Origin of the sequence: Zoogloea sp. (assembly GCF_028689785.1) — a bacterium.
GTDB lineage: Bacteria > Pseudomonadota > Gammaproteobacteria > Burkholderiales > Rhodocyclaceae > Zoogloea.
Window position 1 is genome coordinate 1 of record NZ_JAQVCN010000025.1, and the last position, 57,074, is coordinate 57,074.

The window sequence follows — 57,074 nt, forward strand, 5'->3', positions numbered from 1 at the left end:
GCTGGTCCAGCGTCACCATTTCCAGTTCGGTCTGAGCGGAGGCGGCGGCAGGCTTGAGCATGCCGCTATTATAAAAAAACGAAGCCCCCGACGGGCGGGGGCTTGGGGCTTTGTCAGCAGTCTGGGGGCGCTATTAGCGCCCTCACGATATCCCGGGCACGAAGGGTGTCGGCGAGCCAGAGGATGTTCTCGCCATCCAGCGCGGTGCTGCGGGGATCGTCCAGCAGGTGTTGGCGGAGGGCGTTCTTTAGTTGCCACGCAGGGCTGCTGGCCTGTTCCTTCAGGGCCGTCCGGATGCGGGCGAGTTGGGCCGGGGTTGTGGAAGGGCGGGGCCGGGTGAGTTGCAGGTGCAGGAGCTGGAAGGCGTCCTCAAGGTGCTTGTCGGGGCTGCTGATCACGATCTGGCTCCCCAGATCGGCGACGGTGGTGCGGATGCCGATGCCGCGTTGGGCCTTCCAGTGCGCGAAGGACTCGCTGTTCAGGTTGATGGTGCGCCGTTCAAGCCAGGAAAAGGCCTGGCCCGCCAGTGAGTAGTTGCTGTCGGACAGATGCAGCAGCCCGCGTGGGCTGTGCAGGCCGATGGTGGTGGTGTTGCCACGGGCGGCTCCGGGTACGATCAGGGCCGTCATGCCGTTGGAGAGCGTCCATGCTTCGGCTCCTGGAATGCCTTCCAGGTGGGCGCTGTTGATGATGGAGCCGGCCGTGGGTGGGTCCATCAGGCGGATGAAACGGACATCCTGCGAATGACGGACCGGAGTAACGGCCGCTGGCTGGACGGAATCCTCCAGGCGGGCAAAGTGGGCGGCATCCAGCGGAGGGGTGTCGAAATCCCGTCCCTCCCAGATCACCACTTTATCGCTGCTGGCTCGCATGTCCTTCCAGGCCTGATGAAGTTCGCCGGGGGTCAGTGTGTTCAGACGATCGGCCAGCAGGGCATGCTGTTGGGAGGGGGAGAGCAGGGGCTCGCCATTGTTCCGGGCTGCGTCGAGGCGCCCGATGAGGGTGCGGGAGTCGAGGGGCGCGGCCCCGCTGGCGAGCCTCTCCAGGCTGGTGACGAGGAGGCCACGCTGGTGCTGCAGTTCGGCAGGCGAGAAGCTGTTGTGGTCCAGGTCGCCGAGTTCGGCGAGGAGCTGGCGGGCGCCGTCCTCGGCGCGCATACCCTCGGGAAGGGGGAGGCGGGCCTGGAGCATGCGGCTGCCGTCGGGCAGGGGCATGAGCTGCAGGTTCAGGCCTGCCCGGCGCCCTTGCTGGCGATCAGTGCTGCGCTGGCTGGCCAGCCGCAGGGCCAGATTCTCGCGGGTATGTGCCCACACGGCCGCCTGGCTGTCCATCACTCGCCGGGGCTGGCGTTGAGCCAGGGCGAGCGCCCGGGCGCTGCGCTCCGGATCGGCCAGGGTGAGGTGACGGGTGCCGTCGATCTCCGGCCGGAGCCGCGGCCCACGTTCGGGAACGGGGCGTGCTGGGAGGTCGCCCAGGGCCCGCTCGATGAGGCTCTGCATGTGCTGTGAGGAAAGGTCGCCGACGGCGAGGAAATGCATGTTGCCGGGGGCATACCAGCGCTCGTAAAAGGCCTTGAGGTGTGGCGCCTCGGCGGACTGCACGTGTTCCATGACCCCGATCGGGTTGCGTTCGGGGTAGCCGCTGCCGGGCAGCACGGCACTGATCAGGCGGGGCGAGAGGCGTTGCCCGGGGCCCTGCCGGGCCCGCCATTCGGCTTCGATCACGCCCCGCTCCCGGATTACCTCGTCGGGGCTGAAAGTGGCGTGGGCGGCCCACTCCCGGAAGATCCCCAGCACTTCGGCGAGCCGTGCCGGCTCGCCGTCGGGCAGGGTGATCATGTAACGGGTCTGGTGATGGCCGGTTAGGGCATTGACGTCGCGGCCAAAGCGCAGGCCGAGAGTTTCCAGACGTTCGACGAGGCGGTTGCCGGGGTAACGCGCAGTGCCGTTGAAGAGCATGTGCTCGACAAAATGGGCGTAGCCACGTTCATCGTCGGCTTCGTCCATGGCACCCGCATCGACCGTCAGCCACAGGTGAAGCTGACCCTTGGGGTGGGGGTTGGGCAGCACGCTCCAGCCCATGCCGTTACCCAGCCGTCCGGTCCTGAGTTCGGGGTGGCTGGGCAGGGGGCTATCGGCCCGGACGGGGAGGGCCGCGGCCAGCAGGCAAGCCAGCAGCAGCGCAACCGGCTGCCGGACGGGGGGGCGGACAGAACGCGGAGGCATCAGAAGCGGTAGCCGAGTTCCAGCCAAAACTGGCGGCCGGCTTCATAGATCGTCGAGGGGGACGTGGTGTCCAGGGTGTTCGTGCGATTGAGCACATTGTTGATGGTGACGGTGACAAAGGCCTCCTGGCCAGCGCTGGTGGGAATGCTCCAGTTGATGCGGGTATCCCAGGTCAGGGCCGGGCCGAAGCTGAGTTTGTCGTAGCTGTTCACCTGGCTACCCTGGTAGTCGGCCTTGCCGTTGAGGGCCATCTTCTGGAAGCCGGTGCGGTAGCGCAGGAAGTTGCCGATCTGCAGTCGGGCCCGGGGGATGTAGGTGTTAAAGAGAATGCGCAGGGTCTGTGGGCGGGCGTAGTTGTCGGCGGGGCGGTCGGTCCAGCGGATGAACTTGCCGTCGTAGCGCACCATGCGTTCCAGATCACCGCTGCCCAGGTCGCTGAGGGTGTCGCTGTAGTTGGCATGGGAGGTCTCGACCCGGGTCCAGTCGAGGGCGCCCATCACTGTGGTGGTGGTGCCAAAGGCCTGGATGGGCTTGAGGCTTTCATAGGCCAGGGACCACACGCTGCTGTCGGACTTGCCCACGTTGTCCCACCAGTAGTTGCCGGCCGAGCGCAGGTGGAGGACGACTTCGTCGCGGCTCTTGCGGCCGACCCGTTTCAGGGTCCATTGGCCGTTGGCCCATTTCTGGCGCACGCCCAGTACGGTTTCGTCGCTGTAGGGCACGCTCAGGTCGCCGATGTTGTACATGGCGGCGGTATTGGCGACGGTGGGGGTGCCCCACATGCCGAGCACGCCGCCCACGAGGCTGCGGTCCTGGCTGGCCATCTGCAGGGACAGGCGTTCGCGGTAGGTATGGAACTGCATGAAGTTGCGGCCGTAGTAGCGGTTGTAGCCGGCTTCCAGCAGGGTCTGTCCGTTGCCCAGCGCGTCGAACAAGAGCGCACTGCGGGGGGCGAAGGTGCCTTTGGACGCAAGGTTGCTGTCATCGTAGCGCAGGCCCAGACGGGTGGTCAGGCGGCCGTAGCGGATCTCGTCCTGGATGAAGGCGCCCTGGCTGGATTCGTTCACTTCGAACTTGCCCGCCAGGTAGATGATGCGCCGCTTGAGGTATTGGCCTTTGCCGTTGGAGGTGGGGGAGAGGGAGCAGGTGGCGCTGTCGACTGTGCCGTTGGCCTGCAGGCAGGTGTCGGTGGCGGTGGAGAGTGTGTATTGCTCGTACTGGGTGTTGCGCTCGTAGAGAGATTCCTTGCGCTCCAGTTCGATACCGGCCTGCAGCCGGTGCTCCATACCCAGCAGGGTGAGGGGCTTGAGGTCGGCCCGGGCGGTGTAGTTGAGGGTGTCCTGCTGCTGCTTGATGTCGCCGTAGCCGCCTTCGCCGCTGTTGCCGCCCGGCACACCCCAGTTCTTGTCGGCGGCGGAGTAGCCCCACAGTTTCCAAGTGCTGGCGTCACTATCCCGGGAGCTCTTCATGCTGCTCCAGGTGAGGCGCTGGGTGAGCTTGACGTCGTCGAAACGCTGGACCAGGCCCGCGTTGAGGCCGACCCCGCCGGACTCCAGGCGGAAGAAGCTGTTCCTGGCGTTGCTGATGAAGTACTCGTTGTCGGAAGGGGCGTAGCTGACGGAGAGATCCAGGTCGGTGTCCCGATCGAGCCTGGCAAAGCCCTTCAGGAAGAGGTTGTCGATCTGCCGCTGCTGGACCTTGCGCCTGCTATCCCCGTCCATGCCCGCACTCCCGGTGTAGCCGGTGAGGGGGATCTCCGACGTACGCCGGACGAAGCTGCCGATGAAGCCGAAACTGTCATTCACTTTGGATTCGATGGCGGCCCGGTAGGTCATCTTGTCGAAGCGCGGCTGCTCTGTCATATCGGCGGAGCGTTCGTACTCCTGCCGGTTGGCCGGGGCGACCTTGGCCTGCATCCATTCGGAGCGGGTCATTTCCACCGACACACGCCCGCCGAGACTGCGCCTGGGCGCGCAGGTGTCGGCACTGACCACGCCGCCGCTGAAGCGGCCGTAGGCGGCGGGCACATTGGAATCACGCACGGTCACATCGCAGATCAGGCTGGAGTCGATGGCGAAGCCCTGACTGGCGGAGGGCGGGCTGTTGTTGCTGTTGACGCCGCTGAGGCTGGAGCCGGTGCTGGCCGGGTTGATGTCGTTGTTGATCGGCATGCCGTCCAGCTGGTAGAGGTTGGCGTAGAACTTGGCGCCGTTGATGCTGATGTCGGCGGGGGCGATCTCGCCTTGGGAGCCGGAGCGCTGCTGCTGTTCGCTGAACTGCACGCTGGGGTGCAGCTTGAGCAGGCTGGTCACGTCGCCGTTGCCGGAGGGCATGGCGCGCAGGGTGGCTTCATCCACGGTGAATACGCCGATGGATGGGTCCCGCGGGGCTTCCACCCGCACGGGGGCCAGGGTCGACTCGCTGCTGCCCTGGGGGAGACCGGGTGCCGGTTGGATGGCGGCCTGCGGTGCCGCTTCCACCAGCACGGCGTTGCTGCCCACCAGGCGGTAGCGCAGGCCGCTGCCGGCGAGGAGCTGATCAAGGGCTTCGTGTGGGGTAAGGCGGCCCTGCACAGCGGGGGCAGCCTTGCCGGCAACCGCCTCGGGGGCGTGGGAGATCTGCAGCCCGGTCTGCTGGCCAAGCACAAGCAGGGCCGCGCCGAGGGGCTGGGTGGGGATCAGGACGCTGATTTCCTGAGCGTGGGTGGCAGGGCAGGCAAGGCCGAGCAGCGCTGCAGTGAGCAGGGCGGGTGCTGTGGGGCGAAGTGCGTTGGCTTTCATTGGGGCATTCGAATGGTTGTTGTTCGATGCCTGTAAGACGTTGCTGACCGGGGGCTACCTCACCCCTCTGCGCAAAAATATTTCAGCGCACCACACGGATGCCGGGGAGTCGGATTACACGCCGATTGGCCGCGGCAGCGAGCAGGGTCAGCGCGGTCTCCGGATCCTTGCTGCTGACCGTCCCGGATATCCGCTGTCGGCGGGCATTGGCCGAGGGCACCAGGATGATCTGGTGGGTATGGCGGCCAAGCACGGCGAGGGCATCGGCCAGTGGTGTGTCCTGGAAGACCAGAGTGCCTTCGGTCCAGCCTTCTTCCTGGGGCAGGGCAGGGGGCTCGGGATGGAGACCGCTGGCGTCGATGCGCACCCGCTCGCCGACGCCCAGCGTGGCGGGAGGCGTATCGGCCGGACACCGGCTACAGGTGGCCCGCACCCGGCTTTCGAAAACACTCACGGTGGTGCCGTCGGCCTCCCGGCTGACGTCGAAACGGGTGCCCAGTGCTTCGGCGGCGCCGTCCCGGGTCTCGACGGTGAAGGCACGCGGCCGCTCCTGGCGGGCCACCTCGAAGTGGGCCCGGCCGGTTAGCAGCGCCACGTGCCGCCCCTCCGCATCCATGCGTACCCGGATTGCGCTGTCGGCATCGAGGGTGGCGATGGAGCCGTCGGCCAGGGTGATCCGGCGGATCTCGCCCTTGCCGGTGGCGTGGTCGGCCTGGAGCAGGGGAACGAGGATCTCCCGGGCGGGGTCGGCCGCTAGCAACACAATGCCGCCAGCCAGCAGGATCGCCATCGCTGCGGCCTGCGGCCGGCCCCGGCACAGGCGGCGCCGGAGCTTGTTGGAATCAATCTGACCCATCTGCGCCCAGATCCGCTGCAGTCGCTCGAAGGCGTTGCGGTGGCCAGGGTCGGCAGCCTGCCAGGCCTGGAAGGCCGCTTCCTCGTCGGCGGAGAGGGGGCCGCGTCCGTGGCGGATGACCCAGCGACCCGCTTCCTCCAGTACCGGGTCCGGGGGCGCGGCGGCGCTCATTCAGTTTGCCAGCACAGCCTGGCAGGTCAGCAGGATGCGCATCATGTGCTTTTCCACCGCGCTGACCGAGATGCCCAGCAGGTGTGCTGTTTCGGCATGGCTGAGGCCGTCGAGCTTGTGCGCCACGAAGACTTCGATGCTGCGGCTGGGCTGGGCGAGGAGGGCTTGTTCAAGGCGCCGGATGGTGTCGGCCGCTGCTACCGAGTCGAAGGTGTCGGGTGCGGCGACGTCCCCGTACAGTGTGTCGTACTGGCCGAGAGCTGTCTTTTCTCGGCGCTGCTGGCGGTGCCAGTCCATGGCGATGTTGGCTGCCACCCTGAACACATAGGCCTTGAGGTTGGCTGGCGGTGTGGCTGGCCGTGCTGTGCTTAGGCGCAGCCAGGTGTCCTGGGCGCAGTCCCGCGCAGTGTCCCGGGAGCCTGTGCGCAAGGACAGGAAATCCACGATTTCCGGGTAATGCGCGACCAGGATTTGTGACAGACATGCAGACATCGGGGGCAGTCGCGAAATTCATTATTGAGAATCGTTATCATTATATTTTCAGCCCGATACCTCCGCAAGAGGCGTTCTGCCGGGAAGACCGACGAACACGCCTATCCATGTGGCAGTGCGCCATGAAGGCGATTTTGAAATGCGGGGAAGCTCCCTTGGCAGGCGGCAGGGCTTGTTCCCCTATCCAGCAGCGGGTAGACTCCGGAGGTTTGGATCGTGTGGCGAAACAGCAGGGTTCGCATCATGATGCAGGACGCGTGAATTGGGCTGGTTGCAGCGCAACGCTCAACTGGCCATGGCACTCCAATAGGCGAACGCGAGTTCGCCTATTTTGCATTTCCCATCCAATAGATCATCCGCCGTTAGCAGCAATCGAGGATTCAGCATGTTTGACGCCGTACGCAACAACAAGAAGATTGTTCAGATATTTCTGGTACTGATCACTCTTCCCTTCGCTTTTTTTGGTGTCGATTCCTACGTCAAGAATGCAGGTAGTGGTGGCGAGCTGGCTTCGATCGGTGGTTCGCCGATCTCTCAGCTGGAGTTTCAGCAGGCCATGCGCGATCAGCAGGAGCGCCTGCGCAACGCCATGGGTGAGAACTTCAATCCCGCGATGTTGGAGACCGCTGAAGCACGCAAAGCTGTTCTGGATAATCTGATCAATCAGCGCCTGCTTGCCCTGGATGCCAGCAAGATGGGATTGACCGTGTCCGACCAGCAGATGCGCGAGACGATTGCGGCCATTCCTGCCTTTCAGGACAACGGTCAGTTTTCCTTGCCCCGCTATGAGGCTCTGCTCAAGGCGCAGGGCATGAATCAGCCGATGTTTGAATCCCGCCTGCGCAGCGATCTTGCGCTGAAACAGGTGGTCGGGGCTGTGGCAGAAGGCTCCCTGGTCTCCAGTGCATCTGCTGAGCGGGTCTTTGCCGTGCAGTTCGAGGAGCGGCAAGTCAGTGACGCGCGTATCGGTACGCAGGCCTTCGTCGGAGGAGTCAAGCTTGCGGAAGGCGCGGTGCAGAAGTTCTACGATGCCAATCGCAGTCGTTTCGAGATCCCTGCCCAGGTTCGGGCCGAGTACGTGGTGCTCAGCCAGGATGCCTTGGCCGCCCAGCTGAGTCCGAGCGATGCGGATCTGCGCAAGGAGTACGACGCGCACCCGGAACGTTTCCGTCAGGGCGAAGAACGTCGGGCCAGCCACATCCTGATCCAGGCGCGCAAGGATGCGGGTGAAGCTGCAGTGAAGGCTGCTCGCGAGAAGATTGAGGGTATTGCTGCCCAGATCAAGGCAAACCCTGCCGATTTTGCCAAGCTTGCCAAGGAGAATTCCCAGGATCCGGGTTCGGCTGAAAAAGGGGGCGATCTGGGTTTCTTCGGTCGTGGCGCCATGGTGAAGACCTTTGAGGATGCAGCTTTCGGGCTCGCCAAGGAAGGAGATGTGTCTGGCGTGGTGCAGTCTGATTTTGGCTTCCATATCATCAAACTGACGGGTATCAAGGCCGAGCAGGTCCGTCCGTTCGAAGAGGTGCGGAACGAGATCTCCGCCGAGTTGAAGAAGCTTGAAGCAAGCCGGAAGTTTGCGGAGTTGGCCGAGGGCTTCACCAACTTGGTTTACGAGCAGGCCGACAGCCTCAAGCCGGCTGCCGAGAAGTACAAGCTGACGGTCCAGACCACGGATTGGATCGCTCGCAATGGCAAGGCCCCTGCGCCGTTCAACAATGAGAAGCTCGTGACGGCTGTCTTTTCCGATGATGCAGTAAAGAACAAGCGAAATACCGATGCCGTGGATGTGGGCAAGGGCGTGCTTGTGTCCGCACGGGTTGTGGAATCCAGGCCTGCTTCCCTGCGCCCGTTTGACGAGGTGAAGGCTGAGATCGAGAAAGTCCTGATCCAGGAAGAAGCCGTTGTTCAGGCTGAAAAGGATGGCGAGAAGAAGTTGGCCCAACTCAACAAGGGTGAGGCCGTGGCCATCGACTGGAGCCCTTCGCGCCCGCTCCAGCGGATGGAGCAGGGGATTCCGCCGGAGGTACTGAGGGCGATCTTCCGGGCACCGTCCGACAAGTTGCCGAGTTATGCGGGCGTTAAGCTGCCGGGCGCGGGCTACGTGCTCTTCCGTATCGAGAAGGTGACGCGGCCGACTTCGACGGGCAAGGATGATCCGCGGCTTCAGGCCATCAAGCAGCAGTATTCCCGTCTGCTGGCCGAGCAGGATTTTGCTGCCTATGTGGCGGCACTGCGTAAGCGCTATGACGTCAAGGTGAATGCCGCCATGCTGGAAAGCAGCAAGGACAAGTAAGCACCGCAGATGTGGACCCCCGCTTCCGTTCAGGGAGCGGGGATGCAAAAAGGCCCCTGATGATCAGGGGCCTTTTTGCATGTGCGTGCCCAGTGGCGCTCAGCTGCCTTGGTCCGGGTTGCCGAGGGCCGTGGTGTTGAAGCCGGCATCGACGTACATGATTTCGCCGGTAATGCCACTGGCGAGGTCGGAACACAGGAAGGCCGCGGCATTGCCGACTTCGTCGATGGTCACATTACGCCGCAGGGGCGCATTGCGCTCGTTGAAGGCGAGGAGCTTGCCGAAGCTGCCGATGCCGGAGGCCGCCAGGGTTTTGATCGGGCCTGCGGAAATGGCATTGACCCGGGTGCCTTCCGGTCCGAGGCTGACGGCCATGTACCGAACGGCGGCTTCCAGGCTGGCTTTGGCCAGACCCATGATGTTGTAGTTGGGCATGGTGCGTACCGCACCCAGGTAGGACATGGTCAGCATGGCCCCGTTGCGACCTTTCATCATGGGGCGGGCAGCCTTGGCAAGGGCGGGAAAGCTGTAGGCGCTGATGTCCTGGGCGATGCGGAAGGCTTCCCGGGAGGCGCCGTCGAGGAAATCCCCTTCCAGGGCTTCGGTGGGTGCATAGGCGATGGAGTGCACGAGGCCATCAAGGCCGTCCCATTGCTGGCCGAGTTGTTCGAACAGGCTGGCGATCTCGGTGTCGCTCTGCACGTCACAGGGGTACACCAGCGTGCTGCCGAATTCGGCCGCCATTTTGATGACGCGATCGTGGAAACGCTCGTTCTGATAGGTGAAGGCCAGCTGGGCGCCTTCCCGGTGCATGGCTTTTGCGATCCCGTAGGAAATCGAGCGGTTGGACAGCAATCCGGTGATGAGAATGCGTTTGCCGGCGAGAAAGCCCATCAAGGTGTCTCCAGTGAATAACCACTCGATTATAACGGATGCTTTCCGGCTGCGCCCTGTCGCGGATTCCGGGACATCCGGTAGACTGGGGGGATGCGTGTGATGATCCGATATCTTGCAACTCTCGTCCTGGTTGCCGTGGCTTCAGGCTGTGGGCAGGTCTGGAACGATCCCTATCCTGCAGCCGAGCGGGGCCAGAACATCTTTTATTCGGCCTTCACCCAGCGCCCCAAACATCTTGATCCGGTTCAGTCCTACAGTGAGGACGAGGCGATTTTCCTCTACCAGATCTATGAGCCGCCGCTCCAGTATCACTACCTCAAACGCCCTTTCCAGCTTGTGCCGGCGACGTCACGGGCCATGCCTACCCTGAGGCAGTACGACGGAGCCGGGCAATTGCTGCCCGTCGGCGTTGATCCGGCCAAGGTTGCCCTCAGCGAGTACGAGATCCAGATCCAGCCGGGGATTCGCTATCAGCCCCATCCGGCCTTCGCCATCGACGGCGCGGGCAAGCCGATCTACCTGAACATGAACGCCGATATGCTGGCCAGCAAGCGCAGCCTTGGCGACTTTCCGCTCACCGGCACCCGGGAGCTGACCGCCGACGACTATGTTTACCAGATCAAGCGTCTGGCTCACCCGCGCCTGCACTCCCCGGTGCTGGAGCTGATGGGGGACTACATCATCGGGCTGAAGGACCTGCATGCGCTCCTGGTCGCCGACGAGAAGGTCAGCAAGGACAGGCAGGCGTGGATCGACCTGCGAAGCTACCCCATGAGCGGTGTCGAGGTGGTAGACCGCTACACCTACAGGGTGCGGATCAAGGGGGCTTACCCGCAGTTTCCGTACTGGCTGGCCATGCCCTTCTTTGCGCCGGTGCCCTTCGAGGCTGACCGTTTCTTCGCTCAGCCGGGGATGGCCGAGCGCAACCTGACTCTGGACTGGTGGCCCATCGGGACCGGGCCCTACATGCTCCAGGAGAACAACCCGAACGCCCGGATGGTGCTGGTGAAAAACCCCAATTACCACGGTGAGAGCTACCCCTGCGAGGGGGAGGATGAGGACAAGGCGGCGTCATTGCTGGCCGATTGCGGCAAGCCGCTGCCGTTCATCGACAAGGTGGTGTTTACCCGGGAGAAGGAGAGCATTCCTTACTGGAACAAGTTTCTGCAGGGTTACTACGATGCCTCGGGGGTGTCGTCGGACAACTTCGATCAGGCCGTGCAGATGGGTGGGCAGGGGGACGTGACTCTCAGCGATGAGATGGTCGTCAAAGGGATCAAGCTCAACACCTCGGTGGCGCCGAGCGTGATGTACATGGGCTTCAACATGCTCGATCCAGTGGTGGGAGGCAGCAGTGAGCGGGCGCGCAAGCTGCGTCTGGCCATTTCCATTGCCATCGATCAGGAGGAGTTCATTGCGGTTTTCCTGAATGGCCGGGGCGTTCCGGCGATGCACCCGATTCCGCCGGGTATTTTCGGCTATCGCGCTGACAAGGATGGGATCAACCCCCGGGTGTACGACTGGGTGGATGGTTTGGCCCGGCGCAAGTCGGTGGAAGAAGCACGGCGTCTGCTGGCCGATGCCGGCTACCCCGGTGGCCGGGACGCGAAAACCGGTGAGCCGCTGGTGGTCTATCTGGATACCACGGCGGGTGGGATGGGTGACAAGTCCACCATCGACTGGCTATCGAAGCAGTTTCGCAAGCTGGATGTGCAGCTCGTGGTGCGGGCGACGGATTACAACCGTTTCCAGGACAAGATCCGCAAGGGCAATGCGCAACTGTTCTACTGGGGCTGGAATGCCGATTATCCAGACCCGGAGAACTTCCTGTTCCTCCTTTACGGGGCCCAGGGCAAGGTCAAGAGCCAGGGCGAGAATGCGGCCAATTACGAAAATGCTGAATACGATCGTCTCTTCGAGCGCATGAAGGCCATGCCCGACAGCCCGGAGCGTCAGGCCATCATCGAGCGCATGCTGGCCATCCTGCAGCATGACGCGCCATGGGTGTGGGGCTTCTATGAGAAGGCTTATTCCCTGCAACACGGCTGGCTGCACAATCGCAAGCCGGGCAAGATCGTCCGCAACGGCCTCAAGTACCAGCGTATCGACGTGGATGCGCGGCAGCGTCTGCGTGCCGAATGGAACAGCCCGATGGTGTGGCCCCTGGTGCTGGTTGTGCTGGTGGGGGCCCTGGCGGTGGCTCCGGCCATCATTCACTACCGGCGTCGGGAGCGGGCAGGTGCGAGGGCCTGATCCGTCCGGCTGCATGTGCGATGGGGTGTCGTGAGAGCGGCGCTCCGACCCTTAGGGGGCGGGCAGCAGACCTTCCGACTGGAGCTTGCCCCCCAGCAGCTTGATGAGCTCTTCGACGACCTGGGCGGATGACCTGGGATTGAGGGTTTCGCTGACGGCGGTCCACACGGGTTTGCCTTCCGGCAGGCGATACAGCAGGGTTTCCACAACAACGGTGGTGTTTTCCACCGTGTATCCCGGCGTGGTGTAAACATAGGGATAGAAAGTGTAGAAGGAGCCGTAGCGGGGGCCAAAGCGGCGGAAAAGAGGGTCGTTGGCGAACTGGGTCTGGGGCGGCACCACGACTTGGGATTTATCCACCGACACCAGCCGTGACAGCAGTGCCGCATCGAAGCCCTCCCGGGCCAGCCGGGCGCGAACCTCGGCGGCTTCGAGGCTGGGGTCGAGTTCTAGGGTGTGGCCGGCGGCGGCGTTGGTGCCGGGGGGGATCGACTGGAGAACCCGATTCTCGGCCATCCGGCGCAGGTTCTCATCCTTCACTGCAACAAACACCACCAGTTTGCGGGGTACCGCACCCGAATCAGAATCGTCGCGCCAAGTGGATTTGAGGGTGGAGCTTGCGCAGCCCGTGAGCAGGAGAGCTGCGCTAATCAGGGCGGTGACGTGCTTGAGTGACATGGATGCTCCGCTTCGGAATTGTCGGTTGAATGCGTGAGACCGCAAGATTAACGCCAGATTCAATGAAAATCCCGGCTTCGTGGGGCCAGGCGGCCCAATTGGGCAGAGCGGTCTACGACGCGCTTGGCATGCAGGTGCACCACGCGGCCCTGGCGGGTGATCTGCCCATATACTCCGAGCAGGCGCGCACCCAGCAGAATGCGCCGCTCGGCCTCAAGGAGTTCGGGCCGGATGATCACGTTTACCCAGCCCGTTTCGTCTTCCAGGGTGATGAACAGGGTGCCCTTGGCGGTGCCCGGGCGCTGACGGCAGGTGACGATGCCGGCAGCCCGGGCCAGCTTGCGGTCGGGGCAGTCGGCGATTTCGGCAGCGCTTAGGAAGCGCTCCTCACGCAGCAGGCCGCGCAGGAAGCTCAGGGGGTGACTGCCCAGGCTGAAACCCAAACGGGCGTAATCGGCGATGACCTCCTGGGTTTCACCGGGAGGGCGCAGGAATGGCATGGCATCGGGGATAGGGGCATCCCGCAGCAAGCCAGGGGCGGCTTCGCTGCCGGCTGCTGCCCAGCAGGCCTGACGACGGTGGCCGGCGAGACTGCCCAGGGCGCCTGCCGTGGCGAGCACCTGCAATTCGGTCGTGCTCAGGGCCGCACGGCGGGCCAGGTCTGCCACCGACTCGAAGGGGCAGGCCCGCCGTGCTGTGACGATGCGTGCTGCAGCGTCCGGGTTGAAGCCCTGGATCAGGCGCAGTCCCAGCCGGGCAGCCGGGGGGCCATGGGTGGAGGAGGGGGCCAGGGTGGATTCCCAGTCGCTCTCTGCTGCATCAGCCGGCAGGACTTCAACCTGATGGCGACGGGCATCCTGGATGAGCTGGGCGGGGCCGTAAAAACCCATCGGTTGGCTGTTGAGCAGGCCGCACAGGAAGGCTGCGGGTTCGAAGCGTTTGATCCAGGCGGATACGTACACCAGCAGGGCGAAGCTGGCGGCATGGGATTCCGGAAAGCCGTAGCTCCCGAAGCCCTGGATCTGACGGCTCAGGGCCTCGGCAAAGCTGGCTTCGTAGCCCCGGGCCAGCATGCCCGCGGCGAGCTTGTCCTGGTAGCGGGTGAGCTCGCCCTTGCGCCCCCAGGCGCCCATGGCCCGGCGCAGCTGGTCGGCCTCGCCGGCGGTAAACCCTGCCGCCACCATGGCCAGCTGCATCACCTGCTCCTGGAAGATCGGCACGCCGTGAGTCCGGCACAGGACGGGTTCGATCTCTGGCCGGGGATAGGTGATCTTCTCATTTCGGGCGAGTTTCTCCCGGGCGGAAAGGTAGGGGTGCACCATGCCGCCCTGGATAGGCCCGGGCCGCACGATGGCGACTTCCACCACCAGGTCGTAATAACGGCGGGGGCGCAGGCGCGGCAGCATGCTCATCTGGGCCCGGGATTCGACCTGGAAAACGCCCATCGCATCGGCCTCACAGAGCATGTCGTAGACCTCCGGCTGCTCCCGGGGGATGTCGGCCATCGTGAACGGCGCCCCCCGCCACTGGCCGATCAGCGCCAGGCTGCGGCGGATGGCTGACAGCATGCCCAGGGCCAGCACATCCACCTTGAGCAGGCCCAGGGCTTCCAGGTCGTCTTTGTCCCACTGGATGACGGTGCGATCTGCCATGGCGGCGTTTTCCATGGGCACCAGTTCGGCCAGGGGACCGCGGGAAATAACGAAACCACCTACATGCTGGGACAGGTGGCGGGGAAAGCCGACGAGTTCGTTGGCCAGTTGGAGCAGTAACTGGATGCGTGGGTTTGCCAGGTCCAGGCCTGCTTCGCGGATCCGCTCCGGTGACACTTTCAGACCATCCCACCAGGCCAGGCGGCGGGTGAGCTGATCCAACTGGCCGCTATCGAAGCCGAGGGCGCGGCCCACGTCGCGCAGGGCGCTCCGGGGGCGGTAGCGGATCACTGTGGCGGCCAGGGCTGCCCGGTCACGGCCGTACTTGCGGTAAATGTACTGGATGACCTCCTCGCGGCGGTCGTGCTCGAAATCCACGTCGATGTCGGGGGGCTCGTTGCGTTCCCGGGAGATGAAGCGCTCGAACAGCAGGCTGGCTTCAGCCGGGGCCACTTCGGTTACACCCAAGGCATAACAGACCACCGAATTGGCGGCCGAGCCACGGCCCTGGCACAGGATCTTCTGACTGCGGGCAAAGCGCACGATGTCTTCGACCGTCAGGAAGAAGGCTTCGTAGCGCAGCTCGGCAATCAGAGTGAGTTCCTTGTTGACCTGGGCACGGATGCCTTCCGGCAGAGGGGTCTTGCCGGCGGCCCAATCGGGGTAGCGGCGACGCAGGCCCTGTTCCACCAGTGCCCTCAGATGGCTCGTGGCTGTGGCCCCGGCGGGCACGATCTCTTCCGGGTACTCGTAGCGCAGGGTGTCCAGGGTGAATGTGCAGCGGGCGGCTACCTTCAGGGTTTCGGCCAGCCATTCGGCCGGGTGGTGGTCGCCCAGCCGGGCCCGTGGCTGCAGGTGGGCCTCGTGATTGGGAGCCAGCAGATAGCCGGCCTCGTCCAGGCTGCAGCGGTGGCGCAGGGCGTCCAGTACGTCGGCCACGGCCTTGCGCTCCGGGGTGTGCATCAAGGGTGCGCAGGTGCTGACTACTGTCATGCCGGCACGCCGGGCTGCGTCGGTAATCCATCGGCACCGCCAGGCATCGTCGGGCCCCAGGTGAAGGGGGGCGGCCAGCCAGCTTGCACCTGGAAAGAGGCGGGCCAGCCAGCAGGCATCGGCAGCGAGCCCGTCGGGCCGCTGATCGATCGCGTCGGGGGGAAGCAACAGAGCCAGGCAGCCGGGGAGGCCGTTTTCGAGATCACTGCGCTGAAGGTGGTAAGCCCCCTTGTCCGCGGCCCGCCGGCCTTTGCTGATGAGGCTGGAGAGGCGGCCATAGGCGGAGCGGTCTGTAGCGATCAGCACCAGCCGGGGGCCGTCGGCAAGCTGCAGCGAGGTGCCGATCAGCAATTGCAACGCGTCCGGTTGCTGGCGCCACTGGGTATGAGCCCGGACCACACCGGCCAGGGAGCATTCGTCGGTGATGGCCAGCGCTGCATAGCCCAGGGCCACGGCCTGGGCGACCAGCTCTTCGGGGTGGGATGCGCCGGTGAGGAAGCTGAAGTTGCTGCGGCAGTAGAGTTCGGCGAAGGCTGGTGAGGGGATGCTTGTCATGGGTTGACTGTATAAATAAACAGTCTTCCCGGCAAGCCTCCCCGAGAGTCAGTGTCTGAAGAAGCGTCGCTTTGCCGTCAGGATGGCCAGGCATAGCAGGACGCCCAGGCTGCCGGGGTCCATCGCCCCTCCACCGCCGGAGGATTTGGTCGCTGCCACCTGGACTTCGACAGTCACTTGATTTGTGCCCTGACGTCCCGAGTCATCGGTGACGGTCAGGCTCAGCACATAGGTGCCGGCCACAGGGGCCGTGAAGGAGGGGCTGGCGACGTTGTCGGCGCTGAAGCTGCCGGTGCCTGGACCGCTGAGCTGGGTCCACTTCCAGCCCACCAGGGTGGCGCCGCTGGACACCGTGCTGCCGGTAGAGTCCAGGGTGATGGGCGTACCTGCCATGGGTGAAGCCGATACGCTGATCTTTGCGACAGGATCGGTGATCGCAGCCGCCGCGGCAGCGGAAACGGCGCCGACGGTATTCAGCATGCCCGCGCCGCAGGTGGTGGTGGTGCAGTTGCACTGCCCGTCTGCGGAGGTGATGGGGCAGGTGGGCAGCGTGTTGTCGAGGGGAAAGGGGGTGGCACTGCTCTTGATGAAGCGGCTCACATCCGTTTCCGTCAGGGCCGGGTTGGCGGCCAGCATGAGGGCGGCGGTGCCCGCCACCAGCGGTGCGGCAAAGCTGGTGCCCACGGTGCTGTCGCCCGTACCGGTGTAGGTATTGCCCGCTGGGCTGGTGCTGCCCTGGTTGGTCAGGGTGACCAGGGGAAACAGGCAGGGCTGGCCCGCCTGGATGTTTACGCAGTTGCCGGCCGGGGCGCTGATGCCCACCTCGATCCCATGGCTCGAATAGCCCACCTTGGTGCCCACGTGGCGGATGCCGGCCACGGCCAGCACGCCCGGGCAGTTGGCCGGCTCGTCGACCGCACCGGATTCGTTGCCGGCTGCGGCGACGATCAGGGTGCCGGCGGCGCGGATTTCGGCAATCGCCGAGCGGTAAGCTGCGCTGCAGCTGCCTGCTCCGGCCAGGCTCAGGTTGATTACTCGCGCGGGTGTCGGATTGGTGGGCACACCAGGGACGGCCAGCCCGGCAGCCCAGCGCATGCCGGCAATGATGTCCGAATCGAAGCCACCACATTTGCCGAGTACGCGGACGGGCTGGATGCGGGTGGCACCACCCATCCCGGCGATGCCCCGGGAGTTGTTGGTTTCTGCAGACAGGATGCCCGCCACCTGGGTGCCATGCCAGCTGCTGGCCTGGGTGCTCAGGGTGCCGCACAGGGCAATCAGGGCCGGATTGCTGCGATCGGCCAGGGAGACGTAATCGCCCGGGTCCGAGGGGTCGGCGTCGCGGCCGCTCTGACCGTCGTTGGCATTCAGGTTGTCGGTGATGAAGTCGTAGCCGGCCACCAGACGCGGTGCCAGATCTTCGTGATCCAGGCGTACGCCGGAGTCCACCACGGCCACGACCACCGCGCTGCTGCCGCGGGTCAGGTCCCAGGCGGCCTGGGCGTTGGTGGCGGCAAGGCGGGTGGTGTCGGGGGCCTGCAGATACCACTGAAACCCGAACAGGGGGTCGTTGGGCAGGGCGCTGATCTTCTTGATGCGGTCGGGGACCGCGTACTCCACGTCGGCATCCCGGGCCAGCCTGGCTGCCAGCGCTTCGGAGCTCAGGCCGCTGGCGCGCATCACATGGAGATCGCGGCCGGGCTGGCTGAGCATGTGGGCGGTCAGCCCGAGGCGGGTGCCCAGGGTTTCGACACGCCCGGCCGCCTGGATCTGCTTGAGGGGGGAGCTGGCCTTGAGCTTGACGATCACCCGGGCTTCACTGGGCTCGGCAGCGTGGGCGCACAGGGGGAGGAGGGCTGCCAGGGCGCTCAGGACCAGGCTGGTTCGGGTTGGCGCTTTCATGGGGCGTCCTGGATGGTGTCGGATGAGCATGGGGGCTCCAGCGGGAAAGAGCCTGCCACTTTATGTGAATAGGATTTCATCCGCATGCAAAACAAAGTCGCGCCTCTACTGGCAGCGTCGTCTTTAGCGGCGCTGACGCCCTTTGATTGGGCCGCCGGACGGTGCGGCAGGGGCTGGTTTGCCGTATTCCTTGAATACCCGCTTTGCGTCCTGCTCGGCTCGCAATTGGGTGCACAGGCTTGGGTCGTCGTCGTGTTCGCTGAAATAGCCGGCTGCCTGGGCCTTCATCACGAGCTGGATGGCGGCGTGTTCGCTGAGGCCAAAGCGCTCAAAAATGAGGGTGGTCACTTCGTCCAGATGTTCTTCGTAGGTCATGGTGTGATTGATCGCAGGGCGGGAGACAAGCCTTGCATTGTACCGGCAGGCGGGCGGGCTCATTGCCCACCTGTCTGGGCTGCGCGGATAATCGGGCCCATCATCTGCCTTCGCCGCCACCATGTCCGACTCCTCGCCCGTTCTCTCCGCCCTTTACCGCTACCCCGTCAAGTCCATGCGTGGGCAGCGCCTGGATGCCAGCCCGGTCAGCCCCCTGGGCCTGCCCTTCGATCGTATGTGGATGGTGGCTGATCCGTCCGGCCGCTTCGTGACCGGGCGTGACTACCCGGAGTTGGTCCTGATCGATGCCCATCCCTCGGCGCTCGGGCTGACGCTCTCGGCGCCAGGTAGGGAGGCCCTCTTCGTGCCCAATAGCGCCTTCACCGAAGTCTGCGAGGCCACTGTGTGGGGTGACCGCTTTGCTGCCTGGGAGGGGAGCGCCGAGGCGGCAGACTGGATCTCTGCCTACATCGGGGCGCGCCTCAAGCTTCTGTGGACCGGCGCCAAGACGGTACGCCGCGTCAAGGTCGATGACAGCGTGCCTTTGTCCTTCGCCGATGGCTATCCGCTGCTCATCATCGGCCAGGCTTCCCTTGATGACCTCTCCGCGCGCCTGGGGCACCCGCTGGCCATGGCGCGCTTTCGCCCCAACCTCGTGGTCTCCGGGGCGGAGCCCTTCGCTGAAGACGGCTGGAAGCGCATCCGCATCGGTTCCGCCACCTTTCGCATCGCCAAGCCCTGCGAGCGCTGCGTATTCACGACAGTCGACCCGGAGACAGGTTACAAGGCCCTGAACCAGGAGCCTCTCCGAACCCTGGCCAAGTACCGCAAGACGCCCGAGGGGGTGATTTTCGGGCAGAACGTGATTGCCGAGGGCAGCACCGAATTGCAATGTGGAATGCCTGTGGAAGTGCTTGAGTGACGAATTTCCCTCCCTTGGCTGGGGGAGGGCGAATCAGCGTTTAATTAATTAGCAATTTCTGATGTATTGGATTTTCCAATCCGGGTTCCCTGAAATTGGCTGGAAATGGGTCTCCAGCCTTGATCTCAGTCAAAACCAGGGCAATTAACTGCATCGATTTATCCTATGCAAAAAAACAGGAGCCGATAATTCCCCGGTCAGCCAACAGGGGAATTCAAGTGTTCGGGAATCTTGGAAAAAAGATGCGTGGTGCCATGGCACTGCTGGCTTTGCTGGCTGCACCAATGGCCTTTGGCGATGATCCACCTCCTACCCCCGAAGAGCTCGTGAAGATCCGGGCCGCCAATGCCGAGTGCCTCAGCTGCCATTCGGAAGCGGGGCTCAAGAAACCCCCCAAGGAAGGGATGGATCTCAAGAAGCTGCGCAGTCATCTGGTCCACCTGGATACCTTCACGGCATCAGATCACGGGCAGATGGCCTGTACCAAGTGCCATGGAGACGGCTATGCAGAACACCCCCACGCCGCCGACGCCAAGGACGAAATAGCGGAATGCCAGGACTGCCATGCCCGCAAGGCCATGCGCATCGAGCGCCAGTTCGACAAGTCGGTGCATGCCGAAAACCTGAGCGATACCTTCACCTGCAAGACCTGCCATGACGCCCACACCATGGCCCTGGCAAGCAAGCTGCGCGACCCCCACAAGATCGTGGCCCAGGACAACAAGATCTGTCTTGACTGCCATGACTCCGATCTGGCCTTTGCCAAGATGGCTCCGGACAACAAGAAGCGTCCGCCCATCGACGACATTCACGCCTGGCTGCCCAACACCCGCCTGCACTGGAAGGCAGTGCGCTGCGTTGAATGCCACACCCCCACCGAAGACAAGCTCTCCCTGTCCCACGAGATCCAGAACAAGGACAAGGCGGAGAAGAAGTGTGCCAGTTGCCACAGTGCCAACTCATCGCTCAACGCACGTCTCTATCGCCATCTGCAGGCCGAGGAGCAGAACAAGTACGGCTTCCTCAACAGCGTGATGCTGAGCAGTTCTTATGTAGTCGGTGCAACCCGCAATCCGACCCTCGACAAGGCCTTGATCGCCCTGTTCATTGCCACTGTGCTGGGCGTCATCGGCCATGGCATCGTCCGCATCATCACGACCCGTCTGCGTCGGAGAAAGAACCATGACTAATCGCGTCTTCATGCTGCCCCTGTGGATACGCCTGTGGCACTGGAGCAATGCCCTGGCGATCATCGTGCTGTCGATCACAGGCATCAGCCTGCATTTTTCCGATCCCAGCCTGCCCTTGGTGGAGTTTTCCCTGGCGGCCCGCATCCACAACATAGCCGGCGTCTGCCTGGCGGTGCTCTATGCCGGGTTCGTGATCGGCAATATCGTCACCGGCAACTGGTGGCAGTACGTGCCCAAGCCACCTGGCATCATCAAGCGCTGCCTGCGCCAGATGCAGTTCTATGGTTCGGGCATCTTCAAAGGTGAGGCCGAGCCTTTCCCGCCGACTCCGGAAGTCAATTTCAACGCCCTGCAGGCCGTCACCTACTGGTCCATCATGTATCTGGTGATGCCGGTGGTGATCCTCAGCGGGCTGGTCTTCCTCTATCCCCAGTTCGCTCCGGCCACCCTGTTCGGCCTCGACGGCCTGCTGCCGGTGGCGCTGGTGCATTACCTGGGGGCGGCGGTGATCCTGCTGTTCATGGTCAGCCATATCTACCTCGGCACCATGGGGCCCAAGGTCAGCAGCCTGTTCAAGATGATGTTCACCGGCTGGTATGAGCATTGAGCCACCGGCTCCGATTTACCCAACCTAAACACCATCCTCAAGGAGAGTTCAGATGAGATTCACCCTGCAAGCCCTTGTCCTTGGCGGTCTGTGCAGTACCAGCCTGTTCCTGTCGGCCCAGGTCCACGCCCAGGCCGTTGATGCGGACGCCGCCCAGGCTCTGGCCAAAAAGGAGGGCTGCCTCAAGTGTCATGCCCTCGACAAGAAGAAGGAGGCCAAGTCCCTCACGGACATCTCCAAGTCGCTGAAAGGCAAGGCTGACGCCGAAGCCAAGCTTGTGCATCACCTGACCTCCGCCGAGATGGTCAAGTTCGATGACGGCAAGGAAGAAGAGCACAAAGTGCTGAAGACCAAGGACAAGGCCGCCATCAAGAATCTGACGGACTGGATTTTGTCCCTCGCCAAGTAGTACCCGCAGGACAGGCCCCGACTTGCCGGGGCCTGGTGGAAACCGATAGCAGGATCAGGGAGAAAAAAATGAAAGTCTTGCGACAGTTGTTTGCCTCGTGCCTCGTGCTCGGGGCCCTTGCCGGTTCGCCCGCCGCCCTCGCGGCCGATGCGCCGGCCGCCAGCGCAGCCAAGCCCCCCGCAAAGGATCTGGTCCTGAAGGGAGATGCCAAGTGCACCAGTTGCCATGACGAGTCTGATGAACCCAAGCTCCTGCACATCGGCAAGACCAAGCACGGCACCCTGGCGGATGGCCGTACACCCAGCTGCACCAATTGCCACGGTGAGAGTGACCTGCACACCAACAACCCGCAGAAGCTCAAGGATCGCCCGGCCACTGACCGTAACTTCAGCAAGACTTCCCGGCTGACCGCCGAGGAAAAGAGCGCCGCCTGCACCACCTGCCACCAGGGTGGCAAGCACATGAACTGGAACACCAGCGCCCACGCCAACCGCGATGTGGGCTGCACCTCCTGTCACCAGGTGCATGTGGCGAAAGACAAGGTGCGCGACAAGCGTGCCCAGGCCGAGGTCTGCTACACCTGCCACAAGCAGCAGCGTGCGGAGACCAACAGGCCCTCGCATCACCCCATCCCGGAAGGCAAGATGACCTGCTCCGACTGCCACAACGCCCACGGCTCCGCCGGGCCGAAGATGCTGGTCAAGGACACCACCAACGCCACCTGCTATACCTGCCATGCCGAAAAGCGCGGCCCCTTCGTGCATAACCACCAGCCGGTCGTCGAGGACTGCGGCAACTGCCACAACCCCCACGGCACCACGGCTGAAGCCATGCTCAAGGCCCGCCAGCCCTTCCTCTGCCAGCAATGCCATGCCGACGCCTCCCATCCGGGCAACGTGCCGGCCATCCGCGCCAACATGCCCAATGCCGTCAGCAGCAACATCGGCCCGGGCTATGCCCAGGCACGCGGCTGCGCCAACTGCCACACCAATGTGCACGGCAGCAACAGCCCGAGCAATGCGACGTCCAGCGGACCCTTCCGCTTCTTCCGCTGATCGAGGAGAGGGATCATGAGCACGCAATCCATTTTCAGGCCGACCATCCTTGCCATCGCGCTGGCGGCGGCCTTTCCGGCTGCCTCCGCCTGGGCTGATGACGAGATCTCCGAGCTGACCTCGCCCAACACGGCCGAGGCCGCCATCAATCTGCCCTACACCGACAAGATCAATCCCCTGTACCGGCAGTACGACGGGGTGAACAACGCGGGCATCAATGCCAATGCCGATCTCGACTATGTGCGTCGCAAGGACGCCGAGTGGTTCCGCATCAACGCCCGTAACCTGGGCCTGCGCACCCAGGAGATGGGCATCTCCTACGAGAAGCAGGGCGACTGGTCGATCAGCCTCGACTACAACCAGATTCCCCGCTACAGCCCCTACCAGGTGAGCACGGCAGTCAGCGGCGTGGGCAGCACGCGCATCGTCCAGCCCGACATCGCCAACACCGCGGCAGCAGCCAACAACGCCAACCTGTACGACGTCACCCTCAAGACCGAAAGGGAGATCACCACCCTGGCGGCCAGCAAGTTCCTGATGCCAGGGCTCAAGCTCGGCTTCACCGTCAAGAACGAGGACAAGACGGGCACCCGCCTGAGCGGCGTGCGCGGCGTGACTGGCAGCGGGGCCACGCCGGCCAACATCTACAGCGCCTTCCTGTTTGCACCCGAGCCCATCAACCAGAACCACAAGCAGCTGGAAGCCACGGTGGAATACACCACCGAGAAGTACCAGCTGGTTGCCGGCTACTACGGCAGCTTCCTGGGCACCAAGCAGAACGCCCTCACGGTGGTGCCTGGCACCAATACCGCGCTGGTGGCGGCCAACCTGTCACCCATCGCCCTGGCACCGGACAACTCCGTGCAGCAGTTCTACGTGACGGGCGCCTACAACTTGTCCAAGGATACCCGTGCCAATCTGAAGGTGGCCTGGTCCGAAGGGCGGCAGGATGACGCCTTCCTGGTGGGCCAACCCACCTTGGCCGGCATCGGCGGCAACCTGAATGCCAAGGTTCAGACCACCGAGGTCTATTCCGCTGTTACGTCCCGCCTGACCCGCGACCTGAAGCTGCTCGCGTCGTGGCGCTATGAAGACCGCCAGGACAAGACGCCGGTGCGCATCTTCGGCACATCCACCAGCAACGGCGTGACCACCAACTACTACAACAATCCCGAATCCCACACTGCCAACTGGGGCAAGCTTGAGGCCAGCTACAGGCTGGGGGCGGGCTTCAACCTGACCGGCGGTTTCGACTACACCAACAAGAGCAGCAAGGAGTGGGAGCGTCACGATGTGTCCGAGCTGACCTCCCGCATTGCCGTTTCCCGCAGCATGGGTGAATCCATCAACGGTACCCTCAGCTTTGCCCACGCCGAGCGCAAGGGTTCTGAATGGAACAACGGCATTACGCCACCCATCCTTCCGGTGTACCTGGCTGACCGCAACCGGGACCGTGTCCGCGGCATGCTCGACCTGGCAGCTACCGAAAACCTGAATCTCCAGTTTGCTTACGAGGCCTATTTCGAGGACTACAACAAGAGCAGCTACGGCCTCGACAAGGGGCAAGGGCAGATCTTTTCGGTGGATGGCAGCTACGCCATCAGCGACGTGTGGAAGCTCAATGCCTGGTACACCAAGCAGAACGGTGAAACCCGCCAGTACGCTCAGGGCGCGGTGTGTACCACCGGCAACAGCAGCAACTGCACGGTCAATACCTTCCGCACCGGTACGCTGGTGCAGTGGGATGCTAACCTCAAGCAGGACTCCGACCAGTTCGGCCTCGGCCTCAATGGCCGGATCAGTCGGGTGGACGTGGGCGCCCAGCTGTTGATCTATCAGGACGTGAACAAGCAGGAAGTGAGCAAGATGCCGACCACCACCTGCACCAACGCCAGCTGTTCGACCACGGGCACGGTGGCGGCCGCCATGGGCATCCTGCCCGACACCAAGTACACCCAGAACACCCTCAAGCTGTTCGGCATCTATCCGGTGAGCAAGGCGACTCGCGTGCGTCTCGACTACATCTACGACATGCGCAAGATGGACGACTACACCTGGAGCAACTGGGTGTATGCCGATGGTACGCGGGTGTATGTGAAGCCGGAACAGACCACCCAGGTGATCGGCCTGTCCCTGCTGCACTCCTTCTGAGCGGAGTCGCCCCCCTCCGGGCGGCGGCTGCCGCCCACCATGCAAAAAGCCCCGGCCTAAACCGGGGCTTTTTGCTGGCCTGTGAGGTGCTACAGGCCCGGCGCTTCAGCGGATCAGCGGCTGATCGGCTTGTAGCGGATGCGCTTCGGCTTGGCACCTTCCTCGCCCAGGCGCTTGCGCTTGTCTTCTTCGTACTCCTGGTAGTTACCAGCGAAGAAGGTCCATTGGGACTCGCCCTCGGCGGCCAGGATGTGGGTACAGATCCGGTCCAGGAACCAGCGGTCGTGGGAGATGATCAGCGCACAGCCGGCAAACTCCAGAAGGGCGTCTTCCAGAGCCCGCAGGGTTTCCACGTCAAGGTCATTGGACGGTTCATCGAGGAGCAGCACGTTGCCGCCGCTCATCAACGTCTTGGCCAGGTGCAGGCGGCCGCGTTCGCCACCCGACAGGTTGCCCACCAGCTTCTGCTGGTCGCCACCCTTGAAGTTGAAGCGGCCGATGTAGGCCCGGCTAGGCATCTCGAACTTGCCAATGGTCAGGATGTCTGCGCCGCCGGCCAGCTCGTCGAACACCGTCTTGGAGCCATCCAGGCAATCGCGGGACTGGTCCACGTAGGCGATCTTGACTGTGGGGCCGATCACCACGTCACCGGCGTCGGGCGTGTCCTGACCGGTGATCATCTTGAACAGGGTGGACTTACCGGCCCCGTTGGGGCCGATGATGCCGACGATGGCACCGGCCGGGATGCTGAAGTTCACCTTGTCCATCAGCAGCTTGTCGCCAAAGCCCTTGGAAACGTCGGTGAATTCGATGACCTTGTCCCCGAGGCGCTCGCCCACGGGGATGAAGATCTCCTGGGTTTCGTTGCGCTTCTGGTATTCGACCGAGGACATCTCCTCGTAGCGGGCGATACGGGCCTTGCTCTTGGCCTGGCGCGCCTTGGGGTTGGAGCGCACCCATTCCAGTTCCTGCTTCATGGCCTTGATGCGGGCGCCTTCCTGCTTGGCTTCCTGCTCCAGGCGGGCTTCCTTCTGTTCCAGCCAGCTGGAGTAATTGCCCTTCCAGGGGATGCCGTGGCCGCGGTCGAGTTCGAGAATCCACTCGGCGGCGTTGTCGAGGAAGTAGCGGTCGTGGGTGACGGCCACCACGGTGCCCGGGAAGCGCACCAGGAACTGTTCCAGCCATTCCACCGATTCGGCGTCCAGGTGGTTGGTGGGTTCGTCCAGCAGCAGCATGTCGGGGCGGGACAGCAGCAGCTTGCACAGGGCCACGCGGCGCTTTTCACCACCGGACAGGGGGCCAACCTTGGCATCCCATGGAGGCAGGCGCAGGGCGTCGGCGGCAATTTCGAGCTGGGTTTCCAGATCGGCGCCGCTGGTGGCGATGATGTTCTCGTATTTGGCCTGCAGTTCGGCCAGCTTGTCGAAGTCGGCGTCCGGCTCGGCGTAGGCGGCGTACACCTCTTCGAGCTTCTGCTTGGCCTCCATCACTTCACCCAGGCCGGATTCCACTTCCTCGCGGACGGTTTTGGCCGGGTCGAGCTGGGGCTCCTGGGGCAGGTAGCCGATGGACATGTTGGGCTGCCACTGGACTTCGCCGTCGTATTCCTTCTCGACGCCGGCCATGATCTTGAGCACGGTGGACTTGCCCGCGCCGTTGAGGCCGAGCAGGCCGATCTTGGCTCCGGGGAAGAAGGACAGGGAGATGTCTTTGATGATCTGCCGCTTGGGCGGGACGACCTTGCTCACGCGGAGCATGGACATGACGTATTGGGCCATGGGGGAGAGTTCCAGTAGGGCAAAAATCGAAGGCGTGACTTTACCCGATTGCCCCCCGGGTCGGCATCTGAAAACCGCGGCTGCCCGGTGATGTCGGCGAGTGGACTGGGCGCTGGGGGTCAGTGGCCCTGGGTCAGGGCGGCGAGAACCTCGTCCTGCTCTTCCCGGGAGAGAAAGTAGGCGTACAGGGAGCGTGCCCGGCACGAACCGCTGCCGCCGAGCAAGGCGACCTGCTTATCCACATGATGCATGTCCAGGTGTAGCAGCACCGCTGGCGCATTGTTGACCCGCGGACAGGCCTTCTCGCCACCGATCTCGGTAAAGCCGAGCATGCGCTTGTAGAAGCTGGCGTGGCGGGGGTGAACTTCGATGATCACGGCCGTTGCGCCATGGATCAGGCGGGAATGGATGTAGATCAGGTGGAAGAGGGCACCGAGCACTTCCTTGGTGTTGTGGTGGGTGTCCACGGCCAGGCGGGTGAGCTCGCACAGGCGGGCCTTACCCTGGCGGTAGTAGGCCAGCTCGTCCCCGTACAGGGTGTCGGCGAGGAGACCTTCCGGCCCGTCGAGGCGCAGGGTTATGGTGCCGAAGACCTTCTCGCCGCTGGAGGCGACCAGGGTGATGCAGTCGGGACGGATCTGCTGGTGGTGGGGCTCACCGGCATGGAGGCCGCGCCAGGCGTAGCGGCGTTCGATCAGCAGGCGCACGGCGTGGCCGTGGCTGTGGGGGTCGGCACATTGCACCAGGTAGGAGGTGGTGTTCGAGGAGGTAAAGCTCAGAGGAGCGGCGTTGCTGAAGGGGGAGGCGGTGAGTGGGTGGGTGGATGCAGGGGGCGTTACGTCGGGGCGCCAGTCTCGGGCGCCGTGGGCGGATTGGCGAGTTTTCACGGGGCTTGGTGAGGCAGAAGAATGCGCCAGATTTGAGCATTTACAGGCACTTAAGTCACGATCTGCCTTGTAACCAATCATGTCCCTGATGAGCAGCCTATTGCCCCCTGATCCGCCGAAGAGCCAGTGTTTACGCCACAAACTGCAGGCGGGCCAGGCGTGCGTAAAGCCCGTCGGCGGCAATCAGATTTGCGTGACTGCCTTGCTGGATAATGCGCCCTCCATCCATCACCACGATCCTGTCGGCCTTCTGCACGGTGGCCAGGCGGTGGGCGATGACCACCGTGGTGCGCTGACGCATCAGGCCGTCGAGAGCCTGCTGGACCATGCGCTCGCTCTCTGCGTCGAGGGCCGAGGTGGCTTCGTCGAGGAGCAGCAGCGGCCGGTCGGCGAGAATGGCCCGGGCGATGGCAATGCGTTGGCGCTGCCCCCCGGACAGGCGTACGCCGCGTTCGCCCAGGTCGGTGTCGTAGCCCTGGGGCAGACCGGTGATGAACTCGTCGGCGAAAGCAGCGCGGCAGGCTGCCTGCACTTCGTCGAAGCTGGCATCGGGGCGGGCGTAGCGCACGTTGTCGGCTACGCTGGCGGCGAAGATCACCGCCTCCTGGGACACTAAGGCGATGTGGCGGCGCAGAGTCAGCGGGTCGGCTGCGGCCAGGGGCACGCCGTCGATGGCGAGTTGGCCGGCCTCCGGGTCATAGAAGCGCAGCAAGAGCTGGAAGACGGTGCTCTTGCCCGACCCGGAGGGGCCGACTAGCGCCACTGTCTCGCCGGGTTGCACCACCAGGCTGAAATCGTCGAGGGCGGGGGTGTCGGGCCGGGAGGGGTAGTGGAAGCGCACGCCGTCGATGGCGATGGCGCCCAGGGCCGGGGCCGGGAAGGGGCGAGGCTGGGCCGGAGCCTGGATCGCCGGCGCGGTGGCGAGGATCTCCATCAGCCGCTCGGTGGCGCCTGCCGCCCGCTGCAGCTCACCCCACACTTCCGACAGGGCACCGATGCTGCCGGCCACGATGGCGGCGTAGAAGACGAAGGCCGACAGTTCGCCCGCCGTCAGGCGACCAGCCAGCACGTCATGCCCGCCCACCCACAGGATGAAGGCGATGGCGCCAAACACCAGCAACAACACCGCCGCCACCAGCTTGGCCCGGCTGGCGACACGCTGGCGGGCGGTGTCGAAGCTGCTTTCCACACGGCGTCCGAAATCCTGCCGGTCGGCATCCTCGTGGCCATAGGCCTGGACGATGCGGATCTCGTGGATGGTCTCGTCGATGCGGTTGCCCAGCTCGGCCACCCGGTCCTGGCTCTCCCGGGCCAGCTTGCGCACCTTGCGCCCGAACACCACGATGGGCGTGACCACCAGGGGCACGCCGGCCAGGGTCAGCAGAGTGAGCTTGATGCTGGTGGTAAACAGCATCACCAGCCCGCCCACCAGCAGCAGGACATTGCGCAGGGCGATGGACAGGCTGGAGCCCACCACGTTCTCGATCTGGGTAGTATCGGAGGTGAGGCGCGAGATCACTTCACCGGTGCGACCGGCTTCGAACCAGGCCGGGGGCAGGCTCAGCAGATGGTCGAAGACCCGCCGCCGGATATCGGCGGTGACCCGCTCCCCCAGCCAGGAGACGTTGTAGAAACGCAGATAGGTGGCCACGGCGAGCAGCACGATAACGCCGAACATGGCCGCCAGGCTACGGTCCAGCCAGGCCGGGTCGCCTGCCGAGAAGCCCTTGTCGATCACCATGCGCAAGCCTTGGCCCACCGCCAGCATGGCCCCGGCAGCCAGTATGAGGGCGATGGCAGCGGTAATCACCCGCCGCCGGTAGGGCGCGAGGAGGTGGAGAAGGGCGCGGGCGGGATGGGTAGGCATGGGATGGCAGAGAAGATGGGAAGACGGGATTCTATGTGCAACGCACAATTGGTCGGTAAGCTATGGCTCTTCAATAACTGAACAGTTCCGCTGACATGCTGCCCTCTTCCCCAATGACGGCAGGGGTGACCCTGTTGATCGTCCTGTTGTTGTTTGCCACCGCCTTCGCCGTGGGCCGTGGGCGCCACAAGTATGGCGTTGCTGCGCCCGCCGTGACCGGCCACCCGGTTTTCGAGCGCTTGTACCGGGTGCAGATGAACACCCTTGAATGGGCCGTGATGACCTTGCCCTGCCTGTGGATTGCCGCCACTTACGTGAGTGATGTTGGCGCGGCAGGCCTGGGCCTGGTGTGGTGGCTCGGTCGCATCGCCTATGCCCTGGCTTACGCTGCCGATCCGGCGAAGCGGGCCCGTGGCTTCACCGTAGGGGCGCTGGCCTTTGGGGCCCTGGGGCTGATGGCCGGGGGCGGAGTGATCTGGCAGCTGATTGGAGCATGAGCATGAAACGCGTTTCCTTGGCTGCACTGTTTCTGGCCGGATATGCGCTTCCGGTCCATGCGGCGCCAACCCTGCCGGCCATGGGGGCCCGGGGCGATGCCGTCACCGTGTCGGGAATTTCGTCGGGTGGCTATATGGCGGTGCAGTTCCAGGTGGCCTTTTCGAGCCTGGTCAAGGGCGCCGGGGTGCTGGCGGCGGGGCCCTATGACTGCGCCGAGGGCAGTACCTGGCGTGCCCTCAACAACTGCATGACGCCCAAGAGCTGGGCGCTGCCGCCGACGCCCGAGTCCATCAAGCCGCGCATGGAGTCCCGTGCCCGGCTGGGTCTGATCGACCCGCCTACCGGGCTGGCCGACGACAAGGTGTGGGTGCTTACCGGGGGTGCCGACCACACGGTGGAGCGCCCCGTGGTGGATGCACTGGTGGCTTTCTACCGGCAGTGGATGCCCGCCGGGGCCATTCGCCTGGTGCCTTTGCCGGATGCGGGCCATGCCATGATCTCGGTATCCGATACGCGGCCCAATGCCTGCGCCACCTCGGAGCCGCCCTTCATCAACCGCTGCGGTGACTTCGATGCCCCGGGAGAACTGCTCGGCCATCTGCTCGGCCCGCTGAAGCCCAAATCCACAGGGCGTCCCGAGTCGCTGGTGGCCTTTGACCAGCGCCCCTTCATTGCCGGCCGGCCTGTGGACATCAGCATGGCGGAGCAGGGTTTTGCCTATATTCCGGCCGCCTGCCGCTCGGGGGGCTGCCAGGTGCACGTGGCTTTCCATGGCTGCCGCCAGAGTGAAGACCAGGTGGGACGCCGTTTTGTGGAGGGCGCCGGCTACAACGCCTGGGCAGAGAGCAACCGGCTGGTGGTGCTCTATCCCCAGACGGTGGCCCGTAGCGGGCCGGCGGCGGGTTCTCTGCGCTGGGTGTACAACCCGAAAGGCTGCTGGGACTGGTGGGGCTACGCCTCCCTAGATTACGCCACCCGCAACGGACCGCAGATGGCCGCGGTGCGCAAGATGGTCGCCCGTCTGGCCGAGGCGCGGGAGCGCCCCAATTGAGGTCATGGGAATGAACCTGATTCCGCGGTTTCTCTCTCTGAAACCATGATGCTGGATGGAAGGTCTGTGGGGTCGAGTTCATTCGACCGCGGACTTCCGCTCAACGGCTTGCCGTAATTTCAAGCCCGGAGGTCGAGTAAATTCGACCCCACAGGAGATGCTACTTCTCGACGAAGGCCCGCTCAATCACGTAGTCGCCGGGGGCGCCGATGTGGGGCGAAATCTTGAAGCCGCGGGCGTCGAGCATCTTGCAGCAGTCGTCGAGCATGGCCGGGCTGCCGCAGATCATGGCCCGGTCAAAAGCCGGGTCAAGGGGCGGCAGGCCGGTGTCTTCGAAGAACTTGCCGGTAGTGATCAGGTCGGTGACGCGGCCCTGGTTGCGGAATTCCTCGCGGGTCACCGTGGGGTAGTACACCAGCTTGTCCCGGACTTCCTCACCGAAGAACTCGTTCTGGGGCAGGTAGTCTTCGATGAACTCGCTGTAGGCCAGTTCGGACACATAGCGCACGCCGTGGAGGAGCACCACCTTGTCGAAGCGCTCGTAGGTCTCCGGGTCCTGGATCACGCTCATGAAGGGGGCCAGGCCGGTGCCGGTGGAAAACAGGTAGAGGTTGCGGCCGGGCAGCAGATCGTGGAGTACCAGGGTGCCGGTGGGCTTCTTGCTGATCACGATGGGGTCGCCAGGCTGCAGGTGCTGCAGGCGCGAGGTCAGGGGGCCGTTGGGCACCTTGATGCTGAAGAACTCCAGGTGCTCTTCATAGTTGGGGCTGGCGATGCTGTAGGCGCGGGTCAGGGGGCGGCCTTCCACTTCGAGGCCGATCATCACGAACTGGCCGTTCTCGAAACGCAGGCCAGCGTCGCGGGTGACCTTGAAGCTGAAAAGGGAGTCGTTCCAGTGGTGGACGGACAAAACGGTCTGGGTACTCAGTTTGCTCATGACAGGGCGTGCTCGGGTTGGCGTTGATTTGCCCATTTTAGTGAGCGCAGTCAATCTGTAAAATGGATTGTATTGATATATGTATTCCATTTTACAGATATGAAATACACCCTGCGCCAGCTTGAGATCTTTCTCGCCGTGGCCCGCCACGAAAGCGTGTCACGGGCTGCGGAAGAGCTGTCCCTGTCCCAGTCTGCGACGAGCACGGCCCTGGGCGAACTGGAGCGGCAGTTCGACACCCAGCTTTTCGACCGTATCGGCAAGGCCCTGCGCCTCAATGAGCTGGGGCAGGTGGTACAGCCCCACGCGGTGCAGCTCATCGAGCATGCTCAGGAGATCGAAGGCATGCTGGCCCGGCAGACCGACTTTGGCCCCCTGCAGATCGGCGCCACCCTGACCGTGGGCAATTACCTGGCCACGCTGATTGCTGCCGATTTCCTGCGTGACCACCCAAGCGCCCGGGTGAGGCTGACTGTCCACAATTCGGCCACCATCGTCCAGCAGCTGATCCGCTATGAGCTTGATCTGGGGCTGATCGAGGGGAGCTGCCGTCATCCCGACCTGCTCGTCGAGCCCTGGGTGGAGGACGAACTGGTGGTGTTCTGTGCGCCCGGGCATGTCATGGCCCATGGCCGCCCGGTGGACACGGATGAACTGGCTGGGCAAGACTGGATTTTGCGGGAGATCGGCTCGGGTACCCGTGAGACCTTCGATCAGGCGCTACGGCATTTCTCCGGGGAGGTGAAGGTGCGCCTGGAGCTTGAGCATACCGAGGCCATCAAGCGCGCTGTGGAGAGCGGCCTGGGCATTGGCTGCATATCGAGGCTTGCCCTGCGCGACGCCTTTCGCCGGGGCAGCCTGGTGCCCATCGATACGCCGCAACTCGACCTGCGTCGTCAGTTCCAGTTTGTGACCCACCGGCGCAAGTACGTGACCGCCGGCATGCGGGAGTTCATCGCCCTGTGCCGGAAGATGACCGCGGGAGTGACGCGCAGCGACCTGATCGACTTGCCCTACGTTCCCTGAGTCCTCCAACCCTTGTGGGAAAGTCTCCGGGAATTCACACAGAGCGTGGGCAAGCCTGTGGACAAGATGTGGGGGGCGCTGTCATCTACCGGACACATAAGGGAATTTTGTTGCTGCCTAAAAATAGGGCAATTCTGTTGATTCAGTGGCTTGAATAGTTTTTATCTATTCACAAAAATCCGGGGATAAGTTGTGAATAAGCTGTGCGGCGGTGCAGCATTGCATTGATATTAAAGAAAAAAGACGCTCTGCCACAAAATGGGGCAGGGCTTGTCCAGTGTGGTGCGGGGGCAAATTGTCCCCATGGGGCGTGGGCAAGGGTGTGGACAAACTGTGGGGTTGGGCGGCAAGGCCTTCACCCGTAAGGCTTTTGTTTGGCTGCCTAAAAAATAGGCAGCGGGGTGGCGGCATCTTCCGGGGCGGGGCGTCTGGCCTTTGCTAGAATCCGGGCCACTCCTGCTTTTCCGGCTTGTACCTCCTATGACCTCTCCCGTCCGCTACACCATCCAGGCCGTCCATCCCGCCGCGCATCTGTTTGAAGTCAGCCTGCAGCTCGACGCCCCGGATCCGGCCGGGCAGGTGTTCACCCTGCCAGCCTGGATTCCCGGCAGTTACATGATCCGGGAGTTCGCCAGGAACATCGTCAGCCTGTCGGCCAGGGCTGGCCGGCAGGAGCTGGAGGTCACGCGACCCGACAAGCACACCTGGCAACTGCCGGCGGGCATCCAGGGCCCCGTGAGCCTGCGCTACACCGTATATGCCTGGGATCTGTCGGTGCGCACGGCCCACCTCGATCAGACCCACGGCTTCTTCAACGGCACCAGCGTCTTCCTGTGTGCCCGCGGCCATGAGGGGCGGGCACACCTGGTGGACATCCGCCCCCCGGTGGGCATGGAGGACGCGGGCTGGCGGGTGGCCACCAGCCTGCCCGAGGCCGAGGGCGAGAAGGGCGCAGCCGAGCGTTACGGCTTCGGCCTGTACCGGGCGCCGGACTACGATGCCCTGATCGATCACCCGGTGGAAATGGGGCGCTTCAGTCTGGCCGAGTTTGATGCCTGCGGGGTGCCCCATGCGGTGGCCATCACCGGCCGCCATGACTGCGACCTGGGGCGCCTGGTGGAAGACCTCAAGCCCATCTGTGAGGCGCAGATCCGCCTGTTCGGCGAACCGGCGCCGATGGACCGCTACGTGTTCCTGGTCATGGCGGTGGGGGACGGCTATGGCGGGCTGGAGCACCGGGCTTCCACCGCCCTGTTATGCAGCCGCGCCGATCTGCCTTACGTGGGTATGGACGCGCCGGGCGAAGGCTATCGTCAGTTTCTGGGCCTGTGCAGTCACGAGTACTTTCACACCTGGAATGTCAAGCGCATCAAGCCGGCAGCCTTCGTGCCCTACGACCTGTCCCGGGAGAACTACACCCGCCTGCTGTGGGCCTTCGAAGGCTTCACCTCGTACTACGATGATCTGATGCTGGTGCGCAGCGGGCGTATCAGCGTGGCCGATTACCTGGGGCTGCTGGGCAAGACCATCACCCAGGTGCACAAGGGCAGTGGCCGCCGCAAGCAGAGTGTGGCCGAGTCGTCCTTCGGGGCGTGGACCAAGTATTACCGTCAGGACGAGAACAGCCCCAATGCCATCGTCAGCTATTACACCAAGGGTTCCCTGGTGGCCTTGCTCCTCGATCTGCGCCTGCGCGTGGAAAGCGGGGGTGCTCGCAGTCTCGATGATCTCATGCGGGCCCTGTGGCAGCGCCATGGCCAGACCGGGGTGGGGGTGGCCGAGGATGGCCTGTTTACGTTGGTAGCGGAGCTGGGCGGTGAGGAAACGGGCCGCTGGCTGCAGGCCCTGGTGGAGGGTACCGATGAACTGCCCCTGGAGGCCTGGCTGAAGCGGGTGGACGTAGGCCTGGCCTGGGAAGCCGCGGCAGCGGCGCCCGGCCTGGGCGCACGTACCGCGGCCGAGGGTGATGCGCTGCGCCTGGCCAATGTCTTCGATGGCGGTGCCGCCCAGGCGGCGGGCCTGTCGGCGGGGGATGTGCTGGTGGCCCTGGATGGCTTGAAGGTGAGCGCGGGCAATCTGGACAAGCTGCTGGCCCGCCGCCTGCCGGGTGAGGTGGTGGAGATCCACGCCTTCCGCCGGGACGAACTGATGCGTTTCGAGCTGAGCCTGCAGGAGGCGCCCCGGGATACGGCCAGGCTGAGCCTGGTGGAGGAGGGTGGCAGCCCGGCGCACCAGGCGCTCAGGGAGGCCTGGCTGGGGCGTTGAAACCCCTGCTGTCCTCGTCGGGCGGGTTTGGGCTCGCTTAGAGGAAGCGGTCGGGGGTCAGGCGCAGGCCGAAGGAGAACCAGCGGTTATCGGTCGGGCCGTGCAGTTCGCGCCCGAAGGTGGCGTCCACCTGGATGCGCTCCGGCACGATGGCGAAGCGGGCGCCCGCCTGCCAGAAAGGGCCGTTGCGATTGTCGCCGAAGGCCTCGGCAATGGCCGTGACCCGCGTGCTTACGTGAAACTCGCCGCCCACACCCCAGGTCAGGCGGTGGTCGCAGCTGGCCTTGTCTTTCAGCCAGCCCAGGTTGTGGTGGATAACAACTTTGTCGTCGGCGAAGGAGAAGGAAACCGGCACATAGACGAAAGTGTTGCCGAGCAAGTTGGGACCGGGGTTGATGTCCGGATGCTGCACACTGCCCGCGGCCAGCCCCCAGCCCCAGCCATTGGTCTCCAGGGGGCGAAAGAGCGTCTTGAACTGGAACATGTAGTCCCGGGTGGCGTTCTCGCCGCTGTTTTTGGCGTGCCCACCGCCGAAAGTGAACTCCAGGTTGCCCCATGGGTTGCAGGCCGGCAGGGCCCACACTTCACGGCTTTCGGGATAGACCCGCATCCAGCTCTCGAGCTGGCAGCTGCCGGCGGTGGTCATGCGGGCGTCGTCGGTCACGAAGGGGCGGGCGGCCAGGGCGGGCAGGGCGACGGCCTGGAGCAGGCCCAGCAGGGCGATTCTTTTCATCGTGTGAAGCGTAAGGTCGGTCTGTTATCCCGTCGTGACAGGGTGGGCCCCGTTGCGCGAGACGACGTGCAGGTAGGCGCCGAACAGCAACGCAGCGGCCACGTTGCTGAGCACGCAGGCCTGCCAGAAACCGGCCACCCCCTGGGGGGGCAACAGGCTGCCGAGGCCGTGGTAGGCCAGCCCGTAGCCTCCGGCCAGGCCGATACCCCAGAAACACAGGGTGTGCACGAGCATGGGGCCGAAGGTGATCTTGTAGCCACGCAGGGCATGGGCGGCGACAGTCTGGATGGCGTCGAAGAACTGATACAGGCAGATGTAGATCACCAGAGACACAGCCAGGCTGTTCACTGCCGGATCGGCGGTATAGGCCGCCATCAGCCCATCCCGGAACACCCAGGCGACGATGCTGACCAGGGTCGACAGGCCCGTGGCCAGCAGGATGCCGACCCGTGCCGCCTGCCTTGCAGCATGCCCGTCCCGGGCGCCGAGGGCCTGGCCGACCAGCACCAGGGTGGCAATGGCCAGGGCCAGGGGCAGCATGTAGATGAGGGCCGACAGGTTGCCGACGATGCGGTGTCCGGCCACCACCGTGGCGCCGAGCCGGGCCACCAGCAAGGCGATCAGGGTGAAGGCGGTGATCTCGACGAAGCTGGAGAAACCCATGGGTAGGCCGAGGCGCAGCAGTTCGCCGATGGGCCCGGCCTGGGGGCGGGACCATCTGGAGAACAGCGGATAGGCCGTATAGGCCGGGGAGCGCAGCACGTGCAGGCCGGCACACAGCAGCGCCAGCCAGCCCATGCAGGCACTGGAGACGGCACAGCCGGTGCCCCCGAGGGCGGGGATGCCCGGCAGCTGTCCGTTGATCAGGGCCCATGAGAGGGGGATGTGCACGCCAGTGGTGGTCAGGCTGATCACCATCAGCACCCGGGTGCGGCCCAGAGCGTTGGTGAAGGCGTAGAAGGTGCGGTAGAGCAGCACCGCCGGCAGCCCCCAGGCGATTGTGGACAGGTAGTCCCGGGCGCCGGCCTCGACTTCCGGGCTGATCTCGGAGATCTGCATCAGCCAGTCCGGGTGGCGCAGGAACAGCACCGCGGGGATGGTCAGGCCCAGGGCCAGCCAGAAGCCCTGCTGCACCGCCGGTGCGATGGCGTCCTTGCGTCCGGCACCCACGTGGTGGGCCACGGTGGGGGAGACTGCCTGCAGGATGCCGACCATCAGCATCACGATGGAGATGTAGATGCCACTGCCGACGGCTACGGCGGCCAGATCAGTGGTGCCATAGCGACCGGTCAGGACGGTGTCGCTGACCATTTGTGTCATCGACGACAGCTGGGCGATCAGCACCGGCCAAGCGAGGTCGATGATGCGACGGGCGAGGCCGGGTTGGGCAGTGGTGTGGCTCATGAGGGGAGTGTAACGACTCGCAGGCGCACGGAGCGCGGAAGGGATGATGGAGAGCGTTGACACGCTTCCATGGGTCGAATTCATTCGACCGCGGACTTTGACCAGAGGCGTGCCGGTCATTGGCGTGCGCAGGTCGAATAATTTCGCCTTCACGGGCGCTTCAGCCGCCGTAGGTGCAGTTGGAGCGCCCTTGTCGTTTCACTCGTAGGGTGAAACGGGCTTGTTCACATGCTTTCAGTTGAAGTAGCCGTGGATAAACCAGCCGTGGGGAGGCTGACGTTCCTGGAAGATCCACACCAGGCAGTCGTCGTGACTGCGGGCGACGAAGTAGTCCCGATTGATGGTGGCCGCGGGCCCGTCCCACCAGCCGGCCTCGATGCGTTCTGGGCCTGTGAGCAGGCTCTCTGCTGCAGGGCGGGCGATGGGCCGAGGTGTGGCCAGCAACCATAGGGGGCGGGGCGATGAGGGCAGGTCGAGGGGGCCGGTGGGGGCAGCATTGCTGGTGGGAGAAGGATCAATCCAGCGCCAGGCCCGTTCGGGGCGGTGATCTGGATGGGGGGCCAGGCAGCGTACGGCATCATGGCCCAGACGGGCGCGCAGGGTAGCGAGAAGCAGGCCCGGGTCGCCCTGCTGTCCGTCGTCGCCATCGAAGAGATCGGTGCGGGGTGGAGTGAGCGGGTTGGGGTTGTCGGCTTCCAGACGCAGGGCATCCACGGGGGCAGGCAGGGGGTTGCGGGTAAGGTGCTCGCGGGCCAGCAGTTGACAGCGGGCCATGTCCTGGGACAGGGCGCCGAGAACGATCTCGTGGGGTTCCTCGTAGCCTTCATGGCCCTGGTAGTGGCGTTCGTATTCGAGTACCAGGGTGAAGCGCTCCAGCCCGGCCTGACGGGCGTCCAGCCAGCCGGAGAGGCCGGCCAGCAGGCGTCGCACGCCGAACAGCAGGGTGTCCACCTGGTCGGTAGGGGCTGGCAGAGGCAGGCGGGCGACGTAGCGTTCAGGGGGCACGAACCATGGGCGTGGGTCGGGGATGCGGGCGTAGGCCCGATCGAGCTGTGCGGTGACGGCTCGGGCATGACGTCGCGCCAAGCCGCTGCGGGGCAGGCGCCGCACGTCGGCCAGCACACGGGCGCCGATGCCGGTGAGCAGGTCCAGGCTGGCTGGTGTGGCCGGTTCGGCGCCATCTGCCAGGACTGCCAGGGGCAGAGGGTCGAGGGCGGAGGCCAGGCCGGCGTGAGTGTCGATCTGACTTCCCGGGGCACAGCGGGCCAGCCAGCGGGCCGCCAGCGGGGTGGGTGCGACGGCCAGTTGCCCGACAAAGCCGAGCTCTCCCAGGGTATCTCCGATGCGTGTGCAGAGGGGCGTGAGCCCCCCGAACAGACGCAGGCTGGGCTGTACTTCGAGCAGCAGGGTGTCGGGCGGGTCGAGGCTGATGCTGGAGGTGAAGCGACCAGCCCAGGTGGCGATATCGATCAGGGCGGCTCTTTCGAGGGCGGGGGCACGCTCCCGCAGGTGCAATCCGGGAGCTAGGGCCAGAGCACTGGCGCGGCCCATCCCTGGCTCCACGCCGCATGCCATTGCCGTTGAATCCGCAGCCACCACGCGGAGTTGCGGGCGGGGGCCGAGAATGGCCAGCGGTGCGGCTTCACTGCGCCCCCGCGTGAAGACCTGCAGGGCCAGATCGGGCAGGACGAGGGCGCACCAGAGCATGGACGGAGGCGTTGATGTTGGAATGGAGGCGGGAGGGCGGCGCGGCCGATGTGGGCAGATCGGGGCGGGGCATGACGCCGGGCCAGGGCAGCGGGAGGTGCAGGGGAGCGGCCAGCAGGGGGCCGCGGCGCTTGAGGACTCGGACCTGGAGCCCCCCCTGGTCGGCACGTAGTGCCAGACGCAGTACGGCCGGGGATGCCTGGCCCGCGACTTGGGCAGGGCGCAGCAGAATCAGGGGGGTGGCGCTGTCTTCAGCGGCCAGTTGCAGGCGGCGCAGGGCGGCCATGTCGGCCTCGGCCAGCCACAACAGAACGACCTCGCAGCTGCGTGAGGCCAGGGCCTGACGGCAGGCCCAGCGGGCATGGGCCGGGCTTTCCGCGTGCACCAGCAGCAGGCGCTCAAGGGGGACGCCGGCAGCGGCGAGGGCCGGGGCGTAGGGCAGGCCGGGCGGGGCGATGCATACCCCCCAGCGCCCGGCGGGAACGTTGCACAACTGGGGAAGCAGGAGCCCCAATTCACCTACGCCGAAGTGGGGGATCAGCAGTTCGGTCAAGGCTCCAGGGGGCCATCCGCCCCCGGGCAGCACGGCGTCCAGGGGCGGGTAGCCGGTGGGGCGCCCGGGGGCAGCCTCGGCGGCAAGCCGGTCCCCCCGCCAGACCAGGTGATCGAGGGCGGCCAGGGCGCTGGCAGAGAGAGGTGCCGGGGTGGCCATGGTGTTGGAACGCGGGGGGCGAGGAGCTCAGAGGGACTCGGAGCGGATCAGGCCGACGGCGAGGCCTTCGATTTCCAGGGGCGAGCTGCGGGTGTCCACCACGATGGGTTCGAATTCCGGGTTGGCGGGGAGCAGCTCGACGATGGGCCCCTTGCGGGCCAGGCGCTTGACGGTGACTTCGTCCTCCACCCGGGCGACGACGATCTGGCCGTTGCGGACTTCGCTGGTGCGGTGAACCGCCAGCAGGTCGCCGTCGAGGATGCCTGCATCGCGCATGCTCATGCCGCGTACCTTGAGGAGGTAGTCGGCACGGGGGGAGAACAGGCCGGGGTCAAGCTGGTAGCGGCCCTGGACGTGTTCGGCGGCGAGGATGGGGCTGCCGGCGGCGACCCGCCCGATCAGGGGCAGACCGAGGGCTTCCATCAGGCGGATGCCCCGGGCACGGCCTTCTTCGAGGGTGATGGCGCCCTTGGCGGCGAGGGCGCGGAGGTGGGTTTCCGCCGCGTTGGGAGAACGGAAGCCGAAGGCGGTGCAGATCTCGGCCCGGGTGGGCGGGCGGCCCTCCTGCTCGACGGTGTCGCGGATGAGCTGCAGGATCTCCTGCTGACGGGGGGTGAGCATGTCTGACATGGGGACTCCTGTAGGGTTTGTGTAATTTTATACAGGTTTTCGGCAATCGCAAGTTGTCGCATCCTTGCGCAAAGGCGCAGCGGGCCGTGATAAACGTCAAACACGGACCATAATTCCCTTGAGCCCCCGGCCCCCATGGGCTATCCCTTCAAGGACGCAGGCTAAAAAGCGCGCCGCCGCCGTGGCGGCCGAAACACAAAAAAGACAAGAACAGAGAACAGCGCAAGTCGTATCGCCCAATCAGCAAGGGTTCAATCCAGAGCCCACAGCCCCCGGAGGAGATCTTCATGCATGTCAGCCCCCAACACGCTTCGGGTAGAGTTCTCAAGGCGGCTCGGTTAGAATCCCCAGCCGTGCCGACCGAGCCCCGCGAAGGCGAGCCGGCCCCGCTCTTTTCCCTGCCCGATGCCGACATGGAGATGTTCGATCTGGCGTCGGTGCTGGGGTCCCATCATGTGGTCCTGTATTTCTACCCCCGTGACAACACTCCCGGCTGCACGCGCCAGGCCATCGATTTCAGCGATCACGATGCCGATTTCGAGCAGGAGAAGTGCATCGTGGTCGGCATAAGCCCCGATGACTGCCTGACGCATGCGGATTTTCGCGATGAGCATGGTCTGTCGGTCGAGCTGCTCTCCGATGAAGAGGGCGAGGTGTGCAGGCTCTACGGGGTGTGGCAGTCGGCGCTGGTGAATGGGGTCATGAAACGCAATGTGCGCCGCTCGACCTTCATCATTTCTGCCGATGGGGTTTTGCAGCACGTACTGCACGATATCAATCCGCGCGGCCATGCCGCCGAAGTCTTCCAGCTGATCAAGCAGCTCAACTCAAGGAATGTAAATGGAAATCGCCAAGAACACGGTCGTCACGCTTAACTACACGGTCACCGATCCGGACGGCAACATGATCGACGACGGTCAGCACCCGCTGGTGTATCTGCATGGCGGTTACGACGGCATCTTTGCGGTGATCGAGGAAGCCCTGCACGGCAAGAAGGTGGGCGACAACACCAAGGTCAAGCTGCTGCCCGAAGATGCTTTCGGCGAATACGACGAAGAGCTGGTGCTGGTGGAAGAGGCTTCCCTGTTCCCCGACAATATCGAAGTCGGCATGTCCTTCGAGCGTGTCGGTGAAGATGGCGAAGAGGATGTGGTCTATCGCATCACCGACATCGCCGACGGCAAGGTGGTCGTGGATGGCAACCATCCCCTGGCCGGTACCGCGCTGATCTTCGACATCACCGTCAAGGAAGTCCGCAGCGCCAGCGCCGAAGAGATCGGCCATGGTCATGTGCATGGCGAGGGTGGTCACCACCACTGAGGGTAGGAGAGCAGGTTCTGCCCCCCCGTGGTCAGGCATCTGGCGCGGGCCGCATGCGGGGCAGGATCTCCTTCCATCGTTTGCCTCAACGGCCCCGGGTGTCATGCAGACATGATGTCCCGGGGCCGCACTTGAACGGGCCGCAGCGCGGTCCGTTTTCTTTGCGATGAACAGACTGGACAAGGATGGCCCGGCCCTTCTGAGTGTTGAAGGGCTGCGGATTGAGCTTGGACCCCGGAGCAAGCCGGTGCGTCCCGTGGATGGCATCAGCTTCGAGGTGCCCGCCGGCCGGACCCTGGCGCTGGTCGGTGAATCCGGCTGCGGAAAATCCATGACGGCCCTGGCCTGCATGCGCCTGCTGCCGTCCGGCGGACGCATCGCCGAGGGTAGCGTCCGGCTTGGCAGCGAGGCCTTGCAGGATCTCCCCGAGACGCGCATGCGCGACATCCGTGGCAAGCATCTGGCGATGATCTTCCAGGAGCCGTCCACCAGCCTCAATCCGGTGATGACGGTGGGCGACCAGATTGGCGAAGTGCTGGTCCGGCATCGGGGTCTCCGCGGCCAGCCGGCCTGGGACGAGGCCGAGCGCCTGCTCGACGCGGTGGGTATCCCCGATGCCCGGCGCCGCCTGTCCGAATATCCCTTCCAGCTTTCCGGCGGCATGAAACAGCGGGTGATGATCGCCATCGCCCTGGCCGGTGATCCGCGGCTGCTGATTGCCGACGAGCCGACCACCGCCCTGGACGTGACCATCCAGGCCCAGGTGCTGGATCTGCTGGCCGAGCTGCAGGCCCGCCGCGGCATGGGCATGCTGCTGATCACCCATGATCTGGGCGTCGTCTCGCGGATGGCTCACCGGGTGGGTGTGATGTATGCCGGCGAGCTTGTCGAGACCGGTGACCGGGAAGATTTCTTCAGCAAACCTCTGCATCCTTATTCCCGCAAGCTGTTCGCGGCGCTGCCCACGCCGGCCCAGCGCGGCCGGGCTCTGGAAACCATCGCCGGGCAGGTTCCCCGCCCCGGGGAGCGCCAGGATGGCTGCCGTTTTGCGGAGCGTTGCCCGCAGGTCCAGGCGCATTGCCGGGGTACTCCACCAGCGCTGCACAGGGTGGGGCGGCAGACAGTGCGCTGCCATCTCTACGACCCCAATGGCCGCATGGCCTGGGTGCAGACGCCTCCGCGTGCCTCTGCGCCGGAAGCCCGCCCGGTGGAGGCCGGCAAGGTGCTGGATATCGCTGCCCTGCAGGTTCACTTCCCTGTCCGCAAGGGCTTGTTCCGGCGCGTGGTGGGGCATGTCAAGGCGGTGGACGGGGTCTCCCTGCAGGTGCCCGCGGGCGAAACCCTGGCCCTGGTGGGCGAGTCCGGTTGTGGCAAGACCACTGCCGGCAAGGCGCTCCTCAAGCTGGTGCCGGCCAGCGGTGGGCAGGTTCATTACGGTGCCCAGGAGCTTCTGTCCCTGCCGGCTGCCCAGTGGCAGCCCCTGCGGCGTGACCTGCAGATGATCTTCCAGGACCCCTTCAGCTCCCTTGATCCGCGCATGCGGGTAGGCGAGATCCTGGAGGAGGGGATGCAGGCCCTGGGGGTGGAGCCCGACGCCGCCAGCCGGCAGGCCCGGGTCGATGCGCTGCTCAGCCGGGTGGGTCTCGATCCGGCCATGCGTCACCGCTTTCCTCACGAGTTCTCGGGGGGGCAGCGTCAGCGCATCGCCATCGCCCGAGCCCTGGCCGTAGCGCCGAAGCTGATCGTCTGCGACGAGCCGACCAGCGCCCTCGACGTGTCGGTGCAGGCCCAGATCCTCAACCTCTTGCGGGAGCTGCAGGCTGAGTACGGGCTGTCGTATCTGTTCATCACCCATAACCTGGCCGTGGTGGATTACCTGGCCCACCATGTGGCCGTGATGTACCTGGGGCGTATCGTGGAGCGGGGCACGGCTGAAGAGGTGTTGCGGGATCCGCGCCACCCCTACACCCGCATGTTGCTGGCCGCGGTGCCGCGCATCGAGGCGGGCAGCCGAGTCGGTGTTCGGGGCGAGTCGACCCGGGGCGATATGCCCTCGGCCTTCAATCCGCCCTCCGGCTGCCATTTTCACCCGCGCTGCGAGCACGCCAGCGAGGTGTGCCGCAGTACCTATCCCGAAGAGACCCGCCTGTCGGACAGTCGGGTGGTACGCTGCCATTTCCCTCAGGTGATGCCAGTGGCGGTGTCCGCGTAAGGAGTGAGGTCGACGCCCCCGCACGCGGCACGCGCGAAAGCCTTACATCCCCAGATAGGCCGCCCGCACCTGTTCGTCCTCAATCAGCTCGCGGCCACTACCGGTCAGCGTGATGTTGCCGGTTTCCAGCACATAGCCCCGGTCGGCGATGGCGAGGGCTGAGAAGGCGTTCTGCTCGGCCAGGATGATGCTCATGCCCTGGGCTTTGAGGGTCTTGACCACGTTGAAAACCTCCTCCACCAACAGCGGGGCCAGGCCCATGGAGGGCTCGTCGAGCAGCAGCAGCTTGGGGCGGCCCATCAGCGCGCGGCCGATGGCCAGCATCTGCTGCTGGCCGCCGGACAGGGTGCCGGCGGGGAGCTTCCGCTTCTCCTTGAGGATGGGGAACATGGCGTAGATCTTCTCCAGGTCACCCTCTACCTGCTCCTTGGGCTGGGTGTAGGCACCCAGGCGCAGGTTGTCCTCGATGGACAGGGGGCCGAACACCTGGCGCCCCTCCGGTGACTGGCAGATGCCCCGGCGCATGCGCATGTCGGCGCGCAGCTTCGAGATGTCTTCCCCGTCGAAGCTGATCCGCCCGGCGCTCATGGGTTGCACACCCGACAGGCTGCGCAGAAAGGTCGTCTTGCCGGCGCCGTTGGCTCCAACCAGAGCCACGGTCTCGCCGCGTCGTACTTCCAGGGAGATACCCTTGAGGGCTTTGATGCGGCCGTAGCAGCTTTCCAGACCATCCACTTTCAGCAGCACCTCGGCGGCTGCGGCGGACGACTGCAACTCTCCGGCCGTGCTGCCGCCCAGGCCCACCGAGACAGGCGCCAGGCTGGCCACCTTGTGGAACAGCTCGCGGAATTCGGCCCGCGCGGCGCTACCAAAAATTGGGTCGTCGTTGTCGAGAAAGGCCGCGTCGATCTCGGCCCAGTCGGCGGGGGTGAGCACCTCCCGGGCAAGGGGGTAGATGTCCTGCTCCTCGGCGCGGATGTGGGCCTTCTGGTCATTCAGGTAGAGACGCAGGGCTTCGGTGAGGCCACCGACCGTGCTGCGCCCGGCTGCCGTGTCGGCCAGTTGCTGGCGCAGGGCGGCGAGGTTGTGGGGCGCGTTGCGGTGCTCGGCTTGCAGGCGGTCAAGGAGCGGGGTGGCTGAATCGCTGCGCAGGCGCAGCAGGCGGAAGAGGTGTTCGTCTTCCTTGCGGTGATGGCAACCGTCCATGAAGTGCTCGAAGTAGTCGAGCACCGAGGTGATGAAGGCCGGGTCGACCTTGTTGGCCTGCTGCATTTCCTCGATGACCTGATCGAGGGTGATGGCCAGGCGCCACAGGTTGCGGTGCTCATCCTTGATGATGCGGAGTGCTTCCATCTTTGTTCTTCCTTGGTCTCAGGCGTGGGCGCCCAGGTAGGCGGCGATCACGTCCGGGTTGCGGCGCACCTCGGCACCGGTGCCCTCAGCCAGTTTCTTGCCGTAGTCGAGCACCAGGATGCGGTCGGACAGGTTCATGACCATCTTCATGTCGTGCTCCACCAGCACGACGGTGATGCCCGAGTCCGCCACCTTGCGGACGAGGTGGTCCACCTCGATGGTCTCCTTGGGGTTGAGGCCGGCGGCCGGTTCGTCCAGGAAGATGACCCGCGGTTTCATGGCCAGGGCCCGGGCGATCTCCAGGCGCTTGAGGGCGCCGTAGGGCATGGCGTCGGCGCGGGCGTCGGCAAACTTGTCCAGTCCCACAAAGCGCATCAGCTCCAGGGCCTCATCCCGCAGCGCGGCGTCGCGCCGCCGCAGCCCCGGGAAGCGCAGGGCCGCCTTGATCAGGTTGCGGTCGAGCCGCAGGTGGGCGCCCACCATCACGTTCTCGATGGCGCTCATGTTCATGCAGATCTGCAGGTTCTGGAAGGTGCGGGCCACGCCCCGGCGGGCCAGCTCGTCTGGGGACCTGCCGCCGATGGATTCCCCGTCCAGGCGGATCTCGCCGTGGGTGGGCTTGTAGACCCCGGTGATCAGGTTGAATAGCGTGGTCTTGCCGGCGCCGTTGGGGCCGATCACCGAATAGACGATGCCGGCGTCGATGGAGAAGCTCACATCCTGCACGGCTTTCACGCCGCCAAAGTGGATGGAGAGATGGGTGACGTCCAGTAATGCCATGGTGTTATTCCCCTTTGCCCAGCTTCGCCGCCAGCGTCGGCACGAGGCCTTTGGGCAGGAAGATCATGCAGATCATCAGGATGGCGCCGAACACCACGGTCTCCCAGCCCTCGAAGGTGGCCAGGGCCTGGGGCAGGGCAGTGAGCAGCACGGCGCCCACGAGGGAGCCATACACCGAGGCCATGCCGCCGATCACCACCATGGTTACCAGCTCAATGGAGTGGAAGAAGTCAGCCAGGTTGGGGGTCACGAAGCCCACGTAATGGGCAGTGATGCTGCCCATCAGGCTGGCAAAGACCGCCGACAGCACAAAGATGGAGACCTTGTAGCGCACCACGTCCACGCCCACCACCCGGGAGGCGACCTCGGAGCCATGCAGCGCGCGCAGGGCACGGCCGAAGGGTGAGTCGATGAGGTTGAGGGAGGCCCACACGCTTACCGACAGCAGCACTGCCACTACCCAGTACCAGTGCTTGTCGCTGGACAACTCGAAACCAAACACACCGAAGGCCGGCACCGGCATGCCGTCGGGGCCGCCGGTCCATTGGGCCTCGTTGCGCAGGGCGATGCTGAGGATGATGCCCAGGCCCAGGGTGGCCATGGCCAGATAGTTGCCCTTGAGCTTGAAGATCGGCCGCGCCACCAGTGCAGCCAGCACGCCGGTGGCCACTGCGCCGGCCACCATTGCCAGCACCGGATGCCAGCCGAAGTGGGTGGGTAGCACCGCCGAGGCATAGGCGCCAATGCCCAGGAAGCCGGCATGGCCCAGGCTGATCTGGCCGGCAAAGCCGATCAGCAGGTTGAGCCCGAGCACGATGACCGCGTTGATGGCCATGCGGATGACCAGGTCGAGATAAAAGCTGTTGGGCAGCACGAAGGGCAGCACGAGGAGGATCGCGATGACGATGTAGAGCCCGTTGTAAGCACGGTTGCGCATGTTTACACCCGGTCGGTGACCCGGGCGCCAAACAGGCCACGGGGCATGAAGAAGAGGATGAAGAGGATCAGCACGAAGGGAATCGCGTCTTTGTAGGCCGACGACAGGTAGCCCGCGCCCATGGCTTCCAGGATGCCCACCAGCAGCCCGCCCACCACCGCGCCCAGCCCGTTGCCGAGGCCACCGAGCACGGCCGCCACAAAACCCTTGAGGCCCATCATGATGCCGGCGTCGTAGGAGGTGAGGGTGATGGGGGTGACCAGAATGCCGCCCAGGGCGCCCAGGGCAGCCGACATGGCAAAGCTCATGAACAGCACCCCGTTGGTGTTGATGCCCACCAACTCAGCCGCTACCCGATTGTAGGACGTGGCCAGCATGGCCTTGCCGGTGAGGGTGCGGTTGAAGAAATACCACAGCACCACCACCACGATGGCGGTGACGCCCAGCACCCAAAGGCTTTGCGGCATCAGGGTGGCACCGAGGATCTGGATGGGCTCGTCACCGGAGAAGGCCGGCAGGCTGTGGGTGCCCTTGCCGAAGATCACCGCAGTGAGGCCGCGGATCACCAGAGAGGCGCCGATGGTGATGATGATCAGAGTGACGGTCTCGGCCCCCTTGACCGGCTCGATGGCCAGCTTCTCGATAAGGATGCCGACGATGGCAGGCACCAGGATGGCCAGCACCAGCGCGGCAGGCAGGGGCAGGCCCGACTGGACGAAGAACACTGCCAGCATGCCGCCCAGCATGATGAACTCGCCCTGGGCAAAGTTGATCACGTTGCTGGCGTTGTAGATCAGCGTGAAACCAAGGGCGGCCAGTGCATAGGTGGCACCCACGGTGACGCCGGAGAAGAGGAATTGCAGGAACTGGGCAAGCATGATCACCGCCCCCCTGTCCGGCCGTTCTCGATTCGATGGTCCATGATGTCTCCTGTCGTGATTGTTGTAGGACGGATGACCAGCGCCTTTGAGGCGTGTTCTGTATTTTGTAATCGATTCTGTAAATTAGAAATGATACAAAATATCTAGTCAAGACAAAAATATGTATCGAAATGCCGTGGGCAAAAAAAAGCGCCGACACAGGTCGGCGCGGAGAGTGAAATGATAGGGAGAGGAGCTGCGCTGATCGGGTGGTGGTCGATGCGCTTAGCTTCAGTCGTCGGCGGGTGGGGCGTCCCGGGTTGAGCCCAGGCGACGGGAGAGGGATTCGGCGGCCCGTTTGAGTTCGGCAATCACGCTGCTGTCAGGGCCCATGTCCACCGAGCCCTCCACTCCCACGATGATCAGGCCCATGGTGAGTTCGTTCTTGAAGTTGAACACCGGCGCGGCGAGGGCTTCGACCCCCTTGACCATGTAATTGCCGGTGATGACGGCTACGCCGCGGGCCTCTACCTCAGCCAGCAGCGTGCGGGCGTCTTCGAGGGTTTTCACGCCCGGTGGAAGCCTTTTCTCGCTGACGAGTTCCTGCTGCAGCAGGGGGTCGATCTGGGCACGGGGCAGCCAGGTGGCAAACACCCGCCCGGCGGCCGAGTTGAGCAGGCTGAGGCGGGTGCCGGTGACCACATTCACCGTGATGGCCCGCCGCGGCCGCTCCCAGCGCACCACCACCGGGCCGCTGTCGCCCCACACGGCCAGGGCCGTGGTCTCGTTGATCTGGTCGCGCAGCTCGGCGATGGCCGCCATACCCACCCGCACCCGGTCGAGGCGGTCGATGGCGACTAAGCCGATGTTGAGGGCGAAAGGGCCCAGGTTATAGCGGGAACTGAGAGGGTCTTGCTCCACAAGGCCGGCCCGGATCAGGCTGACCAGGTAGCGGTGGGCCTTGGAGGGCGGCATCTCGGCGGCAGCGGCGATGTCCTTGAGCATCATCGAGCGCTTGCCGCCCACCATGGCCTTGAGGATGCCCATGCCCACTTCCAGGGACTGGACGCCATGTTTGCCTTCCAGCTCGTCACTCATGATGTCGGATTCTCGGGTAAGGTGATGGGTGTTACGCATTGAGTAATAGATTTCATCATAAGAAACCAAGTGTCAAGCCAAGGAGAGCATCAATCATGACAACAAGCCTGCGTGTATATGCCATCGACGGTATCGTTCCAGTGGTGCACCCCACCGCTCATGTCCACCCGTCCGCCGTGCTCATCGGTGACGTGATCGTCGGCCCGGGCTGTTACGTTGGACCCTGCGCCAGCCTGCGTGGCGATTTTGGCCGCCTGATCCTGGAGGAGGGCGCCAATATTCAGGATACCTGCGTCATGCACGGTTTTCCCGGTACGGATACGGTGGTGGAGCAGGACGGCCACATTGGCCACGGTGCGGTGTTGCATGGCTGCCGCATCGGCCGCAACGCCCTGGTGGGCATGAACGCGGTGATCATGGACAACGCCGTGATCGGCGAGTCCACCATCGTGGCGGCATCGGCCTTCGTCAAGGCCGGAGCGGAGATCCCGTCGCGGGTGTTGGTGGCCGGCATGCCCGCCAAGGTCATCCGCGAGCTCAGCGACGAGGAGATCCGCTGGAAGGGGGAGGGCACCGCCACCTACCAGGACCTCACCCGCCGTTGCCTCGCCACCCTGGTGGAGACCGCCCCGCTCACCGAAATCGAGCCCGATCGCAAACGCATCCACCTGCCCGACGTGGTGCCGCTGGTGGCGCTGCGCAAGAAAGAGGGCTGAGCCGGGAACGGCCGACGCGGCTGCTCTCCCGTGGGGTCGAATTCATTCGACCTCGGACCCGGATCAAAGGCATGCCGATGGTTTGGGCTCGTGGGGTCGAATGAACTCGACCCCACGAGCCGCCGCTCAGGCCAGGGGGTCGGCTTCGCGGAAGCGTTCGAGGAGGAGGGGCGAGGCTTCGGGGGTCTGGCCGTTGGCGAGCTGGAAGAGGGCGTCCAGGTGGCTTTCGGAGGCGGGCAGCAGGCGGCGGTAGACTTCCTTGCACAGCAGGCGGGCTTTCTGGCCCGGCCACTCGGCGGGCAGCAGCACATCGGGCAGCTCCGGGTCGCGCAGCAGCAGACGGCGGTAGTCGTGGATCAACAGGGTGCGCAGCAGGAAGGCGCTTTCCCCGTCGATGTCCTCCTGCACGTCGGCCCGCAGTTGCGCCAGCACCGGCTGGTAGCGGTCGACGAACTCGGCATACATGGCGGCGAGTCGTTCCAGGTTCCAGGCGCCATGCACCATGTCGATGTCGTTGGCGGCGTTGCCGAACTGGGCGTCGGCGGCGAGCAGGGGTTTGAGCTTGCCCAGCAGCTCCGACAGGCCTTCGGCGATCAGGGCGTCGAAGGCTGCCGACAGATCGGCGCTGGGGTGTACGAAACAGTCTCCGCCGATCACCCCGAAGCCCTGCCAGAACAGGGCGCGGCGCAGGGCCTCGCGCTGTTTCGGGGCGAGATCGCCGACCGTCACGATCAGACGCCAGCGGCGGTCCCACTGGGGGGCGCTGGAGGCGTAGATGTGGCGGGAGGCTTCCTCGAAGCGGCGCTGGCCGGACGGGGTGAGCAGGTAGTCGGTGCGCCGCCCCGAGGGCTCGGTGCGCAGCCATTCTTCCTTGGCCAGCCGGAAGACCGAGGTGCGCACCAGGCGCTCGTTGAGCTCAAGCGGCTCCAGCAGGCGGATCAGGCTGCCCAGCCAGATCCGCCCCCCGCGGGGCAGTATGGCGTCGCCGAACACCGAGATGATGAGTGAGCCAGCCTGCACGCGGCCCTGCTGGCGAAAGTCGTCGAGGCGTTTCTGAACGGGGGAATGCACTGTAGCCGAAGCGGATGAGAGGCATGAAAGCGGCGAGTTTAGCGACTCGCCCTGCTTATGGGTAGCGCGCCTCCTGGCCGGCTCAGAAGCTGAGGAGATGATCCGCATCGGCCACCACCGGCTGCTGCTGGGCAAAGAAGCCCTCGGTGTGCACCCTTTCCGGCACGGCCCCCAGCCCTTTCACCGTGGCCACGCAGCTGTCCACAAAGGCCGGGCTGCCGGCGGCAAACACGGTGTGCTTCGACAGATCCGGAAACAGGCCGGGCAGCACGCTGTCGATGCGGCCGGAGAGGCTGTCATCGCGAAGCTCACGGGTCAGGGTGATCCGGTAATCGAAGTTGCGGTGCTTGGTGCGCCACCAGGCCAGCATGCCCCGGCTATACACATCGGCTTCACTGCGGGCCGAGAAGATCACCGTGACCGGCTTGCGAAAACCCCGGCGCAGGGCGGCTTCGGTAAGCGCGAGGATAGGGGCGAGGCCTGTGCCGGCGGCCAGGCACAGCACCGGGGTGTCCACGCCAGGGTCGCCGATGAAGGTGCCGTAGGCGCCGGAGAGCTTCACGCTCTCGCCCACCGCCAGGCTGTCGTGCACCCACTGGCTGGTGATGCCGCCGTCGGCCCGGGCCACCTGCAGCACCAGCTCGCCATCCGGGCGCGGGGCGTTGGCTATCGAGTAGGCCCGGGCTGGGATGTCGGCCCGGGGGTTGCCCAGGGTGACGTACTGGCCGGGCCAGTAGCGGATGGGCTGGCCCACCGGGCGCAGGCGCAGCTCGACCACCCGCTCGGCCACCGGGCGCTTGTCGACGAGCACGAAGAGGGCGTCCTCCCGGGGCGGAAAGAGCTTGGGCTTGGCGTCTTCGGTGCCCCATTCGATGGTCAGCTCGTCGGAGATGGGCTTGGCCATGCACATCAGGCCGTAGCCCTGGCGGCGTTCTTCCCGGGACAGGGCCATGTCCAGCACCATGCCCTGGTCGAACTGGCCGGCCGTGACCTTGACTTTGCATTCGCCGCAGGCGCCAGCGCGGCAGTTGTTGGGGAGGGCGTAGCCGGCCTTCTCAAGGGCCATCAAAACGGTGTCGCCGTAGGCGCAGTCCACCGACTTGCCCGAGGGTTGCATGATGATGCGGGACATTGAAGATTCCTGTCAGATTGAGGTCATTTTCAGCGGGGCAGGGGCGTGTGAGGCCGATGTCGTCGTGTGTAGGCCCCTGCACTGCCCCTGCGGCCCTGAGTCAGAACACGGGAATGATGTCTTCCATGTCCAGGTCGCTGACTTCCTGGCCGGTGATGCCCACCTCGGGGATGGCCGGGAAGGGGATGTTGTAGCGGTCGAGCACGCCCTTCAGGTTGACCATCGCGTTCTTCCAGTTCTGCAGCTTGGCCTCGTAGGTGGGGATACCGAAGCCGGCGCCGCGGGCCACTTCCTCGGCTTCGCGCTGGTTGTCGATGAAGTCGGCGCGCAGATCCCAGAACTCCATGGGCGGTTCGAACAGCACTGCGGACAGGAACAGGTAGCCGGCGCGGATCTGCTTGGTGACGATGGCCTTGGTCTCGTCCTTGAGGCCCGGGTAGTCCCGCTCCATCACCGCCATGCAGATGGCCATGTGGCGGCCCTCGTCACGGCCGATGTTGCGAAAACCCTCCTTGAACACCGCCTCGCGGGAGTTCTCGTACATCTGCTTGAAGATGGTGGCGGCGGCGATCTCGCCCATCAGGAAGGAGCTGAACAGCACGGCCAGATCGTACTTGGGCACGGCCTGCTTGTAGCCGGCCCAGTAGCGGCCGCCATTGAAGTACAGCCAGGCCACGTTCTTCTGCAGGCGCTTGCCGAGCTCAGTCTTGGGCTGATAGGTCAGCGGGTCGGGGTGACCCAGCAGCCTGGTGATGGCCAGCCCGCACATGATCTCGTGGTTCTGCTCGTCCCGGGTCACCGAGAAGAAGCACTTGCGCACCGGGTCTTCCTCGTGGACCTCGTAGGTCTTGATCAGGGCCTCGGCAAAAACCGGTGGTGCGGAGGCGTCGAACACCGATAGCAGGCTCCACCAGTAGGCGATGGATTCGCGCTCTTCCCAGCTGTAGCTGTCCAGGTCCAGGGTGTCCCAGGGCAGCTTTTCCGGGTCCCAGTTTTCGCGCAGGGAGGCCTCCCAGACTTCCTGCAGCTTCTTTGTCTTGCTGTTCCACGACAGGGGATAGATGTTGGGCTGCGCGGTGGCAGGCGGAAATTCCATTTTGTCGGCAAAACGTTCCTTGTGACTGGCCATGACTCCTCCTTGGTGTGCTCTGGTCGTGCTTCGTTGGCATCCAAACCCTTGCGGTTTGTGAGGTTAATAGTGATACAAAAATAAATTATCAGTCAACAAAAATGTATCGCTTTTGATTGGCGTGGCAAAACCGTGCTGCCATAAAAAAATTCTTTGCCTGCGCTATTTTTTGCCGAAATAGGAATTCAAGTGCTTGTTTTTATTTGAATTACTTTTATGTAAACCAGTTCTGAAATACAGAATTTCATGGTTTTCTATCAGATTGATTCGATACCTAGCATTGACATAGATCATGTGTATTTGTAACGTTTGCATCAAGAGAGCACACCCAACCGGAGACAAGACAATGACTCACCCCCTGTTCGAGAAGCATCGCGCCACCCTGGAGGGCGCCCTGGGCGCCATCGCCACCCGGAGCTACTGGTCCGCCTATCCCGAGATGCCCAGCCCCAAGGCGTATGGCGAAACGGCGCCTGACGATGGCAAGCGTGCTTTCGAAGCCCACCTGAGCAAGCCCTTCGAGCTGGGGCAGCCGGGCCAGAGTGGCTGGCATGGTGGTGAGTCCTCGCCCTACGGCGTGGCCCTGGGGGTGAGTTACCCGGTGTGTGATCCGGAGGCCCTGATCGCCGCCGGCCTGGAGGCCATGAAGGGCTGGCAGGCGGTGGGGGCCGATGGCCGCACCGGTATCTGTATGGAGATCCTCGACCGCCTCAACAAGCAGAGCTTCGAGCTTGCCCACGCGGTGATGATGACCACCGGCCAGGGCTGGATGATGGCCTTCCAGGCCGGCGCGCCCCATGCCCAGGATCGCGGCCTCGAAGCCGTCGCCTACGCCTGGCGCGAACAGAGCTTTGTGCCCGCCGAGGCCGTGTGGGAGAAGCCCCAGGGCAAGAACCCGGCCCTGGTCATGAAGAAGCATTTCCAGATCGTCGGCCGCGGCATCGGCCTGGTGGTGGGCTGCGGCACCTTTCCCACCTGGAACACCTATCCGGGCCTGTTTGCGGCACTGTCCACCGGCAACGCGGTGATCATCAAGCCCCACAGCAACGCCATCCTGCCGGCGGCCATCACCGTGCGTACCATTCGCGCCGTGCTCGCCGAAAACGGCATCGACCCCAACCTCGTCACCCTGTGCGTCACCGAGAAGCGCGCCACCACCCAGGCTCTGGCCACCCACCCGGCGGTCAAGTCCGTTGATTTCACAGGCAGCAATGTGTTTGGCCAGTGGCTCATCGACAACAGCCGCCAGGCCCAGGTGTATGCCGAGCTGGCCGGGGTGAACAACATCGTCATCGACTCCACCAACGCCTACAAGGCCATGCTGGGCAACCTGGCCTTCACCCTGTCCCTGTACTCCGGCCAGATGTGCACCACCTCCCAGGCCATCTTTGTGCCGGCCGGTGGCATCCAGACCGAAGACGGCCCCAAGAGCTACGACGAGTTCTGCGCCGATCTGGCCAAGGCCATCGAGCGCTTCCTGTCCAAGCCCGAAGTGGCCCACGCCGTGCTGGGCGCCATCCAGTCCGCCGACACCGCCGAGCGCATCGAGCTGGCCAACAGTGGCGCCCTGGGCAAGGTGGTGCTGGCCTCCACGGCCCTGGAGAACCCCGAGTTCCCGGCTGCCAAGGTGCGCACTCCGGTGCTCTTGGCCTGCGATGCCGCCGACGAAAAGGCCTACATGGAAGAGCGCTTCGGCCCCATCAGCTTCATCGTCAAGGTGGCCGACACGGCCGCCGCCATCGCCCTGTCGGAGCGGGTGGTCAGCACCCACGGTGCGCTCACTGCCGGCGTCTACTCCACTCGCCAGGACGTGATCGATGCCATGACCGAAGCCACCTGGCGCAGCAAGGTCGCCCTGTCCATCAACCTCACCGGCGGCGTCTTCGTCAATCAGTCGGCGGCCTACTCCGACTACCACGGCACCGGTGGCAACCCGGCAGCCAACGCGTCTTACGCCGATTCGGCCTTCGTTGCGAATCGTTTCCGCGTGATCCAGCGTCGTTACCACGCCTGAGGCCCCGCCATGGACTACAAGAACATCCTCTTCACCATCGAGGCGGGCGTCGCTCGCCTGACCCTCAACCGCCCCGACAAGCTCAACAGCTTCACCGGCGAGATGCATGCCGAGCTGCGTGACGCCCTCGACATCGTCCAGGCCGACACTTCGATCCGTGTGCTGGTCCTCACCGGCGCCGGTCGCGCCTTCTGCGCCGGCCAGGATCTGGCCGACCCGGACATGGCCCGGACTGCCAGCGGCGGCATGCCGGACATCGGCAACGTGGTCGAGAAGAACTACAAGCCTCTGGTGCTGCGCCTGCAGAATCTGCGCGTGCCCACCATTGCGGCCGTCAATGGCATCGCCGCCGGTGCCGGCGCCAGCGTGGCCCTGGCCTGTGACCTGGTGATCGCCAGCCAGTCCGCGTCCTTCCTGCAGGCCTTCAGCAAGATCGGTCTGGTGCCGGATACCGGCGGAACGTGGTTCCTGCCCCAGCGGGTCGGCATGGCCCGGGCCATGGGCCTGGCCCTGCTGGCCGACAAGCTGCCCGCCGCCAAGGCCGCCGAGTGGGGCCTGATCTGGGAGGCGGTGGCCGACGACGCCTTTGCCGCCCGCGTCGGCGCCCTGGCGACCCAACTGGCCTCCATGCCCACCAAGGCCCTGGTGCGCACCCGCCAGGCCATGCACGCCGCGCCGGGCCACACCCTGGAGCAGCAGCTCTCCTTTGAAGGCGGCTTCATGCGCGAGCTGGGCTGGAGCCCGGACTACGCCGAAGGCGTGGCCGCCTTCATGGAAAAGCGCGCACCGAAGTTCACCGGGGAATGAGTGTGAGCCAGCCCCTCATCACCCAGCCTCTCTCCACCCAATCCGTGATCGCCGTGGTCGGTACCGGGGCCATGGGCGCCGGTATTGCCCAGGTGGCGGCCGCCGCCGGCCATCCGGTCAAGCTGCTCGACAACCGCCCGGGTGCCGCCGCCAAGGCGGTGGAGGGCATCCAGGCCCAGTTTGCCAAGCTCGCCGACAAGGGCCGCATGAGCGTGGACGCCGCCCAGGCCGCCAGCGCCCGCCTGATCTCCGTGGAGCAGCTCGGTGACCTGGCCGACGCCGCCCTGGTGGTCGAGGCCATCGTCGAAAACCTCCAGGCCAAGCAAACCCTCTACAAGGATCTCGAAGCCATCGTCGGCGCCGACTGCCTGTTCGGCACCAACACCTCGTCCATCTCCGTCACCGCCATCGGTGCCGTGCTGCAGCGGCCGGAGCGCCTGGCCGGCCTGCACTTCTTCAACCCGGCGCCCCTGATGGCCTTGGTGGAGATCGTCTCTGGCCTGGCCACCGACAAAGCCGTGGCCGACACCCTGTTCGCCACGGCCGCGGCCTGGGGCAAGACCCCGGTGCATGCCAAGTCCACCCCGGGCTTCATCGTCAATCGCGTGGCCCGGCCGTACTACGCCGAAGCCCTGCGCATCGTGGGGGAGGGCGGCGCCGACTGTGCCACCCTCGACGCGGTGATGCGCGAAGCCGGCGGTTTCCGCATGGGCCCCTTCGAGCTGATGGACATGATCGGCCACGACGTGAACTTCGCCGTGACCCGTTCGGTGTGGAGCGCCTTCTACAATGACCCGCGCTTCACTCCGTCGCTGATCCAGCAGGAACTGGTGGAGGCGGGCTTCCACGGCCGCAAGACCGGGCGGGGCTTCTACGACTATCGGCAAGGTGCCGAGCGCCCCGAGCCGAAGAGTGCCGTGGCCCAGAGCGTGCCCGACAACATCGTGCTCCACGGCGACTCTGCCGCCGCCCAGGCCATTGCCGACCGTCTGTATGAACACAATGTGGCCTATACCTGGGGTGAGGCCAGCGACGGTCGGGTGGCCGAGGTGGGCGGCGCGGTGGTCTTCATCACCGATGGCCGCACCGCCACCCGCCGCGCGGTGGAGGAGGGCATCGACAATCTGGTGCTCATCGACCTGGCCCTGGATTACGCCAAGGCCACGCGTCTTGCCGTGGGCGCCGCCATCAACTGCTACGCCCCGGCCGTGGGCGCGGCCATCGGCCTGCTGCAGGCGGCCGGTTTCGCCGTGTCGCGTCTGGGGGACATCCCCGGGCTGGCGGTGATGCGCACCGTGGCCATGCTTGCCAATGAGGCCGCTGATGCGGTCAATCAGGGCGTGTGCGATGCCGCCGCCGCCGATTCGGCCATGCGCCTGGGGGTCAATTACCCCCGCGGGCCCCTGGCCTGGGCCGACAGCACCGGCCTGCCCCTCATCAATCGCGTGCTCGCCAACCTGGCTAACCACTATGGCGAAGACCGCTACCGGGTCTCCCCGCTGATCCAGCAGCACGTCCTTGCAGGAAAGAACATCCATGTCTGAAACCCTGATCCCCACCGACCCCCAGGCCTTGGCCGAGGCTGTCACTGAAGCCATGTGGTCCCGCGATCGGGCCGCCCGGGCCCTCGGCATGCAGGTCGAGGCCGTCGGCGCCGGCCATGCCCGCCTCACCATGAAAGTGCGGGGTGACAT

Annotated in this window: 46 protein-coding genes (1 of these 46 running past the window's edge); 20 read left to right on the forward strand and 26 right to left on the reverse strand. The window is 64.8% G+C overall.

Translation table 11 applies throughout. From position 1 onward, the window contains the following. Positions 1–113 precede the first annotated feature (113 nt). From PHI64_RS12335 to PHI64_RS12350, 4 genes are all read right to left on the reverse strand, one after another. Positions 114–2,225 carry a M16 family metallopeptidase gene (locus tag PHI64_RS12335; RefSeq protein ID WP_299883067.1) on the reverse strand — a complete coding sequence of 704 codons (2,112 nt, stop codon included), beginning with the start codon at positions 2,223–2,225 and terminating at the stop codon, positions 114–116. Then, complete coding sequence (locus PHI64_RS12340) at positions 2,225–5,005, reverse strand: TonB-dependent receptor (protein WP_299883069.1); 2,781 nt, start codon at positions 5,003–5,005, stop codon at positions 2,225–2,227. Before PHI64_RS12340 ends, PHI64_RS12335 begins: the two co-directional genes overlap by 1 nt. Before the next feature lie 82 nt (positions 5,006–5,087). Continuing rightward, a complete protein-coding gene (locus PHI64_RS12345) occupies positions 5,088–6,032 on the reverse strand; it encodes a FecR domain-containing protein (RefSeq protein ID WP_299883071.1) in 945 nt (314 codons plus the stop codon). Further along, on the reverse strand, positions 6,033–6,524 hold the full coding sequence (locus PHI64_RS12350) for an RNA polymerase sigma factor (protein WP_299883073.1): 492 nt from the start codon (positions 6,522–6,524) through the stop codon (positions 6,033–6,035). 385 nt (positions 6,525–6,909) lie between these two features. Here PHI64_RS12350 and PHI64_RS12355 point away from each other — a divergent pair, with 385 nt between their 5' ends. Beyond that, on the forward strand, positions 6,910–8,817 hold the full coding sequence (locus tag PHI64_RS12355; RefSeq protein WP_299883075.1) for a SurA N-terminal domain-containing protein: 1,908 nt from the start codon (positions 6,910–6,912) through the stop codon (positions 8,815–8,817). A gap of 99 nt (positions 8,818–8,916) precedes the next feature. Here the strand turns inward: PHI64_RS12355 and fabI are convergent, their stop codons facing one another. Continuing rightward, the gene (gene fabI / locus PHI64_RS12360; RefSeq protein WP_299883077.1) at positions 8,917–9,711 is read right to left on the reverse strand and encodes an enoyl-ACP reductase FabI; all 795 of its coding nucleotides are present in this window, start codon (positions 9,709–9,711) and stop codon (positions 8,917–8,919) included. 102 nt (positions 9,712–9,813) lie between these two features. Between fabI and PHI64_RS12365 the strand changes: the two genes are divergently transcribed. After that, complete coding sequence (locus tag PHI64_RS12365; RefSeq protein ID WP_299883079.1) at positions 9,814–11,967, forward strand: ABC transporter substrate-binding protein; 2,154 nt, start codon at positions 9,814–9,816, stop codon at positions 11,965–11,967. A gap of 51 nt (positions 11,968–12,018) precedes the next feature. On the opposite strand, the gene PHI64_RS12370 is transcribed toward PHI64_RS12365, so the two are convergent. The 4 genes from PHI64_RS12370 to PHI64_RS12385 form a co-directional block, all read right to left on the reverse strand. Further along, the gene (locus PHI64_RS12370; protein ID WP_299883081.1) at positions 12,019–12,645 is read right to left on the reverse strand and encodes a hypothetical protein; all 627 of its coding nucleotides are present in this window, start codon (positions 12,643–12,645) and stop codon (positions 12,019–12,021) included. Between the two features lie 59 nt (positions 12,646–12,704). After that, entirely contained in the window at positions 12,705–15,845 is a 3,141-nt protein-coding gene (locus tag PHI64_RS12375) for an error-prone DNA polymerase (RefSeq protein ID WP_299883083.1), read from the reverse strand. Between the two features lie 48 nt (positions 15,846–15,893). After that, positions 15,894–17,747: a S8 family serine peptidase gene (locus PHI64_RS12380; RefSeq protein ID WP_299883085.1), complete on the reverse strand. Its 1,854-nt coding sequence runs from the start codon at positions 17,745–17,747 to the stop codon at positions 15,894–15,896. A 123-nt stretch (positions 17,748–17,870) separates the two neighbouring features. Beyond that, complete coding sequence (locus tag PHI64_RS12385) at positions 17,871–18,122, reverse strand: hypothetical protein (RefSeq protein ID WP_299883087.1); 252 nt, start codon at positions 18,120–18,122, stop codon at positions 17,871–17,873. Between the two features lie 121 nt (positions 18,123–18,243). On the opposite strand from PHI64_RS12385, the gene PHI64_RS12390 reads away from it, so the two are divergent. The 6 genes from PHI64_RS12390 to PHI64_RS12415 all read left to right on the forward strand — a co-directional run bounded on the left by PHI64_RS12390 (position 18,244) and on the right by PHI64_RS12415 (position 24,456). Further along, positions 18,244–19,044, forward strand: a complete 801-nt coding sequence (locus PHI64_RS12390) for an MOSC domain-containing protein (protein WP_299883088.1) — start codon at positions 18,244–18,246, stop codon at positions 19,042–19,044. 242 nt (positions 19,045–19,286) lie between these two features. Then, positions 19,287–20,234: a cytochrome c3 family protein gene (locus PHI64_RS12395; RefSeq protein ID WP_299883090.1), complete on the forward strand. Its 948-nt coding sequence runs from the start codon at positions 19,287–19,289 to the stop codon at positions 20,232–20,234. Then, a complete protein-coding gene (locus tag PHI64_RS12400) occupies positions 20,227–20,841 on the forward strand; it encodes a cytochrome b/b6 domain-containing protein (protein WP_299883092.1) in 615 nt (204 codons plus the stop codon). The genes PHI64_RS12395 and PHI64_RS12400 overlap by 8 nt, the downstream gene beginning before the upstream one ends. A 52-nt stretch (positions 20,842–20,893) precedes the next feature. Beyond that, positions 20,894–21,250: a c-type cytochrome gene (locus PHI64_RS12405; RefSeq protein ID WP_299883107.1), complete on the forward strand. Its 357-nt coding sequence runs from the start codon at positions 20,894–20,896 to the stop codon at positions 21,248–21,250. A gap of 68 nt (positions 21,251–21,318) precedes the next feature. Continuing rightward, a complete protein-coding gene (locus PHI64_RS12410) occupies positions 21,319–22,305 on the forward strand; it encodes a DmsE family decaheme c-type cytochrome (RefSeq protein WP_299883109.1) in 987 nt (328 codons plus the stop codon). A gap of 15 nt (positions 22,306–22,320) precedes the next feature. After that, entirely contained in the window at positions 22,321–24,456 is a 2,136-nt protein-coding gene (locus PHI64_RS12415; RefSeq protein ID WP_299883112.1) for an MtrB/PioB family decaheme-associated outer membrane protein, read from the forward strand. A 113-nt stretch (positions 24,457–24,569) separates the two neighbouring features. Here PHI64_RS12415 and ettA read toward each other — a convergent pair whose 3' ends face one another. The 3 genes from ettA to PHI64_RS12430 all read right to left on the reverse strand — a co-directional run bounded on the left by ettA (position 24,570) and on the right by PHI64_RS12430 (position 28,988). After that, positions 24,570–26,234 (reverse strand): energy-dependent translational throttle protein EttA, encoded by a 1,665-nt coding sequence (ettA, locus tag PHI64_RS12420; RefSeq protein WP_299883114.1) that lies wholly within the window; start codon positions 26,232–26,234, stop codon positions 24,570–24,572. A 119-nt stretch (positions 26,235–26,353) separates the two neighbouring features. Then, entirely contained in the window at positions 26,354–27,121 is a 768-nt protein-coding gene (locus PHI64_RS12425) for a long-chain N-acyl amino acid synthase (RefSeq protein WP_299883116.1), read from the reverse strand. A 130-nt stretch (positions 27,122–27,251) separates the two neighbouring features. Next, positions 27,252–28,988, reverse strand: coding sequence for an ABC transporter transmembrane domain-containing protein (locus PHI64_RS12430; protein WP_299883118.1), 1,737 nt, complete (start codon positions 28,986–28,988; stop codon positions 27,252–27,254). A 95-nt stretch (positions 28,989–29,083) separates the two neighbouring features. Between PHI64_RS12430 and PHI64_RS12435 the strand changes: the two genes are divergently transcribed. Beyond that, positions 29,084–29,485, forward strand: a complete 402-nt coding sequence (locus tag PHI64_RS12435; RefSeq protein ID WP_299883120.1) for an MAPEG family protein — start codon at positions 29,084–29,086, stop codon at positions 29,483–29,485. 2 nt (positions 29,486–29,487) lie between these two features. Continuing rightward, positions 29,488–30,537 carry a poly(3-hydroxybutyrate) depolymerase gene (locus PHI64_RS12440; RefSeq protein WP_299883122.1) on the forward strand — a complete coding sequence of 350 codons (1,050 nt, stop codon included), beginning with the start codon at positions 29,488–29,490 and terminating at the stop codon, positions 30,535–30,537. A 160-nt stretch (positions 30,538–30,697) separates the two neighbouring features. Here the strand turns inward: PHI64_RS12440 and PHI64_RS12445 are convergent, their stop codons facing one another. Continuing rightward, complete coding sequence (locus PHI64_RS12445) at positions 30,698–31,474, reverse strand: ferredoxin--NADP reductase (protein ID WP_299883124.1); 777 nt, start codon at positions 31,472–31,474, stop codon at positions 30,698–30,700. A gap of 99 nt (positions 31,475–31,573) precedes the next feature. On the opposite strand from PHI64_RS12445, the gene PHI64_RS12450 reads away from it, so the two are divergent. Further along, positions 31,574–32,500 carry a LysR family transcriptional regulator gene (locus PHI64_RS12450; RefSeq protein WP_299883126.1) on the forward strand — a complete coding sequence of 309 codons (927 nt, stop codon included), beginning with the start codon at positions 31,574–31,576 and terminating at the stop codon, positions 32,498–32,500. A gap of 480 nt (positions 32,501–32,980) precedes the next feature. Continuing rightward, positions 32,981–34,765, forward strand: a complete 1,785-nt coding sequence (locus PHI64_RS12455; RefSeq protein ID WP_299883128.1) for a PDZ domain-containing protein — start codon at positions 32,981–32,983, stop codon at positions 34,763–34,765. Positions 34,766–34,802: 37 nt separating this feature from the next. Here PHI64_RS12455 and PHI64_RS12460 read toward each other — a convergent pair whose 3' ends face one another. From PHI64_RS12460 to lexA, 5 genes are all read right to left on the reverse strand, one after another. Beyond that, positions 34,803–35,498: a hypothetical protein gene (locus tag PHI64_RS12460; protein WP_299883130.1), complete on the reverse strand. Its 696-nt coding sequence runs from the start codon at positions 35,496–35,498 to the stop codon at positions 34,803–34,805. Between the two features lie 24 nt (positions 35,499–35,522). Then, entirely contained in the window at positions 35,523–36,902 is a 1,380-nt protein-coding gene (locus PHI64_RS12465; protein WP_299883133.1) for an MATE family efflux transporter, read from the reverse strand. 234 nt (positions 36,903–37,136) lie between these two features. Beyond that, positions 37,137–38,609 carry a DNA polymerase Y family protein gene (locus tag PHI64_RS12470; protein WP_299883135.1) on the reverse strand — a complete coding sequence of 491 codons (1,473 nt, stop codon included), beginning with the start codon at positions 38,607–38,609 and terminating at the stop codon, positions 37,137–37,139. Next, a complete protein-coding gene (gene imuA / locus PHI64_RS12475) occupies positions 38,545–39,321 on the reverse strand; it encodes a translesion DNA synthesis-associated protein ImuA (RefSeq protein ID WP_299883137.1) in 777 nt (258 codons plus the stop codon). Before imuA ends, PHI64_RS12470 begins: the two co-directional genes overlap by 65 nt. Positions 39,322–39,348: 27 nt before the next feature. Further along, positions 39,349–39,951 carry a transcriptional repressor LexA gene (gene lexA / locus PHI64_RS12480; RefSeq protein WP_299883139.1) on the reverse strand — a complete coding sequence of 201 codons (603 nt, stop codon included), beginning with the start codon at positions 39,949–39,951 and terminating at the stop codon, positions 39,349–39,351. Between the two features lie 287 nt (positions 39,952–40,238). On the opposite strand from lexA, the gene PHI64_RS12485 reads away from it, so the two are divergent. The 3 genes from PHI64_RS12485 to PHI64_RS12495 all read left to right on the forward strand — a co-directional run bounded on the left by PHI64_RS12485 (position 40,239) and on the right by PHI64_RS12495 (position 43,483). Then, positions 40,239–40,826, forward strand: coding sequence for a peroxiredoxin (locus tag PHI64_RS12485; RefSeq protein ID WP_366945186.1), 588 nt, complete (start codon positions 40,239–40,241; stop codon positions 40,824–40,826). After that, positions 40,792–41,271 carry a peptidylprolyl isomerase gene (locus PHI64_RS12490; RefSeq protein ID WP_299883142.1) on the forward strand — a complete coding sequence of 160 codons (480 nt, stop codon included), beginning with the start codon at positions 40,792–40,794 and terminating at the stop codon, positions 41,269–41,271. The genes PHI64_RS12485 and PHI64_RS12490 overlap by 35 nt, the downstream gene beginning before the upstream one ends. 166 nt (positions 41,272–41,437) lie before the next feature. Continuing rightward, a complete protein-coding gene (locus tag PHI64_RS12495; protein ID WP_366945187.1) occupies positions 41,438–43,483 on the forward strand; it encodes a dipeptide ABC transporter ATP-binding protein in 2,046 nt (681 codons plus the stop codon). A 42-nt stretch (positions 43,484–43,525) separates the two neighbouring features. On the opposite strand, the gene PHI64_RS23605 is transcribed toward PHI64_RS12495, so the two are convergent. From PHI64_RS23605 to PHI64_RS12525, 5 genes are all read right to left on the reverse strand, one after another. Then, positions 43,526–44,836 carry an ATP-binding cassette domain-containing protein gene (locus PHI64_RS23605; RefSeq protein ID WP_366945188.1) on the reverse strand — a complete coding sequence of 437 codons (1,311 nt, stop codon included), beginning with the start codon at positions 44,834–44,836 and terminating at the stop codon, positions 43,526–43,528. Positions 44,837–44,854: 18 nt separating this feature from the next. Continuing rightward, positions 44,855–45,616 carry an ABC transporter ATP-binding protein gene (locus tag PHI64_RS12510; RefSeq protein ID WP_299883148.1) on the reverse strand — a complete coding sequence of 254 codons (762 nt, stop codon included), beginning with the start codon at positions 45,614–45,616 and terminating at the stop codon, positions 44,855–44,857. 4 nt (positions 45,617–45,620) lie between these two features. After that, positions 45,621–46,553 (reverse strand): branched-chain amino acid ABC transporter permease, encoded by a 933-nt coding sequence (locus PHI64_RS12515; protein WP_299883151.1) that lies wholly within the window; start codon positions 46,551–46,553, stop codon positions 45,621–45,623. A gap of 2 nt (positions 46,554–46,555) precedes the next feature. Next, entirely contained in the window at positions 46,556–47,431 is an 876-nt protein-coding gene (locus tag PHI64_RS12520; RefSeq protein WP_299883154.1) for a branched-chain amino acid ABC transporter permease, read from the reverse strand. Between the two features lie 273 nt (positions 47,432–47,704). Continuing rightward, positions 47,705–48,511: an IclR family transcriptional regulator gene (locus tag PHI64_RS12525; protein ID WP_299883156.1), complete on the reverse strand. Its 807-nt coding sequence runs from the start codon at positions 48,509–48,511 to the stop codon at positions 47,705–47,707. A 95-nt stretch (positions 48,512–48,606) separates the two neighbouring features. On the opposite strand from PHI64_RS12525, the gene paaY reads away from it, so the two are divergent. Then, a complete protein-coding gene (gene paaY / locus PHI64_RS12530) occupies positions 48,607–49,227 on the forward strand; it encodes a phenylacetic acid degradation protein PaaY (RefSeq protein ID WP_299883159.1) in 621 nt (206 codons plus the stop codon). Between the two features lie 126 nt (positions 49,228–49,353). On the opposite strand, the gene paaX is transcribed toward paaY, so the two are convergent. The 3 genes from paaX to PHI64_RS12545 form a co-directional block, all read right to left on the reverse strand. Next, positions 49,354–50,298 (reverse strand): phenylacetic acid degradation operon negative regulatory protein PaaX, encoded by a 945-nt coding sequence (paaX, locus tag PHI64_RS12535; protein WP_299883162.1) that lies wholly within the window; start codon positions 50,296–50,298, stop codon positions 49,354–49,356. An 82-nt stretch (positions 50,299–50,380) separates the two neighbouring features. Then, positions 50,381–51,430: a 2Fe-2S iron-sulfur cluster-binding protein gene (locus PHI64_RS12540; RefSeq protein WP_299883165.1), complete on the reverse strand. Its 1,050-nt coding sequence runs from the start codon at positions 51,428–51,430 to the stop codon at positions 50,381–50,383. Between the two features lie 100 nt (positions 51,431–51,530). After that, positions 51,531–52,559 (reverse strand): hypothetical protein, encoded by a 1,029-nt coding sequence (locus tag PHI64_RS12545; protein ID WP_299883168.1) that lies wholly within the window; start codon positions 52,557–52,559, stop codon positions 51,531–51,533. A 346-nt stretch (positions 52,560–52,905) separates the two neighbouring features. Between PHI64_RS12545 and paaN the strand changes: the two genes are divergently transcribed. The 4 genes in view from paaN to paaI are tightly spaced (at most 9 nt apart) and all read left to right on the forward strand, a layout consistent with a single transcriptional unit that may run on beyond the window. Further along, entirely contained in the window at positions 52,906–54,573 is a 1,668-nt protein-coding gene (paaN, locus tag PHI64_RS12550) for a phenylacetic acid degradation protein PaaN (RefSeq protein ID WP_299883171.1), read from the forward strand. 9 nt (positions 54,574–54,582) lie between these two features. Further along, positions 54,583–55,380, forward strand: a complete 798-nt coding sequence (gene paaG / locus PHI64_RS12555) for a 2-(1,2-epoxy-1,2-dihydrophenyl)acetyl-CoA isomerase PaaG (protein WP_299883175.1) — start codon at positions 54,583–54,585, stop codon at positions 55,378–55,380. Continuing rightward, positions 55,377–56,924: a 3-hydroxyacyl-CoA dehydrogenase PaaH gene (paaH, locus tag PHI64_RS12560; RefSeq protein ID WP_299883178.1), complete on the forward strand. Its 1,548-nt coding sequence runs from the start codon at positions 55,377–55,379 to the stop codon at positions 56,922–56,924. The genes paaG and paaH overlap by 4 nt, the downstream gene beginning before the upstream one ends. Continuing rightward, a protein-coding gene (paaI, locus tag PHI64_RS12565) for a hydroxyphenylacetyl-CoA thioesterase PaaI (protein WP_299883181.1) crosses the window boundary here: on the forward strand, positions 56,917–57,074 show its beginning. It continues 307 nt past the right edge of the window; the window shows 158 of its 465 coding nt (coding positions 1–158); its start codon is at positions 56,917–56,919; the stop codon falls past the right edge of the window. Before paaH ends, paaI begins: the two co-directional genes overlap by 8 nt.

Excerpts from the sequence above, each read along its gene's own strand:
- PHI64_RS12335 (WP_299883067.1), bottom strand. The coding sequence starts at position 2,225 with ATGCCTCCGCGTTCTGTCCGCCCCCCCGTCCGGCAGCCGGTTGCGCTG.
- PHI64_RS12340 (WP_299883069.1), bottom strand. The coding sequence starts at position 5,005 with ATGAAAGCCAACGCACTTCGCCCCACAGCACCCGCCCTGCTCACTGCA.
- PHI64_RS12345 (WP_299883071.1), bottom strand. The coding sequence starts at position 6,032 with ATGAGCGCCGCCGCGCCCCCGGACCCGGTACTGGAGGAAGCGGGTCGC.
- PHI64_RS12350 (WP_299883073.1), bottom strand. The coding sequence starts at position 6,524 with ATGTCTGCATGTCTGTCACAAATCCTGGTCGCGCATTACCCGGAAATC.
- PHI64_RS12355 (WP_299883075.1), top strand. The coding sequence starts at position 6,910 with ATGTTTGACGCCGTACGCAACAACAAGAAGATTGTTCAGATATTTCTG.
- fabI (WP_299883077.1), bottom strand. The coding sequence starts at position 9,711 with ATGGGCTTTCTCGCCGGCAAACGCATTCTCATCACCGGATTGCTGTCC.
- PHI64_RS12365 (WP_299883079.1), top strand. The coding sequence starts at position 9,814 with ATGATCCGATATCTTGCAACTCTCGTCCTGGTTGCCGTGGCTTCAGGC.
- PHI64_RS12370 (WP_299883081.1), bottom strand. The coding sequence starts at position 12,645 with ATGTCACTCAAGCACGTCACCGCCCTGATTAGCGCAGCTCTCCTGCTC.
- PHI64_RS12375 (WP_299883083.1), bottom strand. The coding sequence starts at position 15,845 with ATGACAAGCATCCCCTCACCAGCCTTCGCCGAACTCTACTGCCGCAGC.
- PHI64_RS12380 (WP_299883085.1), bottom strand. The coding sequence starts at position 17,747 with ATGAAAGCGCCAACCCGAACCAGCCTGGTCCTGAGCGCCCTGGCAGCC.
- PHI64_RS12385 (WP_299883087.1), bottom strand. The coding sequence starts at position 18,122 with ATGACCTACGAAGAACATCTGGACGAAGTGACCACCCTCATTTTTGAG.
- PHI64_RS12390 (WP_299883088.1), top strand. The coding sequence starts at position 18,244 with ATGTCCGACTCCTCGCCCGTTCTCTCCGCCCTTTACCGCTACCCCGTC.
- PHI64_RS12395 (WP_299883090.1), top strand. The coding sequence starts at position 19,287 with ATGCGTGGTGCCATGGCACTGCTGGCTTTGCTGGCTGCACCAATGGCC.
- PHI64_RS12400 (WP_299883092.1), top strand. The coding sequence starts at position 20,227 with ATGACTAATCGCGTCTTCATGCTGCCCCTGTGGATACGCCTGTGGCAC.
- PHI64_RS12405 (WP_299883107.1), top strand. The coding sequence starts at position 20,894 with ATGAGATTCACCCTGCAAGCCCTTGTCCTTGGCGGTCTGTGCAGTACC.
- PHI64_RS12410 (WP_299883109.1), top strand. The coding sequence starts at position 21,319 with ATGAAAGTCTTGCGACAGTTGTTTGCCTCGTGCCTCGTGCTCGGGGCC.
- PHI64_RS12415 (WP_299883112.1), top strand. The coding sequence starts at position 22,321 with ATGAGCACGCAATCCATTTTCAGGCCGACCATCCTTGCCATCGCGCTG.
- ettA (WP_299883114.1), bottom strand. The coding sequence starts at position 26,234 with ATGGCCCAATACGTCATGTCCATGCTCCGCGTGAGCAAGGTCGTCCCG.
- PHI64_RS12430 (WP_299883118.1), bottom strand. The coding sequence starts at position 28,988 with ATGCCTACCCATCCCGCCCGCGCCCTTCTCCACCTCCTCGCGCCCTAC.
- PHI64_RS12435 (WP_299883120.1), top strand. The coding sequence starts at position 29,084 with ATGCTGCCCTCTTCCCCAATGACGGCAGGGGTGACCCTGTTGATCGTC.
- PHI64_RS12440 (WP_299883122.1), top strand. The coding sequence starts at position 29,488 with ATGAAACGCGTTTCCTTGGCTGCACTGTTTCTGGCCGGATATGCGCTT.
- PHI64_RS12445 (WP_299883124.1), bottom strand. The coding sequence starts at position 31,474 with ATGAGCAAACTGAGTACCCAGACCGTTTTGTCCGTCCACCACTGGAAC.
- PHI64_RS12450 (WP_299883126.1), top strand. The coding sequence starts at position 31,574 with ATGAAATACACCCTGCGCCAGCTTGAGATCTTTCTCGCCGTGGCCCGC.
- PHI64_RS12455 (WP_299883128.1), top strand. The coding sequence starts at position 32,981 with ATGACCTCTCCCGTCCGCTACACCATCCAGGCCGTCCATCCCGCCGCG.
- PHI64_RS12460 (WP_299883130.1), bottom strand. The coding sequence starts at position 35,498 with ATGAAAAGAATCGCCCTGCTGGGCCTGCTCCAGGCCGTCGCCCTGCCC.
- PHI64_RS12465 (WP_299883133.1), bottom strand. The coding sequence starts at position 36,902 with ATGAGCCACACCACTGCCCAACCCGGCCTCGCCCGTCGCATCATCGAC.
- PHI64_RS12470 (WP_299883135.1), bottom strand. The coding sequence starts at position 38,609 with ATGCTCTGGTGCGCCCTCGTCCTGCCCGATCTGGCCCTGCAGGTCTTC.
- imuA (WP_299883137.1), bottom strand. The coding sequence starts at position 39,321 with ATGGCCACCCCGGCACCTCTCTCTGCCAGCGCCCTGGCCGCCCTCGAT.
- lexA (WP_299883139.1), bottom strand. The coding sequence starts at position 39,951 with ATGTCAGACATGCTCACCCCCCGTCAGCAGGAGATCCTGCAGCTCATC.
- PHI64_RS12485 (WP_366945186.1), top strand. The coding sequence starts at position 40,239 with ATGCATGTCAGCCCCCAACACGCTTCGGGTAGAGTTCTCAAGGCGGCT.
- PHI64_RS12490 (WP_299883142.1), top strand. The coding sequence starts at position 40,792 with ATGGAAATCGCCAAGAACACGGTCGTCACGCTTAACTACACGGTCACC.
- PHI64_RS12495 (WP_366945187.1), top strand. The coding sequence starts at position 41,438 with ATGAACAGACTGGACAAGGATGGCCCGGCCCTTCTGAGTGTTGAAGGG.
- PHI64_RS23605 (WP_366945188.1), bottom strand. The coding sequence starts at position 44,836 with ATGGAAGCACTCCGCATCATCAAGGATGAGCACCGCAACCTGTGGCGC.
- PHI64_RS12510 (WP_299883148.1), bottom strand. The coding sequence starts at position 45,616 with ATGGCATTACTGGACGTCACCCATCTCTCCATCCACTTTGGCGGCGTG.
- PHI64_RS12515 (WP_299883151.1), bottom strand. The coding sequence starts at position 46,553 with ATGCGCAACCGTGCTTACAACGGGCTCTACATCGTCATCGCGATCCTC.
- PHI64_RS12520 (WP_299883154.1), bottom strand. The coding sequence starts at position 47,431 with ATGCTTGCCCAGTTCCTGCAATTCCTCTTCTCCGGCGTCACCGTGGGT.
- PHI64_RS12525 (WP_299883156.1), bottom strand. The coding sequence starts at position 48,511 with ATGAGTGACGAGCTGGAAGGCAAACATGGCGTCCAGTCCCTGGAAGTG.
- paaY (WP_299883159.1), top strand. The coding sequence starts at position 48,607 with ATGACAACAAGCCTGCGTGTATATGCCATCGACGGTATCGTTCCAGTG.
- PHI64_RS12540 (WP_299883165.1), bottom strand. The coding sequence starts at position 51,430 with ATGTCCCGCATCATCATGCAACCCTCGGGCAAGTCGGTGGACTGCGCC.
- PHI64_RS12545 (WP_299883168.1), bottom strand. The coding sequence starts at position 52,559 with ATGGCCAGTCACAAGGAACGTTTTGCCGACAAAATGGAATTTCCGCCT.
- paaN (WP_299883171.1), top strand. The coding sequence starts at position 52,906 with ATGACTCACCCCCTGTTCGAGAAGCATCGCGCCACCCTGGAGGGCGCC.
- paaG (WP_299883175.1), top strand. The coding sequence starts at position 54,583 with ATGGACTACAAGAACATCCTCTTCACCATCGAGGCGGGCGTCGCTCGC.
- paaH (WP_299883178.1), top strand. The coding sequence starts at position 55,377 with ATGAGTGTGAGCCAGCCCCTCATCACCCAGCCTCTCTCCACCCAATCC.